The 57,671-nt window shown below is 38.7% G+C and carries 46 protein-coding genes; 24 read left to right on the top strand and 22 right to left on the bottom strand.

The features are described 5' to 3' along the window. The 9 genes from tssC to DPG01_RS10410 all read left to right on the top strand — a co-directional run. A partial coding sequence (gene tssC, locus DPG01_RS10370) for a type VI secretion system contractile sheath large subunit (RefSeq protein WP_110975022.1) occupies nt 1–919 on the top strand: 919 nt, incomplete at its 5' end. 47 nt (nt 920–966) lie between these two features. Then, nucleotides 967–1,470, top strand: a complete 504-nt coding sequence (locus DPG01_RS10375) for an Hcp family type VI secretion system effector (protein WP_086210616.1) — start codon at nt 967–969, stop codon at nt 1,468–1,470. A gap of 68 nt (nt 1,471–1,538) precedes the next feature. Continuing rightward, nucleotides 1,539–2,015: a type VI secretion system baseplate subunit TssE gene (gene tssE, locus DPG01_RS10380; protein WP_110975023.1), complete on the top strand. Its 477-nt coding sequence runs from the start codon at nt 1,539–1,541 to the stop codon at nt 2,013–2,015. Nucleotides 2,016–2,026: 11 nt separating this feature from the next. Beyond that, nucleotides 2,027–3,835, top strand: a complete 1,809-nt coding sequence (tssF, locus tag DPG01_RS10385; RefSeq protein ID WP_110975024.1) for a type VI secretion system baseplate subunit TssF — start codon at nt 2,027–2,029, stop codon at nt 3,833–3,835. Further along, on the top strand, nt 3,799–4,791 hold the full coding sequence (tssG, locus tag DPG01_RS10390) for a type VI secretion system baseplate subunit TssG (protein ID WP_110975025.1): 993 nt from the start codon (nt 3,799–3,801) through the stop codon (nt 4,789–4,791). The genes tssF and tssG overlap by 37 nt, the downstream gene beginning before the upstream one ends. 1 nt (nt 4,792) lies before the next feature. Then, on the top strand, nt 4,793–6,232 hold the full coding sequence (locus tag DPG01_RS10395) for a hypothetical protein (RefSeq protein ID WP_110975026.1): 1,440 nt from the start codon (nt 4,793–4,795) through the stop codon (nt 6,230–6,232). Between the two features lie 24 nt (nt 6,233–6,256). Continuing rightward, nucleotides 6,257–10,078, top strand: a complete 3,822-nt coding sequence (gene tssM / locus DPG01_RS10400) for a type VI secretion system membrane subunit TssM (RefSeq protein WP_110975027.1) — start codon at nt 6,257–6,259, stop codon at nt 10,076–10,078. A gap of 36 nt (nt 10,079–10,114) precedes the next feature. After that, nucleotides 10,115–11,071, top strand: coding sequence for a type VI secretion system-associated protein TagF (tagF, locus tag DPG01_RS10405; RefSeq protein WP_110975028.1), 957 nt, complete (start codon nt 10,115–10,117; stop codon nt 11,069–11,071). A gap of 6 nt (nt 11,072–11,077) precedes the next feature. Next, entirely contained in the window at nt 11,078–11,842 is a 765-nt protein-coding gene (locus DPG01_RS10410; RefSeq protein WP_110975029.1) for an OmpA family protein, read from the top strand. A gap of 577 nt (nt 11,843–12,419) precedes the next feature. On the opposite strand, the gene DPG01_RS10415 is transcribed toward DPG01_RS10410, so the two are convergent. The 8 genes from DPG01_RS10415 to DPG01_RS10450 all read right to left on the bottom strand — a co-directional run bounded on the left by DPG01_RS10415 (nt 12,420) and on the right by DPG01_RS10450 (nt 20,323). Beyond that, nucleotides 12,420–12,629, bottom strand: a complete 210-nt coding sequence (locus tag DPG01_RS10415) for a hypothetical protein (RefSeq protein ID WP_110975030.1) — start codon at nt 12,627–12,629, stop codon at nt 12,420–12,422. A gap of 72 nt (nt 12,630–12,701) precedes the next feature. Then, nucleotides 12,702–12,923 (bottom strand): hypothetical protein, encoded by a 222-nt coding sequence (locus DPG01_RS10420; protein ID WP_110975031.1) that lies wholly within the window; start codon nt 12,921–12,923, stop codon nt 12,702–12,704. 576 nt (nt 12,924–13,499) lie between these two features. Continuing rightward, nucleotides 13,500–14,558 (bottom strand): 2,3-butanediol dehydrogenase, encoded by a 1,059-nt coding sequence (locus DPG01_RS10425; RefSeq protein WP_110975032.1) that lies wholly within the window; start codon nt 14,556–14,558, stop codon nt 13,500–13,502. Between the two features lie 21 nt (nt 14,559–14,579). Continuing rightward, nucleotides 14,580–15,365 carry an acetoin reductase gene (locus DPG01_RS10430; protein WP_110975033.1) on the bottom strand — a complete coding sequence of 262 codons (786 nt, stop codon included), beginning with the start codon at nt 15,363–15,365 and terminating at the stop codon, nt 14,580–14,582. Between the two features lie 11 nt (nt 15,366–15,376). Further along, nucleotides 15,377–16,777: a dihydrolipoyl dehydrogenase gene (gene lpdA, locus DPG01_RS10435; protein WP_110975034.1), complete on the bottom strand. Its 1,401-nt coding sequence runs from the start codon at nt 16,775–16,777 to the stop codon at nt 15,377–15,379. A gap of 11 nt (nt 16,778–16,788) precedes the next feature. After that, nucleotides 16,789–18,324 carry a 2-oxo acid dehydrogenase subunit E2 gene (locus tag DPG01_RS10440; protein ID WP_110975035.1) on the bottom strand — a complete coding sequence of 512 codons (1,536 nt, stop codon included), beginning with the start codon at nt 18,322–18,324 and terminating at the stop codon, nt 16,789–16,791. A gap of 1 nt (nt 18,325) precedes the next feature. After that, the gene (locus tag DPG01_RS10445) at nt 18,326–19,345 is read right to left on the bottom strand and encodes an alpha-ketoacid dehydrogenase subunit beta (RefSeq protein ID WP_110975036.1); all 1,020 of its coding nucleotides are present in this window, start codon (nt 19,343–19,345) and stop codon (nt 18,326–18,328) included. 15 nt (nt 19,346–19,360) lie between these two features. Continuing rightward, a complete protein-coding gene (locus DPG01_RS10450; protein WP_110975037.1) occupies nt 19,361–20,323 on the bottom strand; it encodes a thiamine pyrophosphate-dependent dehydrogenase E1 component subunit alpha in 963 nt (320 codons plus the stop codon). Nucleotides 20,324–20,665: 342 nt separating this feature from the next. Between DPG01_RS10450 and lipA the strand changes: the two genes are divergently transcribed. Beyond that, on the top strand, nt 20,666–21,640 hold the full coding sequence (gene lipA, locus DPG01_RS10455) for a lipoyl synthase (protein ID WP_086210527.1): 975 nt from the start codon (nt 20,666–20,668) through the stop codon (nt 21,638–21,640). 256 nt (nt 21,641–21,896) lie between these two features. Continuing rightward, nucleotides 21,897–22,988 (top strand): transcriptional regulator, encoded by a 1,092-nt coding sequence (locus DPG01_RS10460; RefSeq protein WP_110975038.1) that lies wholly within the window; start codon nt 21,897–21,899, stop codon nt 22,986–22,988. Between the two features lie 237 nt (nt 22,989–23,225). Here DPG01_RS10460 and DPG01_RS10465 read toward each other — a convergent pair whose 3' ends face one another. The 3 genes from DPG01_RS10465 to DPG01_RS10475 all read right to left on the bottom strand — a co-directional run bounded on the left by DPG01_RS10465 (nt 23,226) and on the right by DPG01_RS10475 (nt 28,587). Continuing rightward, nucleotides 23,226–25,649 carry a TonB-dependent receptor gene (locus DPG01_RS10465; RefSeq protein WP_110975039.1) on the bottom strand — a complete coding sequence of 808 codons (2,424 nt, stop codon included), beginning with the start codon at nt 25,647–25,649 and terminating at the stop codon, nt 23,226–23,228. 213 nt (nt 25,650–25,862) lie between these two features. Next, nucleotides 25,863–27,260, bottom strand: coding sequence for an MFS transporter (locus tag DPG01_RS10470; RefSeq protein WP_110975040.1), 1,398 nt, complete (start codon nt 27,258–27,260; stop codon nt 25,863–25,865). Then, nucleotides 27,247–28,587, bottom strand: a complete 1,341-nt coding sequence (locus DPG01_RS10475) for an LLM class flavin-dependent oxidoreductase (RefSeq protein WP_110975041.1) — start codon at nt 28,585–28,587, stop codon at nt 27,247–27,249. Before DPG01_RS10475 ends, DPG01_RS10470 begins: the two co-directional genes overlap by 14 nt. A gap of 274 nt (nt 28,588–28,861) precedes the next feature. Here DPG01_RS10475 and DPG01_RS10480 point away from each other — a divergent pair, with 274 nt between their 5' ends. Next, nucleotides 28,862–29,509 (top strand): TetR/AcrR family transcriptional regulator, encoded by a 648-nt coding sequence (locus DPG01_RS10480; protein WP_110975042.1) that lies wholly within the window; start codon nt 28,862–28,864, stop codon nt 29,507–29,509. An 84-nt stretch (nt 29,510–29,593) separates the two neighbouring features. Here DPG01_RS10480 and DPG01_RS10485 read toward each other — a convergent pair whose 3' ends face one another. After that, on the bottom strand, nt 29,594–30,301 hold the full coding sequence (locus DPG01_RS10485; RefSeq protein WP_171327388.1) for an SDR family oxidoreductase: 708 nt from the start codon (nt 30,299–30,301) through the stop codon (nt 29,594–29,596). Between the two features lie 219 nt (nt 30,302–30,520). Continuing rightward, nucleotides 30,521–34,492: a molybdopterin-dependent oxidoreductase gene (locus tag DPG01_RS10490; protein WP_110975043.1), complete on the bottom strand. Its 3,972-nt coding sequence runs from the start codon at nt 34,490–34,492 to the stop codon at nt 30,521–30,523. 121 nt (nt 34,493–34,613) lie between these two features. On the opposite strand from DPG01_RS10490, the gene DPG01_RS10495 reads away from it, so the two are divergent. Beyond that, a complete protein-coding gene (locus DPG01_RS10495; RefSeq protein ID WP_162622336.1) occupies nt 34,614–35,630 on the top strand; it encodes an AraC family transcriptional regulator in 1,017 nt (338 codons plus the stop codon). Between the two features lie 95 nt (nt 35,631–35,725). On the opposite strand, the gene DPG01_RS10500 is transcribed toward DPG01_RS10495, so the two are convergent. Together DPG01_RS10500 and DPG01_RS10505 are read right to left on the bottom strand one after the other, a co-directional pair. Then, a complete protein-coding gene (locus tag DPG01_RS10500) occupies nt 35,726–36,784 on the bottom strand; it encodes an asparaginase (protein WP_110975045.1) in 1,059 nt (352 codons plus the stop codon). Between the two features lie 249 nt (nt 36,785–37,033). Continuing rightward, the gene (locus tag DPG01_RS10505; RefSeq protein ID WP_416346131.1) at nt 37,034–39,631 is read right to left on the bottom strand and encodes a TonB-dependent hemoglobin/transferrin/lactoferrin family receptor; all 2,598 of its coding nucleotides are present in this window, start codon (nt 39,629–39,631) and stop codon (nt 37,034–37,036) included. 503 nt (nt 39,632–40,134) lie between these two features. Between DPG01_RS10505 and DPG01_RS10510 the strand changes: the two genes are divergently transcribed. Both DPG01_RS10510 and DPG01_RS10515 read left to right on the top strand, forming a co-directional pair. Beyond that, nucleotides 40,135–41,010 carry a homocysteine S-methyltransferase family protein gene (locus tag DPG01_RS10510; RefSeq protein ID WP_110975047.1) on the top strand — a complete coding sequence of 292 codons (876 nt, stop codon included), beginning with the start codon at nt 40,135–40,137 and terminating at the stop codon, nt 41,008–41,010. 12 nt (nt 41,011–41,022) lie between these two features. Beyond that, nucleotides 41,023–42,351, top strand: coding sequence for a basic amino acid/polyamine antiporter (locus DPG01_RS10515; RefSeq protein WP_110975048.1), 1,329 nt, complete (start codon nt 41,023–41,025; stop codon nt 42,349–42,351). A 177-nt stretch (nt 42,352–42,528) separates the two neighbouring features. Here the strand turns inward: DPG01_RS10515 and DPG01_RS10520 are convergent, their stop codons facing one another. Further along, entirely contained in the window at nt 42,529–43,359 is an 831-nt protein-coding gene (locus DPG01_RS10520) for an N-acyl homoserine lactonase family protein (protein ID WP_110975049.1), read from the bottom strand. A gap of 285 nt (nt 43,360–43,644) precedes the next feature. Here DPG01_RS10520 and DPG01_RS10525 point away from each other — a divergent pair, with 285 nt between their 5' ends. Together DPG01_RS10525 and DPG01_RS10530 are read left to right on the top strand one after the other, a co-directional pair. Next, the gene (locus tag DPG01_RS10525) at nt 43,645–44,106 is read left to right on the top strand and encodes a DUF2147 domain-containing protein (RefSeq protein WP_162622337.1); all 462 of its coding nucleotides are present in this window, start codon (nt 43,645–43,647) and stop codon (nt 44,104–44,106) included. A gap of 144 nt (nt 44,107–44,250) precedes the next feature. Continuing rightward, nucleotides 44,251–45,096, top strand: a complete 846-nt coding sequence (locus tag DPG01_RS10530) for an SDR family NAD(P)-dependent oxidoreductase (protein ID WP_110975051.1) — start codon at nt 44,251–44,253, stop codon at nt 45,094–45,096. Nucleotides 45,097–45,170: 74 nt separating this feature from the next. On the opposite strand, the gene DPG01_RS10535 is transcribed toward DPG01_RS10530, so the two are convergent. From DPG01_RS10535 to DPG01_RS10550, 4 genes are all read right to left on the bottom strand, one after another. Further along, a complete protein-coding gene (locus tag DPG01_RS10535) occupies nt 45,171–46,277 on the bottom strand; it encodes a metallophosphoesterase (RefSeq protein WP_162622338.1) in 1,107 nt (368 codons plus the stop codon). Between the two features lie 34 nt (nt 46,278–46,311). Further along, complete coding sequence (locus tag DPG01_RS10540) at nt 46,312–47,175, bottom strand: SDR family oxidoreductase (RefSeq protein WP_110975053.1); 864 nt, start codon at nt 47,173–47,175, stop codon at nt 46,312–46,314. A 36-nt stretch (nt 47,176–47,211) separates the two neighbouring features. Then, entirely contained in the window at nt 47,212–47,895 is a 684-nt protein-coding gene (locus tag DPG01_RS10545) for an NAD-dependent epimerase/dehydratase family protein (RefSeq protein WP_110975079.1), read from the bottom strand. 65 nt (nt 47,896–47,960) lie between these two features. After that, nucleotides 47,961–48,530 carry a TetR/AcrR family transcriptional regulator gene (locus tag DPG01_RS10550; RefSeq protein ID WP_110975054.1) on the bottom strand — a complete coding sequence of 190 codons (570 nt, stop codon included), beginning with the start codon at nt 48,528–48,530 and terminating at the stop codon, nt 47,961–47,963. A gap of 294 nt (nt 48,531–48,824) precedes the next feature. Between DPG01_RS10550 and DPG01_RS10555 the strand changes: the two genes are divergently transcribed. Continuing rightward, nucleotides 48,825–49,346, top strand: a complete 522-nt coding sequence (locus tag DPG01_RS10555; RefSeq protein ID WP_110975055.1) for an ester cyclase — start codon at nt 48,825–48,827, stop codon at nt 49,344–49,346. A 42-nt stretch (nt 49,347–49,388) separates the two neighbouring features. Next, entirely contained in the window at nt 49,389–50,462 is a 1,074-nt protein-coding gene (locus DPG01_RS10560; RefSeq protein WP_110975056.1) for a hypothetical protein, read from the top strand. A gap of 84 nt (nt 50,463–50,546) precedes the next feature. On the opposite strand, the gene DPG01_RS10565 is transcribed toward DPG01_RS10560, so the two are convergent. Then, a complete protein-coding gene (locus DPG01_RS10565; protein ID WP_110975057.1) occupies nt 50,547–51,590 on the bottom strand; it encodes an AraC family transcriptional regulator in 1,044 nt (347 codons plus the stop codon). 203 nt (nt 51,591–51,793) lie between these two features. Between DPG01_RS10565 and DPG01_RS10570 the strand changes: the two genes are divergently transcribed. From DPG01_RS10570 to DPG01_RS10590, 5 genes are all read left to right on the top strand, one after another. After that, nucleotides 51,794–52,114, top strand: coding sequence for an SCP2 sterol-binding domain-containing protein (locus tag DPG01_RS10570; RefSeq protein ID WP_110975058.1), 321 nt, complete (start codon nt 51,794–51,796; stop codon nt 52,112–52,114). A 70-nt stretch (nt 52,115–52,184) separates the two neighbouring features. Further along, on the top strand, nt 52,185–52,706 hold the full coding sequence (locus tag DPG01_RS10575; RefSeq protein ID WP_110975059.1) for a VOC family protein: 522 nt from the start codon (nt 52,185–52,187) through the stop codon (nt 52,704–52,706). Between the two features lie 25 nt (nt 52,707–52,731). Continuing rightward, on the top strand, nt 52,732–53,703 hold the full coding sequence (locus DPG01_RS10580; protein ID WP_213065998.1) for a quinone oxidoreductase family protein: 972 nt from the start codon (nt 52,732–52,734) through the stop codon (nt 53,701–53,703). A 152-nt stretch (nt 53,704–53,855) separates the two neighbouring features. Beyond that, a complete protein-coding gene (locus tag DPG01_RS10585) occupies nt 53,856–54,686 on the top strand; it encodes an MBL fold metallo-hydrolase (protein WP_110975080.1) in 831 nt (276 codons plus the stop codon). A 315-nt stretch (nt 54,687–55,001) separates the two neighbouring features. Then, entirely contained in the window at nt 55,002–56,216 is a 1,215-nt protein-coding gene (locus DPG01_RS10590) for an OmpP1/FadL family transporter (RefSeq protein ID WP_110975061.1), read from the top strand. Nucleotides 56,217–56,352: 136 nt separating this feature from the next. On the opposite strand, the gene DPG01_RS10595 is transcribed toward DPG01_RS10590, so the two are convergent. Then, nucleotides 56,353–57,396: an AraC family transcriptional regulator gene (locus DPG01_RS10595; RefSeq protein ID WP_110975062.1), complete on the bottom strand. Its 1,044-nt coding sequence runs from the start codon at nt 57,394–57,396 to the stop codon at nt 56,353–56,355. Nucleotides 57,397–57,671 lie beyond the last annotated feature (275 nt).

Raw genomic sequence — 57,671 nt, forward strand, 5'->3', positions numbered from 1 at the left:
ATTTATCTCTGCAGCAGATTCAAGCATTTTAGGCCTAGAATCTTTTACAGATATAGACCGCCCTCGAGAGGTTTCAAAAATCTTCGAGACGGCTGAATATGTGCAATGGCGCTCATTCCGTGAAAGTGATGATGCGCGATATGTGGCATTGACCATGCCACGAGTACTAGGCCGTTTGCCATATCACCCTAAAGAAGGTACTGCGACCGAAGGCTTTAATTTTGTCGAAGAAGTGACTGGACAAAATCATCATGACTATTTATGGATGAATGCTGCTTATGCATTTGCAACCCGTTTAACCAATGCTTTTGATATGCATGGTTGGTGTGCAGCGATTCGTGGTGTAGAAGGTGGCGGTTTAGTAGAGGGCTTACCTGTCCACACGTTTAAGACCAATGATGGTGAGGTTGTCTTTAAATGTCCAACTGAGATTGCAATTACAGACCGTCGCGAAAAAGAACTCAGTGATCTGGGCTTCATTCCGCTTGTCCATTGCAAAAATACAGATTACGCAGCATTTTTTGGCGCACAGTCGACGCAGAAACCTAAAAAGTATGATAGCGATTCTGCGAACGCAAACTCAGCTTTATCAAGTCAAATTCAATACATTATGGCAGTGTCACGTATTGCACATTATCTAAAAGCCATGATGCGGGATAAAGTCGGTAGCTTCGCATCTGCTGGAAATGTCGAAGCATTTTTAAATGAATGGTTAGCCCAATATATCTTACTTGATGACGGCGCTTCACAAGAAGCGAAAGCGCAATACCCACTTCGTGAAGCCTCTGTCAAAGTTGTAGAGAATCCTGCACAGCCAGGGCACTACAAATCTGTGGTTTTCTTAAGACCACATTTCCAGTTGGACGAGTTGTCAGTATCACTGCGACTTGTTACTGAATTACCTCAGTCCTCAAATTAATTTTGAATGCCAACACATAATAACTTTAAAATAGGAAAATATTAAAAATGAAAGATATATACGTACAATTTCGTGGTAAGTACAAAGTCGATGGTGAATCACGCGATGCTGAACATAAAGGCTGGTTGGAGGTAAATTCTTGGTCACATAACATTCGCCAGCCGAAGTCCGCAACATCCTCAAGTGTAGGTGGCCATACAGCTGAGCGTGTAGAACACTCTGACATGATTTTTGTGAAAGATTTAGATGCAACCAGCCCAAAGCTATGGGAAGCATGTTCAGCGGGATATACCTTTGACGAAGTTCAGATTGATTTTTATCGAGCGAATGGTGATAAACGTATTAAATATCTGCAAATCAAGTTAAAGCATGTGTTGGTTTCAAGTGTTACACCAACAGTGAGTGAAGAAGGTGTACCAATTGAGAGCTTCGGTTTGAAATATGCCGCAGTGGAATGGACGTATAACCAGCAAGATATTAATGGTACGCAAAAAGGTGCAGTAACCAAGAAATGGTCACTGTCAAATAATACCGCATCGTACGCTGCATAAATATGCTTCAAAAATAAGGGCTAACTTATATTAGCCCTTATTTTTCATGTAGGAAAATTCTAGTCAATATGAACCTAGATCAAATTTATCCATATGGTTTTAGAAAAACACTATTTGACCGATTGTTGCCTACAAATGAGCAGGATCGGCAGGGGATGTCTCTTCAAGAGTTGCGCGAGTCTGTCGCGTATGATTTAGAAGAATTACTTAATAGTCGTATGGCAAATTTCGACTCAGTTATTGATGCGTTTCCCTTAGTAAAAAAATCCATTTTACAGTTTGGGATCATTGATTTTGTTGGGCTTTCGACGGCTAACCCCTTAGACCGAGATAAAATATGTCAGTCTATCGCATGTTCTATTACCGCACATGAGCCAAGACTAAAACAGGTTAAAGTCGAAATGTTATTTGATGGGCAGAATATGGGAGCTTTATGTTTGAGTATTCAAGCTTATTTAAATATTCATCCATTGTATGAGCCTGTTATTTTTGATGCTTTACTCAAACCAACAACACAACAATATGTTATTTCTGCACGATCTTAATTGGGTGATTTGTGATTGAAGAGTTATTACCTTACTATGAAAAACAATTACAAGAATTTGGACAGCAATCACGCGAATTTGCACAAAAATATCCTAAAATTGCTCAACGGTTGTCTTTAAACCAAGAACAAATTGATGATCCGCATATTGAGCGCTTAATTCAGTCTTTTTCTTTGATTGCAGCTAGAATTGATAAAAAACTTGTAGACAGTTATGACGTCTTTACACGATCACTGTTTGAGGTGATGTTTCCACAATATTTAAAGCCTTTTCCTGCATGTACTATACTTAGTTTGGAAGATTTAAATAAGTGTAAACAATTAACAGAAGCACATGTTGTTCCGAAGAATACCACGATTAAGTCACGTAGTTTTAAAGGAGTGCAGTGCGAATTTAATACCACCCAAGAGTTAAAACTATTACCACTTGAGTTGTGTCAACTCAGTTTTAAAACACATCCCAGTGCACATATACACTTAAATCAAAACGCTACCCTTACTTTAGGTTTTAATCTTTTTAATCAATCTCAGCACATTTTAGAAAAAGAATGCTTACCTATTTATCTGGATGCTATATCTAATTTTCCACTCCAGGTTTTGGATGCAGTGTTTCAATCAAATACTGGGTTTTCATTGAAATACGGTCATCATCTGATTGATATTAAAAATCCTTTTTGTACTCAAGGTTTCTCAGAAGATGAAAGCTTACTGCCATTAGATCAGCATACACATCATGCTTATCGGTTATTGATGGAGTATTTTTGCTTCCCCGAAAAGTTTAGCTTTCTAAATATGAAGTTAGATTTTTTAAAACATCTAGATAAAGGTCAGCATTATTTTGAAATTTTAATTCACCTAAAACTTAATTTAAATGATCAAGTGAATATCAAAAATTACTCAGAATTAAATATTGCAAACTTTAAATTATATGTTACTCCAGCAGTGAATTTATTTAGGAAACAAGCAGAACCACAGAAAATAAATCATAAGCAATTAGAATACCCTTTAATTACAGATGCACATCATCCTGAGTATTATCAAACATATAGTATTACTAGAATGCAGATGATCCGTGAAAAATCAAATCAAGAACAAACAGCATTTGATATTTATCCTTTTTTTGCAATGAGTCATTATCAAGATCCAGATACTCAATTTTTTTATAGTTTAAATTCAGCCCATTTGCATAATAAATATACAGAAACAGTATATAGTATTATCTCAAAGCAGCTTTCGCCAGAAAGCACTAAATCAGACTTCATTAGTACACAATTACTGTGTTCCAATCGTGACTTACCCCATGAAGCGTTAAGTCAGACTAATAGTATTCTGAGTTTGAATGACAATAGTCTTGCACGGCGAGCGGTGGTTCTAAAAAGACCCAATAAACCCTATGTTTTTGAAAAAAATAAAAAAGAACAATGGAGAATTATTTCACATCTTTCATTAAATACTTTGTCCTTAATGAAAGGAGAGACCTTAAGTCATATTAAGGAATTACTTGAACTCTATAATTTACCCAAATCAAAAGAAAATCAACTGATTATTAATTCAATTCAAATGGTTGATTTTTCTCTTACTCAAAAAATGGTAGAGGCAAAACCTTTTCCATTATTTGTCCGTGGTTTAAAAGTAAAACTAGCGATTGATTCAAAGGTTTTCCGGGGGCATAGCTTATTCATTTTTAGCCAGCTTTTAGCACATGTTTTCAATTTAAAAGTACACATGAACAGTTTTGTTGATGTTGTTATATCCGATGCTTATACACAACAGGAGTTATACCAATGCGTACAGAACGTTGGTGGCAAGACACTTCTGTAATTGGGGCCTTGATTGAACAACCGCGTGCCTTTGAGTTTATTCAAGCAACACGATTATTACGGCAGACGGCAGATTCAAACAAGGAAATCAAGGGAGATTGGGCCAAGCCATTTAGATTTCATAGTTCTTTAAATCTTAATTTTCCCGATACAGAGATTGAAAGTTTTAGTCTTGATGAGGAGAAAATTCATTTAACCAATTTAATGGTCGGGCTAACAGGTATTCATGGAAGCTTACCCTATAGTTATACCCAGAAAATTAGACACAGTCCCCGTATCCAACGCGAGGAGACTATTCATTTTTTAGGTTTGTTCAATCATAAGTTGACGACCCAATATGTCGATGCATGTTTGGCTTATCATTTACCTGTGCGCTATGAAATTGAAGCAGAGAACCATTATTTAGATATTTTGCACGCTCTTAATGGATATATTCGCTCACAGCACCATCAACCAGATTTAGATGATTATTTTGCTGAATTTGCAGGTTTAATGCAGGGGCAAAATAATACAGTACATGCTTTGAAGACCATGTTGAGTGCTGTGCTTAAACAAAATATCAAGGTTTCTGAGTTCATCGAAGAAAAATTTACTCTGTCTGTTGATCAGAGAACAGTGCTTGGAGGAAATGGAAACCTTTTGGGAATGAATACTTTTTGTGGTGAAACGATACGTCAAATTGACGAAAAGATAGAGATAGTGATCGGCCCAGTTTCTTATAGCGAATATTTAACGTTTTTACCGGAAAAAGAAAATAGCGAAAAAATTAAACGGATTTTGTCTACTTGGTTGAGCCCAACACTCGCGGTTGATTTAAGGCTCATTCTAAATAAAAACGATATTCAACCGTTACATCTGAATTCAACAACCACTATGGGCTTATCCCAAGGTGCTTTTTTAATGCCTAAACAGAAAGATCACAACGCTGAAACCTGTTATGCACTGATGGGAATGTGACATGCTTAAACTTTTTATTGCAACACTTGTGAGCTCATTGCTACTGGTGTGTGGTGTGGTTGTTTTTTATTGGCGTGATACTGGTTATGACCCAAGTGCAATTGATTTAGTTCGTCATTTGCTTTTACTTCCCTTATTGATCAGTGTGATTTTATGGTTGCCTTGGGCTATCTACAGAGTATGGAAAGCACAACAACAACGTAAAGAGCAACGAAAGCAAGATGAGTTGGCACAAAGTCAACAGATAGAAGCTGTAGAAAAACAAGCAAAACCTGTTGATATCGAATGGATCCAACTTAATATTTATTCTTCAGCTGCTTATAGTGCTTTGGGAGAAAATGAAACAATTATTGATGAACTGCAAAAGTTTAAAAGCCCTGAGTTAGATACTCAATTACAGAATAATTATGGGCTTCCAATGTTGTCCTATCGTATACAAGCGCTAGACAATGTCATTACAAATGCAGATAAAGAAGATGAATTTGAGATAGAGCATCCTCGTCACCAGCGTATTCAAGCATTGATTGAGCATCAACTTGAACAGCATGCTGAAACATTGTGGCAAATTGCGCAGCACTTAAAACAATCTGCGTTATTTTATGACAGCGAGTTAGCTTATGAATATCGAATGCATCCCGCTTGGATTGATCCGAATAGTGAATATGCATCTGATGTACAAGACAATCAGGAAAGCATTAAAAGTGTAACGAAACTGAATCGTATTCATATCCATATTTTGTTATCTGAGTCGGTTTTACATTTTTGGAATGAAGCACAAAGTTTTGAAATTGTGGAGCATTATTTAAGGTCTTTAGGGATCATCACTGCGCAAATCCAAATTGAACATCATTATTTGAGTCAAGAAACTGCCTATAAAGATTGGGTGTTGTTGTTGGCACAACTGTCTAAGCAACTAGAAGAAATTTCATTGATTCTTAATGTTGACTCTGAAATTGATCAAGAGTTGCTAGATGAAAAAACATGGCTGACGGATCGTTACTTACCCTCAGAATATGCATCGAGTTGGTGTTTGGCTGCATCTTTTTTACAACTATTAGAGACTACACCACAAAAAAAACTGAATATTGGTTTAAATGTGGACAATATCTTAGATCAACTTCCAACTGAGCACATAGTGAGCTTAGAGCAATTGAAGCCCGTTCAGCCTTTTGTGTTGATATTGGATGATATGACAAATATTCCAACCATAAAAAAGGTCAATCATGCTTTTAGTCAAAGCCATATTGAGCCACACCATTTTATTTATACAAAACAAAGTCTTGGTGATACGCAGCATTTGGCTAAAGTATTCGGTTTTATGCTGAGTATGCATTTTCCAGATGAACTTATGACAATGATCTATAGCGTAGATCAATCTTCAACGCATTGCTTTATACAAGCGTATGAAGATATGAATGAAAAATTAGCACAATCCATTTAAATTAAAAAAGAATAAGAGAGTAACGTGAATTCTTTATTTTACAACGTATTAGGTTATATTTGGCAGTATGTGACGAATCCTAAGGCCATTATCGCTTTATCTTGTTTTGTTGCGTTATTTGCAATGTATAACACGATTCCCGCCAAAGTTTTTTGGGCTTTAATGATCTGTTATGTATTAGGGCTTGTGATTTGGGGTGTGTATTTATTGATTATGCGTCGTCGGCATGCTGCACAAGGTGAGGTGCTTGCTGATGCCATTGCCCATGATACGAAAGCTGAATATGGAAAGAAGAAAAGCAACGATGAGCTTCATTTGATTCAACAACAAATGAAAGAGTCTATCCAATTGATTCGGAAATCTAAACTAGGCGATAAGAAAGGCAATGCAGCCTTATATGAATTGCCATGGTATATGGTGATTGGTAATCCCGCTGCTGGAAAAAGCTCAGCCATTTATAACTCGGGTCTAAAATTTCCTTTTGAAGAGACACATCAAAGATCAGTTTCTGCCGGTTTAAGTGGAACACGCCAGTGTGATTGGTTTTTTTCAACAGAAGGAGTCTTATTGGACACCGCAGGGCGTTACTCCATTTATGCGGATGACCATTTTGAGTGGTTAGGTTTATTAAATATTCTAAAAAAGAATCGTTCCAAGGCACCTATTAACGGTTTGATTGTGATTGTGAGTATTGCTGAGTTAGTCAGTAATAGCCCTGAAAAATCAATTAAACTTGCGAAAAATTTACGTGCACGTATTCAAGATCTAACTGAACGTTTAGAGGTTTTCTCTCCAGTTTATCTGGTTTTTTCGAAAATGGATTTGATTGCTGGTTTTACAGAGTTTTTTGAATGCTATGAAGTGAACGAGTTTGATCAGGTTTGGGGCGCAACGTTACCTTATAATACAGATGCATCAAACCATGCGGTTGAGTTATTTGAGAAACATTATTCAATTTTATACGACGGTTTGAAAGGGGTGAGTACCACACATCTTAGCCGTCGACACGCTCAGAATATCTCGCCAAGCGTAATGACTTTTCCTTTGGAGTTTAAGAGCTTAAAGCCTGCATTGAAAACGTTTATTGGTACACTTTTCGAAGATAATCCTTATCAATTTAAGCCTGTTTTTCGTGGTTTTTATTTCACGAGTGCGCTACAAGAAGGTATCATCGAAAGCCCAATGACTGAACAAATTGCACAAGACTTTTTATTACAGAAAGGTTTGGGTAATGACAGCGGTATTCCAACACGTTCAATTTCACAAAATCATGGTTATTTTTTAAAAGGTCTATTTTCAGACGTTATTTTAAAAGACAAAAACTTAGTTAAGCAACACATCAACCCAACGCGTAAACGTCAACGGTATATTGCATTCGTTACCGCTTTATTTGGTGTGGCTCTTATTTTAAGTCTATGGGTTTGGTCTTATCGTAATAATCAACAGCTGATTACCGATGTACAGGCTGACTTAGAAAAGGTTGTGTTACTTGAAAAACAGTCAGGTCAAGAGTTGTCCACACAGCTTAACGCACTGTTAATTTTACAAGAACGTATGCAACAACTCGATCAATTTGAGCAAGATCGACCACTAAAGTTTGCTTTTGGTTTATATCAAGGAGATGAGCTGCATGAGAAGCTTAAAACTGAATACTTAAAAGGTGTTCAACAAATTATATTGGTTCCAACGCAGCAAAATATTACTCAATATTTACAACGTGTTAAAGCCAATGAAGAGCAATTGCGAACCAATCATAGCAATGTAAAGCTAGCACCTGTTTCAAAAACACAGCAATATTTAGAGCCGAGTGATACGAATCCACAAGATGCATACAATGCATTAAAAGCCTATTTGATGATGGGTAATGCTCAATATATGGATGCCAGTCATTTAAGTGACCAAGTGACTCGCTTTTGGCGGTCGTGGTTAGACAATAATCGTGGACAAATGCCACGCGGTGAAATGATTCAAAAAGCGGAGCAAGTGCTGTCATATAGCATGACTTTAACAAATGATCCTAAGTTTCCAGTCCTAAGCTCAGATAGTCTGGTGGTGGATCAAGCACGTCAAGTCTTGTTGTCTGTAGTACGAGGCATGCCTGCACGAGATCGTGTTTATAATGAACTCAAAATGCGCGCAGCAGTTCGTTATCCTGCATTGACCATAAAACAGATGTTGGGTGAGACGAATCAAAATACAATTTTAGGTAGTTATGCACTACCAGGCATGTTTACACATGCCGCATGGTCTGAATATATCGAACAAGCTATTGATGAAGTTGCCAAGCGCCCAACAGACACCAAAGATTGGGTGCTAAATAGCACGCAATCTGACGATTTAAGCTTTAGCGGTAGCCCAGATCAAATCAGAAAACAGCTAACTGACTTATATAAAAAGGAATATATTGCGGAGTGGAGAAAATTTCTGACGGGCATACATTATGCGAAAGCAAGTGATTATGCTCAACAAACGAATTTTATCCAAGTTTTAGGTGAACCAGAAAACTCACCAATTCGCAGCGTGTTTGATCGAGTTGCGACAGAGACTAGTTGGGATAATCCTGTTGTAATGGCTGAACTTGCAGCACCACAGACTGGATTTGTTGCTTGGTTTAAACGTAAAGTCTTAAGACGTGATGATGCAAAACTTAATGCAACTATCTTAAATCAAGCTCAAGGGCCTATTTCCAAAGAGTTTCAAATGTTTTATCAGTTGGTCCGTAAACGTGATGATCAACAAAATAAATCTTTGCTTGATGAATATATGCAGTCTTTGGCACAAGTTCGTAGCAAATTCAATGATCTAAAAAGCTCTGGTGACGTTGGGCCAGCTACAATAAGCTTGGTTAAATCTACCATTAATGAGCAAAATTCGGTATTCAATACAACGCAAAAACTGGTAGATGAAAAAATGTCTGTTGGGTTGTCTGAGCCAGATCAAAAAATACTACAAAAGCTACTTATGTCACCCCTTACACAGTCATTTGAGAGTTTAATTACTCCAGCACAAGATGAGATGAATAAACTTTGGCAAATGCAGGTATATCAACCATTTAATAGTGGTTTGAGTAAGAAATATCCGTTTAACTCTTCTGCAACTTTACAAGCCACCAGCAGTGAGATCAGTCAAGTTCTCGGGGAGAATGGCAGTATTGCACGTTATGTAAAAGAGACACTTGATCCGTTGGTCATTCGTCGTGGATATACTTTGACATCGAAGACTTGGAAAGATCTAGGTATCAGTTTGAATCCACAATTTGTTGTAAATTTTCAAACTTATGTTGCGCCAAGTCGTGGCATGGCCACAGGAGAGTTAAATCAAACTTCATCTGCACCAGTAGCCCAAAATCAATCTAATTTTCAATTTTACCCAATTGAAAATACTAAACTTCTATCATATACCATTGATATTGATGGACAACGTATGCTCTATGAAAATGGGGTTCAGCAGTGGGTGAACTTTGTTTGGCCAAATGCAGGTGCAATTCCAGGTGCACGTATTACAGCTATTGATTTAGATGGAAAAACCCATACGATTTTTGAGGCTCCAGGTGAGTACGGGATTAATCGTTTAATTGACAGTGCACAACGTACGCAACGTGGAGGAAGCTATGAAATGATATGGAAAAATCAACAAAATCCTGAACTTGCTGTAAAAGTTAACTTCCGTTTAATCAGCGGGGATGCTAGTGGTGGAGTAGGAGGGCAACGTAGCTATAACGGTATGCAATTAGTTGATCAAGTGGTTTCAACTAAATCCGTTCGTGTGGTGGCTGCACAAACAGCACCTGTAGCAACAGCGGTGAGTTTAAAAGCTCCTACAAATTTGCAGGAGCCACGTTCATGATTTTATGGAAGACATGGGATAAGGAGGCGTGCCGATATGGATGAACTGCGTACATTGCCTTTATATTATGGAAAATACCCAGCACATGGCGATTTCTTAAAAACACGTGGACAATATGCTTTAATTCAGGTGATTGACCAATGGATTACGGAAGCTTTAGAACATGCGATGCAATCGGAAAACTTTGCTCAAGCTTATGAGAAATTACCATCATTAGACTTTTTCATTGCAAACCCACAAGAAAATCATTTTCTTGTGGCAAATTTAATTGCAAGCCATGATAGTTCAGGGCGCCAATTTCCAATGGTCTTAAGCCATTTATTGGAGGTTGATGATAGTTTCCAGCATATTATTTATGCACCATACCGCTATAAACAAACTTTGATTGATTTGTTTCAAAAAAACCGTGTAATGCGGTCACTACGCGATGAAAATATATTATTGGATAAGTTGACGAAATTACAGAATGAAATTCAGGTTTTTAATCATGTTGAAGCCTCTGCATTTTATGAACATCATACAATCCACTCATTTGCACAATTACTAAAAATTAGTAGTTACGAGTTTGCCCAAAGTATGATTGGATTAGGTTTGTTGCTACAACCAGTTATTCAGCAAGGGACGAGTCGCCTTACCAAAGTTTTGATTTTACCTATTCATAACGCTGCTTATTGCTACGAAATTGCAGCTTTTTGGGTCAAGTTAATCAGTTATTTTATTCAAAATCAAAATGCAGAGCTCTTGATAGGCATCTCTCATGACGAAAAACCGATCTTACTATTTGGTTTTCAAGGTGCTGATATTCTGACATTAAGTGAAATTTTTACACAGAAAATGGATACAGGTCGTTGGGTTTCATTGGTCAATGCAAATTGGATCGACCCTTATTTAGAACAAAATGCTGGTTTGGCAACCCTTGAACAAGCATTAAGTGAGAGGCAATTAAGCTTAATGCAAGGCGTAAAAATTTTTAAAAAAACATTTATAGATTAATGAGATATGAAAATAAATTATAGAATTAAAACAACGGAAATTCTATTCAGTTTAACACTGTTTTTCGGTGTCAACGTTTGGGCAGAGCCGGTTATTGTAGAAGGCATTGTTCCCAATCAAGCCAGTAAGCAAACCATATTAGCTAAAATGTACAGCATTTATGGTGCAGATCAAATTATTGATAAAATACAAGTTAAAGCTGTAAATGCACCATCGGGTTGGAGTGAGTCTGTAGCGAATTTGGTGATTCCAGAGCTAAAAAAAGTACATCAAGGGAAATTGTCCGTACGTGGTACGCAGATGGAACTCAATGGAAAAGTAATGAACTCAACGGATATCCAGCCCATAACAAACTTATTTCAGGGTTTAGTCATACCGCCTTATCGCTTAAATACGCAATTTTCTGTAAATCAGGCAGAACAACAAATTATTGATGATACGCTTAAAAATCGAATTATCGAATTTGAATCTGGCAGTGCCATTTTAGCTGTAAGCGGGACACAGATTTTAGATGAAATGGCGCTGGCTTTAAATAAGGTTGGAGGAAAGAAAGTCCGAATTGTTGGGCATACAGATAGTTCTGGTGATGCGACAAAGAATCTAGCTTTAAGTAAAGAGCGAGCTATTGCTGTAAAAAACTATTTGCTCAACAAGCATATCGCTGAAGAGCGTTTAAGTGTTGAAGGAATGGGAGCAAATAAACCTGTTGCTGATAATGCTACGGCTGATGGGCGCAAGAAGAATCGTCGAATTGAATTTGATGTGATATAACTTATTTATAAGAAGCTACATATAAGTGGCTTTTTATAAATAAGTTATATTTCGTATAATGTATATTATGTTAAATGACTTATAAACTGTCACAACGCAACGCTAGCGCTCGCACTATCGCTGTGACAGCCGTTGACAGCTTGAACTGGAACGCTGTCAACGGTAATTCATGTAACATAATATAGAGTTATGCGAAATCCTCACGCCTATATCTAATCAGCTTAATAATTGAGTACAGAATCGTTTCAAAGCGATTCTACGCAAATTATTAAGATGAACATTGCATTGTGTCGCATTCGCTAAATAAGCCCTCTTAGAGCCTATATCGGAATGTATTCAGAGATGGGATTAATCTTATTGTATTTTGACACTGGCTAGACAGCCAGCTTTAGCAGCATAGACATGCTGTATTTACTTGAATTCAATTCATTACTTATCAAAACAACAAAACCGCTTTGTTAGCGGTCTTGTAGTCTTTCAGACTGGAACTAAAGATTACAGCAGTAATATTTAGCTTATAAAAAACCCTTGAAACATAGATGAATCAAGGGTTTTAAGATTTAAAAACAGAAAATAATTAAATTTTTAAATCAATTTCAGACAAATCATAATATTGACCACAAACCAATATTTCATGGTTACCATTTAAAGCAATAGCAACAGTTTCTACAACACCCCGGACATGAATACCTTCTGGAAAATTGTCTTTAATTTCATCACGTATCAAAACAGAAAATGAAACCTCTTTGCCAAGCAAAGACAAAACAGTAATATGTGAAACAGCCATGATGATCTCCTCATAAGATCGTTGTGGTTAGCTCAATAGATGAGGTGCGAACTTATCTATTGAGCGATTAAATTATAAAGAACCTTGCTCAATAACCTTAAGCATATAACGCTTAAGTTCAGAACTAGATGAAGACTGATTTTCCTTGCAAATCCTACTAAATTCACTTTTCAAAGCACTATTAACTCTAAAAGTAACAACTGCGTCCAAATCAGAAATATTAGATTTAATTTTTTGAACATTTAATTTTTTGTTTGCAGCACTAGAAAGCGCAATGAAATCGTCAGGAGTCATAATAAAGCCTATACTTTGTATAAACAAAATATAAACTAAGTTTATATATAGTCAATACTAAAAAAGAAAATAAAATCATAAATTCATGTTTTTTATAAGATTAAAAATTTAATAAAAAATATAGAAATAAAGAAAAGTAAATTAAAAAACGTTAAGTTATTGAAAAATAATTAAATACGACGCAAATATGCGTCATAAGTCCACCATTAAAGAATGTGGACTTTTTTCGCTTTTACGTCCTCCGCCTCCTCACGCCTCGTACCTCGTTGTCGTCGTTGTCGTCCGTAGACGCTTGGAAGTCGCATAACTTAATTTTATGTTAAATTGAGTACCTAAGGCTGTGGCCTACGCAACCTGAGTTGGTGCCACAGATCAGCATCGTGAATCTGCACAATTATATTCACGATGCTGACTACACAAATGAACATAATATACGTTATGCCGAAATCTACGCGCGCAGCCTATCAATGTGATGATCGAGTTTTATAAAAAATTGATACAAATATTAGAATGAGTCTGCATATACAGACTCATTCTCTGTCACTATGTATTACATAAAGTTGTATCGAAGCCTAACTACGGATGAACAATAATTTTTACAGCAGACTCATTATTGTGAATTAGTGTTTCAAAGCCTTTAGAAACAAGATCATCTAATGCAATACGTTGGGTAATGAAAGGTTCCAGATTAATCTTACCTTGCTCGACTAAACGGATGGTTTCCTGATGGTCATTGACATAAGCAATCGTGCCACGAATATCGAGCTCTTTCATAACCACACTATGCACATTAATTGTGGCAGGATGGCTCCAAATAGAAACAATCACGACTACCCCTGTTGGTTTCATCGCTGCCACCAGTGTATCCATCACTTTATTAACACTACTACATTCAAAAGCGACATCAACACCACTGTCTTCCGTAATTTTCATCACTTCAGCGACCACATCAACCTTAGATGGATCTAGCACATAATCTGCAACACCCGCTTCTATCGCTTTTTCTTTACGTTTTGCACTCAATTCAGTAATGATGACCGTGAGACCTTTAGCCTTTAAAATGGCTGATAAAAGTAAGCCTATAGGGCCTGCTCCACCAACCAGTGCGATATCACCAGCTTTTGCACCACTTCGTACATAGGCATGATGACCAACGGACAAAGGTTCTATCAATGCTGCTTGGTCTAAGGGAATATCATTTGAAATAGGGTGTACCCAACGGCGCTGCACCGCAATTTTTTCAGAAAGACCACCACCGCGTCCGCCTAAACCAATAAAGTTCATATTTTTTGATAAATGATACTTATCATTGGGGCCAGTCGGTACATCATCCGCAATAATGTAGGGTTCAACGACGACATGTTGCCCAATTTGGATATCATCTACACCCTCACCAACTGCATAAACCACGCCTGAAAATTCATGTCCCATTGTTACAGGTGCAGATTCTCCCGAAATTGGGTGTGGATGACCACAAGGTGGAATAAAAATAGGGCCTTCCATGAATTCATGTAAATCTGTACCGCAAATACCGCACCATGCAACTTGAATTCCCACTGTGCCTGGAAGTACTTTCGGTTCAGGGATATCTTCAATTCGAATATCCCCTCGATCATAAAAACGAGCTGCTTTCATTCTGTATTCCTTATGTTGATATTAACGGTAAACCATTCCACCATCTGTCAAAATAGACTGACCTGTAATGTAGTTTGTATCCTCACTGGCTAAAAATGCAACTAATGCAGCCACATCATCTGGTGTTTCAGCACGTCCTAAAGCAATACCATCTACATATTTTTTATACGTTTGACCAATTGGTGCACCTGTAATTTCAGAGAACCGCTGATCTATTTCGACCCACATGTCTGTGCCTACAACACCTGGGCAATAACTATTTACAGTAATTTCAGCACTGGCATATTCTTTAGCTGCAACTTGTGTCAATGCACGAACTGCAAATTTAGTTGCCGAATAAACACCGAGTAAAGCAAAACCTTCATGACCTGCGATTGAGCAGGCATTAATAATTTTTCCAGCCTGTTGGCGTTGTTTAAATTTATTTGCTGTGGCTTGAATCCCCCAAAGTACACCACCGACATTGATGTTCATGATTTGGTTAAATTCATTCGGTGTTACTTCTGCCAAAGCTTTGACTTGTGCAATCCCTGCATTATTGATCATGATATCAAAACCATTAAGTGTCAATTCGGCATGATCAATTGCATGACTGACTTGTATTGGATCTGAAATATCCGCAATAAATGTGGTGGCTTTTACGCCAAAAGCTTCAACCTCTTGTTGAACAGCATTTAACTTTTCCTGATGAAGATCAACCAAGGCAATATGAACACCTTCTTGTGCCAAACGTAAGGCAATACCGCGTCCAATTCCTTGTGCTGCACCCGTAATTAATGCAACTTTATTGTTTAAACCTCTAGGCATGTTGCGACTCCTTAGATATGAATGGCACGTTGCATCGCCGACAATACCGACTCATGCATCGCCTCAGATAAAGTAGGATGAGGGAAAATGACCTGTGCTAAGCTTTCATCCGTTGCTTCTAGGTATTTTGCGATGGCAAAACCGTGAATGTGTTCGGTGACTTCATGTCCGACCATGTGAGCACCCAACAATTCACCCGTTTCCTGACTAAAAATGGTTTTAACAAATCCTGCGCTATCGCCCAAAGCCAATGCTTTACCATTGGCTTGTAAAGGGAACTTACCCACATTGATATTCAAGCCCGCAGCTTTCGCTTTCTGTTCTGTCAAACCAATACTGGCCACTTGCGGATGGGTAAAAATACAGCCCGGAATTTGTGTACGATCTAAAGCATGTACATGACTTAGCCCCGCTATTTTCTCCACACAAAGAATGGCTTCATGACTGGCTTTGTGTGCCAAACACGGTGCGCCTGCGACATCACCAATTGCATAAACGCCCACAACATTGGTTTTACAGCATGAGTCAACTTTGATAAAACCATTCTCAAGTTCAATGCCCAAAGCTTCTAGGCCCAGATTTTCAGCATTCGGTTTCACACCAATAGCTGAAAGCACTTTTTCAACGCTAATGATTTGCATACCTGTTGCAGTTTCAATATGACAATGCACTTGAGCCTGATCAGTTTCTATTTTTTTTACGGTCGCTTCGGTTAAAACCTGCATACCCTGCTGTTCAAATTGCTTTTGTACATACTTCGCAACTTCAATGTCTTCGCTAGGGAGAATCTGCTTTGCGATATCAACCAAGGTGACTTGGCAGCCTAAGTCTTGGTATAGGCTTGCAAACTCACTGCCTATAGCACCCGAACCAATGACCAGTAAAGATTTTGGTAATTGTTCTGGAACTAAAGCTTCTTTATAACTCCAGACCTGATGGCCATCTACAGGAATATGAGGCAAATTGGCTGCACGTGCACCTGTTGCGACAATAATATGCGGTGCAGAAATCTGCTGTTTTTGACCATTTGCATCAATAAGTTCTAATTGCTCTTTGGCAATAAACTGGGCTGTTGCGTTAAAAACAGTGATTTGATTCTTTTTCAATAATTGCCCGATACCTTGCACCAGTTGCTCAGAAACCTGTCTGCTATGACGGACCAGTTTTTGAATGTCAAAATCAACCGCGTTAAGAGTAAAGCCAAACTGCTCTGCATGTTTGAACTGCTGCGCAAGCGCAGCCCCGCTCAATAATGCCTTGGTTGGAATACATCCCCAATTAAGACATACTCCACCTAAGTGTTGTTTTTCAACGATTGCTGTTTTTAATCCCAGTTGCGCTGCGCGAATCGCAGCGACATATCCTCCAGGACCAGCACCAATAACCACAAGATCAAATTGTGTATCTGACATGGCTATTCCTCCTACACCAAAATTAATGCAGGATTTTCGACAAACTGCTTAAATGCCGATAGGAATTGAGCACCTAACGCACCATCAATGACACGATGATCACAAGACAATGTTGCTGTCACCATTTGACGAACAACAATCTCATCATTTTCGACGACCGCACGTTTCTCTGCTGCACCTAGGGCCAGAATTGCACCTTGAGGTGGGTTAATAATGGCATCAAACTGTTGAATACCAAGCATTCCCAAATTGGAAATGCTGAAACTGCCGCCTTGAAACTCATCAGGTGCTAATTTTCCAGTTTTGGCTCGTGTCGCCAGATCACGCATATCATTAGAAATTTGCGCCAAAGATTTACGGTTTGCTGCTTTAATAATTGGCGTGATCAGTCCGTTTTCGATGGCCACAGCAACCGAAATATCAGCCTGTTCAAACTGTAAAATTTGCTGATTTTCTTCATCAAACTGAACATTGACCTGTGGAACTTTGATTAGTGCGGCGGCAGCAGCTTTAATCAGCATATCGTTAATGGACAGTTTGACTTGCGGTACAGTACTGTTAATTTGCTGACGCAAAGCCTGAACCGACTCAACATTTAAGTCTATCGTTAAGCGAAAATGTGGAGCATTGCGTTTTGCTGCTTGTAGCCGTGCAGCGATAGCTTTACGCATACCATTCATAGCCACGGTGGTGAATTTTGCGGACTCTGTCGGATACGTCTGCTCAGTATGTTGAGCTTGTACAGGGTTTTCCCGTTGATAGACTGCTTCAACATCTTCCTTACAGACTCGTCCACGTGAACCCGATGCACGACAATCATGTAAATTAATGGCCCATTGTTTTGCCAAACGGCGGGCAACAGGTGTCGCTAGAACATAACTGTCATCTGCTTTAGATTTCGTGGCTTTCGTACTGGCTTGATGACGTACATCTGGCCAAGAACCACCAGCAACTTGAACTGCGGCCTGAATATCTTGAACACTGATACGGCCTTCACGTCCAGAACCCGTAATCTGAGCCAAGTTCACATTATGCTTTTCAGCCAATTTCAAGGCATGTGGCGTTGCAAAAATATCATCGCTTTGTTGGAAGCCTTGTAACGTAGCAGGAATTGAATATCCACCCTGAGCCACAACTTTTGATGCATGACCAACACTGTTCTGTTTAGGCGTAGCTTGTACTTTGGTTTCAACTTGAGCCACAGCTACTTTTTCAGGAACCGCTGCTACCGCTTTATGTTCAGTTACAGCAGGTGTTCCACCTAAGGACTGTGCAAATGCTGCAACTTCTGCATCGGAAACTTGAGCGTCTGCACAAATTGCAATGACTCCACCTACAACAAGGGTGTCACCATCTTTAGCAATAATTTTTCGTAGCAAGCCATCAAAAGGTGCCTCCAATACATTGACGATTTTTGTGGTTTCAATTTCACAAATATCCTGTCCTTTACTAAATTGCGTACCTTCCTGAATCAGCCATTGGGCAATTGTGCCCTCTTCCATGGACAAACCCCATTTTGGGATTTCTAAGGTTTTAATTTCGCTCATCCTAAGCCTCCAACGTCTTACGTACAGCCTGCTCGATGCGTTCTACACTGGGTAGCCATTCTTTTTCTAATACTGGTGAAAATGGTACGGGTGAGTGTGGTGGAGTGACTAACTCGATTGGTGCTTTAAGATAATGAAAGCCTTTCTGTGCAATGAGTGCAGCCACATCATGTCCGAAACCACAACGCGCTGCAGATTCATCTACAATCACCACACGACCTGTTGAAGCCACTGACTCTAAAATACCGTCTTCATCTAATGGCGAAATGGTTCGAGGGTCAACCACTTCAACCGAAATGCCTTCTTTTGCGAGCTTATCAGCGACTTCATTGGCACGATGCACCATCAGGCTTAAGGCAATAATAGTAATATCAGTGCCTTCACGAGTGTAATTTGCGACACCAAAAGGAATGGTGTAAGCCTCATCTGGCACGTCACCCTTAATGTCATACAATAATTTGTGTTCACAAAAGACCACTGGGTCGTCATCTCGAATGGCTTGAATCAACAACCCTTTCACATCATAGGCGCTCGAAGGCACCACCACTTTTAAGCCTGGCACTGAGGCAAACACGTTATATGGCGACTGAGAATGCTGTGCTGCGGCAGAAAATCCTGCACCGATCATGCCTCGCACGACGAGTGGAGCTTTGGCTTTGCCACCAAACATGTAGCGGAATTTAGCCGCTTGGTTATACAACATGTCATAACACACGCCGTAAAAATCCATGAACATTAAATCGGCCACAGGTCTTAAACCTGTTGCAGCAGCACCTGCTGCCATACCAATAATCGCCGACTCTGTAATTGGGGTATCAATGACTCGCTCAGAACCAAATTCAGTCCATAAGCCTTTGGTTACACCAAGTACACCGCCAAAACCTTCCAGTTTATTGTCATCGGTATTTTTACCACCATGCCCACCACGAACATCTTCACCAACCACAATGACACTTGGGTCTCGGCGCATTTCTAATTCAATTGCTTCTTTAATCGCATTTCGATAACTTTTATTTGGCATTTTTCTACTATTCCTTTAGTAAGAGACGTAAACATCAGTAAGTAGCTGAGAGACTTCTGGGTATTTAGCTGCACGTGCTTTTGCAACGGCATCGTCTACATTGGCTTTAGACTGGGCATCAATTGCATCCAGTTTGGCTTCCTCAATTTTGCCTTTGATTTTTTCACGGAATATTTTCAATGGATCTTTATGCTCTTTGACATAATCCAGTTCTTCTTTGGAACGAATAAGTCCCGGATCACCTTCAAAATGTCCATAAAAACGGTTGGTTACAGTTTCAATCACACTTGGACCTTCACCACGGCGGGCACGTTCAATGGCTTTTTGTGCAACTTCATACACAGCAAAAAAGTCTGTTCCGTCTACCTTTTCAGCAGGTAAGCCAAAACCTGCTGCTCGACCTGCAATGTCTTTACTGCCTACGGCATAGTCATGTGCAGTACCTTCACCAAAACCGTTATTTTCAAAAACAAAAATGACAGGGAGCTTTAACACCACAGCCATATTAATAGCTTCAAAAGTTAAGCCCTGATTTGACCCGCCATCACCCGTAAATGACAGACCAATCCCACCATTCTTGAGTGTTTTGGCGCTTAAAGCAGCCCCAATCGCTAAAGGTGGGCCACCACCCACAATACCGTTTGCACCGAGCATGCCTTTATCTAAGTCGGCAATGTGCATGGAACCGCCTTTTCCACGACACAAACCATCATCTTTGCCAAAAATTTCTAACATCATGGCGTGAATATCGCAGCCCTTAGCAATACAATGTCCGTGACCACGATGCGTTGATGTAATGAAGTCCTTATCTGTTAAATTTTCACAAATCCCGACTGCAACAGCCTCCTCACCGCTATATAAATGGATGAAACCGGGGATATCACCTGTATTATTTTCATCGTGAAGTCGATCCTCAAATTCACGAATGTCGCGCATTCTTTTGTATGCTGCTAGCAATTGCTCTTCCGTTAATTGCATATCTTTGTTCCTTATTAACTACGCTTAAAAGAAAATCCAAAAATGAGTGATTGGATTTTTAAACCGTATATTTATATAAAGATATTTTTATTTAATTTAATATTAGACTAAAAAAATATTATTCCTAAAAATATAAGATAAATATGAAAAACAAAAAGTTATGAAATTAAAAATCTTTGTAAAATTTTACAATAGTTCAATCACCTATGAAAACAAACCTTTAACCAACCTTTATTTTATATGATAAGTTTTTTGCACTGTTTTAATATTATTAATGCAACTCAAAGAGCTTATTTAATATCAGGATCTATATTAATTATTTTAAACGACGGAGTGTTTGAAATGGATTTAAATAACACAGTATTAACAGGAAAGAAGTTACGTGGCGCTGAAAAAATGGCACGTATTCCGATTAAAGTTATTCAGACAGAAACAACACCGAAAAAACCAGAATGGATTCGTACTAAAATCAGTCAACCAGAAGAAGTACAAATCATCAAGGATTTACTACGACAACAAAAACTACATACCGTTTGTGAAGAAGCGGCTTGCCCTAATTTGCCTCAATGCTTTAGCGGTGGAACTGCAACGTTTATGATCATGGGAGATATTTGTACCCGACGTTGTCCTTTTTGTGATGTTGCTCACGGTCGACCAAATGTATTGGATCTTAATGAGCCCAAGCATTTGGCTGAAACAGTGAAAAATCTAAAATTAAAATATGTTGTGATTACTTCTGTTGATCGGGATGATTTGAAAGATGGAGGAGCACAGCATTTTGCTGATTGTATTCGAGAAATTCGTGAAACCAGTCCAGAGACTTTGATTGAGATTTTGGTTCCTGATTTTCGTGGTCGTGCAGATCTTGCACTCAAGATTCTGAGCCAAAACCCACCCGATGTTTTTAATCATAATATTGAAACCGTTCCACGTCTATATAAAGCCATGCGACCGGGATCTAACTATCAGCACTCGTTGGATTTACTCCAGAAATTTAAACACTACTGTCCAGATATCCCAACCAAATGTGGTTTGATGGTCGGTTTAGGAGAGGTTGAGGCTGAGGTTATCGTGTTGTTAAATGATTTGAAAGATTATCAAGTTGACTATGTCACAATTGGTCAATACTTACAGCCATCCAAGTCTCACGCGCCAATTCATCGCTTTGTTACATTACAAGAGTTTAAGCATTATCAAACTCATGGAGTGCGCTTGGCGTTTAAAAACATTTGGAGTGCGCCATTAGTGAGATCAAGTTATTTTGCTGACCGTCAGTATTATGGCGAGTCTGTACCTGCCCCATATATACGTGAATGACTTTTCATTATTTACATGCTTCATTGATAAATATAACAGTTACGTTTATTAACATTTCAGATGGAAATAGTCATTTTCAGCCCATAAGAACACTTTTAAAGTAACCTAAAGGTACAGAAAGCTAAATTGAGATGGTTTAATAAACCAAAGAAAAACAATTTTAAGCCTGAGCAAGAAAATGGCATGAATGACTATAATCTGAAAACTGATCTATAACGTTTAAAAATATTACAGTCTCATCATAAAGGAATATGATATGAACCTGTTCAATACCGCATCTGCAAAGAAGCTGCAAACAACCCATTTAATTAATCAGCACATCGTTCATGCCGCCCCTGTCTTGGCTTTGCCAGAAGAGGATCAAACCTCTTTATTTCGTCGCTCTATCCAACACAATTATGCTGATTTATTAAGAATAGCCAATGATTCTGACATGGCTATTGGTTTGACAGACCATCAGGGTACGCTTTTATGGACATGGAGTAGTTCCGCAATGCTCTCTTCTGCTGAACAGGTTCATTTTATTGAGGGTGGACACTGGTCTACACAGGCGGTTGGAACCAATGCCATTGGCATGACCTTGAACAGTCAAATGTCAAGTTGTGTCTATTCTCATGAAAACCAAATGGATAGTGTTCGGGACTGGGTCTGTTATGCCGCACCGATCTGGGATCCAACATCAGGTCAATTTCATGGCATTATTAATCTTTCCACAAAATATAAAAAACATACCCCTTTAGGGCTACTTGCCGTTGAACGCTGTTCAGACTTAATACAGAGGACTATCAAATTTGAACAGCAAAATTTTTTATATATTAAAGCACTAGGTTCACCTTGGGTCCAATTTAATGGACATACATTGAACTTGAGTCACCGTCAAATTGAAATACTTTGTATTTTAGCCTTGCATCCTTATGGTATTGGTTTAGACGAATTACACTATGCCCTTTATGGTGAACGTAATGTTAGTATAAAAACCCTCAAAGCTGAGCTTTCACAACTTCGTAGCCTGCTTCCGCATTGCATTGAGGCACGTATTTATAAACTCACCTGCGAGGTTCAATGTGACTTTTTACGTGCTGAACACTCGTTGAATGCAAATCTTATTGCCAGTACATTCTCGCTATATAAAGGTAGCTTTTTATCTAAATCAGAAAGTCCTTTACTCAGCACATGGAGGCATTGTTTTGATGCTCGTTTAAGCCGGTTGATTTATCAAATGGAAGATATAGATCAACTGCTACGAATTATTGGGCAGACACATGACCGGATTGATGCTGTACAACGTCTACTAGAATTGCTACCGCAGGACAGTATTCATCGTAACTATTTTCTAGATCTTATTTAGATCCAGTGGCTGACTTTAAATTTAATAAATACTAAGTTAAAGACTATATTCCCAAATCTGATCTTACTTTTTATTAAAGTTCGGCATCGTCAATATGTAAATTATATTCACAAGTTTAGAATGAGGGCGGATTCTTCCTAAAACCCTCTCCCTAGCCCTCTCCTTTAAAAAGGAGAAGGAACTTTCATTGTGATTTTAATACAGCTCAAAAAATGACTGATGCAAGAAATCCATTAACTAAAAGCTGTATTTAATACTTGCCCCTACTGTTCGAGGTTGTGCAGCAGAGCCTGCATAAACACCATTTCCAGAATTAACCAAACCTAAGTAATAGTGTTTATCCAAGGCATTTTTTGCCCAAATAGATATATCGACGTCGTTTTTACCATGAGGAATACGAATACCTGTGGTTAAATTCAATACCCCATAACTTGGAATTTTAGAATAAATTGAATTATTTACATCTGAAAAAGTCTCTGAGCGCCAACCATAGTTAACTAAACTATAGTGCTGTGCATTGGCAAACACGTCATGCTGATGCTGAACAGTCAAATTTGCCGTCCAACGTGGCGCACCATTGACGCGATTGCCCGAAATATCACGGTAACCCTTGCCATAGCCGCTATCACTTGTCCCCCCGGCACCATTAAACTCTTCAAAAGGTGTCGGTGCTGTTCCCGAATCAAAAGTTGCATCCGTATATGCGGCATTGAAGTTTAGGGAAAATTGACGGTTCAGTTTCGCCTTTAAATCAATTTCGACACCTTGACTGGTCAAATCTCCAACGTTGGTCAACAGACCTAAAAACTGGTTGCCTAAAGCAATATTGGTGACAGCCTGATAGTCTTTAATTTTGGTATAAAAGGCGTTGATATTTGCATATAAGCGCTGATCTAACCATGTAGTTTTTAGTCCAATTTCAATGTTTTCGGCTTTTTCTGGGTCGATATTTAAAGCATCATTACCTAGAATAGCAGCAGGCGTGGCAACACTATTGATATTAAAGCCGCCTGATTTTTCCCCTGTAGAGAAAGTTGCGAAACCTAAAATATTGGGTTTAAACGCGTAACTTGCTGTCACCAACCCCGAAACACTGTTGTCTTTCCTTGATAAAGGCCCCGAATTAAATGCTTTAAATAAAGGGCTTAGTGATGCATAGATAATAGGCTCCACGTTATTTTGTTGAACTTCGCCACTTTTACGTTCAGAAGTTAAACGGAGTCCTGTGGTTAAATCAAACTTGTCTGTCGCATGCCATGTCGACTGTCCAAATAAAGCATAACTGTCAGTGGTTGAACGACCTGTCCCTGAGAGATAGGCATTGTTCGGATAGGCCGTTGTGAGTGCTGCTGCATCCGCCCCCGTACGATATGCATTGTTACTGCTAATATCTTGATAGAAATAATAGCCCCCGACGACATAGTCGAAAGTATCACTGCTTGGTGAGGCTAGGCGGACTTCCTGAGAAAACTGATCTTGCTCAACTTCAAAGCCACCTGTAATACCATCTAAAGGGGTAAAGTCTAAATCATTCTTGGGTTTAAAATTCCAATCTCGCCATGCTGTAATTGAGGTTAGCTTAAAACCATTGTCAAACAACCAGTTGGCTTCTGCAGAAGCAGCACTTTGGTCTACTTTAGATTGCTGTTCGGCATCGAAGTCGACTTTATAATCATAGGGATTACGGTCAATATTTTTTGCACCGAGCAATTTAGCACGCTCTGCATAGGTTGTTGCATTTGAACCTGCTACGCCTAACGGTAAATAGCTGGCTGGATTTCCATTTGGATTCCAAGGCGCAAAGCTATAAGGCACCAAAGAACCTGTGCTTGAATCTTCGCGATTATGCTCAGCAATAATTCTTAGACTAAACGCATCGTCAGGTTTATATAAAAGTTGTCCTCTCGCACCAAAGCGATTAATTTCATTGAGATCTTCACCTGTATGAGTATTTTCAACCCAACCATCATCATGGGTTCCATAAGCCGATAATCGAACAGCTACAGTATCAGACAAAGGTTGATTGATCGTCGCCTTCGCTTGTTTATAGCCACGCTCACCTACCGAAATTTCAGCACTCCCTTCTCGATCAAAAATGGGTTGCTTCGATGTAATATTTAAAACTCCTGCTGTGGTGTTTTTACCAAATAGAGTTCCTTGTGGCCCACGCAGTAAATCAATTTGTTCAATATCTAATAGGTCAAATACCGCTTGTCCCTGTCGCCCTAAATAAACATTATCCAAGTAAATCCCTACACTGCCTTCCAAGCCTTCATTGGCAGTATTATTACCAATCCCTCGCACAGCCACACTAGATTGTCGCGCATGAATAAATTGTGAGGTGAAGTTAGGCAGTTGTTGTTGTAAATCTTGTACCTGATAAATCTTGGCTTCTTCAAGCTGTTTACCTTTCAGCACTGTAATCGGTGCTGGAACTTTTTGTTCACTTTCCACCCGTCTACGGGCAGTAACTGTAACTGTTTCAAGCTGAATCGCATCTACATTTTGCTCACTGGCTTTTAGATGTTCAATGTCAGTCTGTGATTCTTCTGCATAAAGGCATTGTGATGCTGCCGCGATTGCAACAGACAGTGTGGTGAATATAAATGGTCTTGATGCGACCACGCGAAATCCTGCTACTTTCAATGTGTTTAAACTCATGATTTACCCCGAAAAAATTGTGTTTTAAGTGCATGTACTGCGAAAATTGGCCATTTTAGAAGTCAAAAACTGCTCTTACTTTTCGATTGAAAAATAATATTTAAATGATCCAATAACGTTTTTTGAGTATCTAAGCGAATCAACATCGCTCAAGTTGTATGTGCTTTTGTAACCGTTCAATTGAATAGTTGAAGAAAAATAATATTTCGACACTCATTGTTTTAAGACCTCGAAATGACTGTGCTTAACTTTGGCAATGTCTTTTGGATAAAAATACAAAGCAGCGACCAATAACCCTAGTGCAACTATTCCACTGATGATTGGAAGCACTGTAAGTGCAGCAGAGATGCCATAGGCATCAGAAATCAAACCAGCAATAAATGGCCCCGGGATTGAACCTAATAAGTGGATCGTCATCACAGAAGTTGTTCCTGACAAAGTCCGGGCAGAGACAGGAACTAACTCTTGGGTCAAGCTCAATGGGCCAGAACTGCAAAAACTTAAAACTGCCCCTGCCAAAACGATCAGACCAAATTGCAGTTTTAAATCTGTCAAAAATCCAAAAGCAATTGCATAAAATACTGTAGCTAAAGCATAGCCAACCAGTGAAACATAGAATTTTGCTTTAAAAAAACGTTGTGTCAGGTGATCTAAAACCCAACCACCGAGCGGTAAAGTAAGAATACCCACCAGTAAAAATGCACTGGTCATGAGCGAAGCTTGCGCCAATTCTAAATGATGCACACGGTGTAAATAACTTGGCAAAAAGAACACCACAGGAATCCACTGTAAGGTAACGACCGCCATAGTGACATAAGTGAGTAACAACGAAGGCGTGTGCCGAATCGCGTTCCAATTCTGTTTGATCAAGGTCCAGCGAGATGGCACAGAAGAAGCTAAAGATATTTCTGAATGAGACGTTCCAGATTGAGCCTGCTTGGTTTGTACAACATGTTCATGAACTAAAACACTTTGATAATCACGGCCACGATACAACAGAAATGCAACAACTATTCCTGGAATTGCGAGCAACCCTAACGCATGTCTCCAACCATAATGCTGTGCCACATAGCCACCGAAGGCAATACCGACCGCCATACCAATCGGTTGACTGGCAGAAAAGATACCGAGTGCTAGTTGTAATCGACGGCGTGGAAATGCGGTACTTATCCACGAGTATGAAGCTGGGGCATACGCCGCTTCACCGATACCCACAAATAAACGTGTGGTAGCTAACTGAGAAAAGCTAGAGCTGAATGCACCTAAAGCAGACGCAATACCCCAGAATATCCCCATCAAACTGGCAACTTTAATACGGCCATAGCGTTCAATTAGCATGGATACTGGAAAAGCAAACAAAACCATGCCCAAAGTCAAAATAGAACTCAGTAAACCTGCCTGTGCATCACTAATACCCCAGTCTTTTTGTATATATGGCAAAATACTGGCAATAATCATCCGATCAGCAAAGTCAAAAACCATCAATAAACATAGTAGAAAAAAGACTTTCGCTGTGACTTTGCGTCCAAACAAATAGTCGAGAGTGGGTTGCTCAACTTTAGCAAATTCGGCGGGTTCTACGTCCACATGTTTAAGGTTAAGCTGCGTCATGATATTGGCTCCGTGGACGGGTTAAACCTAAGTGTTCACGTAAGGTAGTACCTTCATATTCTTGTCTAAACAGGCCACGGCGCTGTAACTCAGGAATCACCTGTTCGACAAAGTCGGTTAAACCAATCGGAAATGTCGGAGCTAGAATATTAAAACCATCGGCTGCACCATTGTTAAACCAATGTTCAAGCTCATCTGCAACTTGAACTGGTGTGCCTATCAAAATTTTATGACCTCTCGCCCCTGCGACTTTTTTATAGAGCTGGCGAATGGTTAAATTTTCTGCATGGGCTAAATCAAGCAATAATTGCTGACGGCTCTGCCAACCTTCTGTCACGGGAAAATCAGGCACAGGATCATCCAAAGAATATTTTTCCCAGTCAATATTGCCTAAAAATGCAGACAGCAAACCAACACCGACAACTGGATCAATTAAAGATTGTAATTGTTCAAATTTTTCCAGTGCTTGCTCATACGTTTCTGCAACAATTGGCATGATACCCGGCATGACTTTAATACTGTCTGGATCCCGACCAAAAGCAGCCGCGCGTGCTTTGATATCTTGATAAAAAGCCTGAGCACCTTCTAAAGTTTGCTGTGCTGTAAACACAACTTCAGCAGTCTCTGCTGCTAGGTGGCGGCCATCTTCCGAGGAACCTGCTTGCACAATGACAGGATAACCTTGTACTGGTCGTGCAGATTGTAATGGTCCTGCAACTGAATAAAACTCGCCTTGATGATTGAGATAATGCAATTTGCTTGCATCAAAAAAATTACCTGATGTTTGGTCAAATAAATAGGCATCATCATCAAAACTATCCCATAAACCTTTGACCACATCGACATATTCACGTGCACGTAAATAGCGTTCTGTATGTTTGTTTTGCTCAGTTAAATTAAAATTTTTAGCTTCAAAGTCAGTGCCTGAAGTCACTAAATTCCAACCTGTGCGCCCATGGCTAATGTGATCCAAAGACGCAAATAAACGGGCTAAATGGAACGGTGCTAAGTATGAAGTTGAGATCGTGCTAATTAAGCCAATTTTCTCAGTGACTTGAGACAGTACCGATAAAACAGTTAGAGGTTCCCAATAGTATGCAGGCGCTCCTTTAGCCAATAAATGCGGTGCAGCTTGTGGCCAACCTAGACCATCTGCAAAAAAAATAGCATCAAATTTGCCCTGCTCTGCAATTTTTGCCAAATTCTTTAAATGTTCTAGGCTTGTCACGTCTTCAGGATTCACCTCTGGATGTCGCCAAGCAGCTAGATGATGCCCCACACTCTGTAAAAATGCCCCTAATTTTATTTGTCGCTTTGATTCACTCATATTTTTCTCACATAATTGAGCTTACTTAAATTACAAATTTTCAAATTTCTTGATCGTTTTTTGATATTTGATAATAAGAATTTAAGTAAACGATATCGTTCACTTATGTTTTTAAAATAAGAGAAATAGTTTTAAATCAAAAATAATTAATCGGGATAATGTTATTCATTGTTCATATATAGTTTTGTTGAATGATTATACGAACAGAGATTGATTATTCTTTTAATTGTCTTTTTAATAGAACCTTTAGACGACATATCAAAAAGCCAGCTAGATGACAAATGATTGTACAAAATTAAAAAAGGTATTGACGGGACGCCCGACACGACAAGATTCTGAGGCATTGCATGAACACTTATTAAATATCGCCTCTGTTTATTTTCTAGAACATGGTTTCCAAGCCAGTAGTATTGAAGGAATCGCCAAAAAAGCACAGGTTTCCAAACTGACAATTTATAGACAATATCAAAACAAAACCAACTTATTTATTGCCGTGATTCAAGCAGGGGTTGAACAATATATAGCTGATATTCGTGATTGGTCTAGAAATAAAACAGTGGATGCCGAAAGTTTATATAAACTGGGCATGTTTATTGCGACACGCTGGTTTTCTTTGGAGAATATACGGTTGCTACGGATGACAATTCCTGAAGTACAACGGATTCAAGAATTATCAGATATGATCAACGCCCTGATGATGCAAAGCCGTCAACCTGTCGAAGAATTCTTAGCTAAACTCAATCAACAGAAAGGCTATCATATTAAAAATCTCGGGATGGCAACCATTCAATTTATTCAGTTGTGTGTTTTTGGACATTATTATTTGCTTCGAGATGAGTCTTATTTACCAAATACAGAGCTATTGCACGAAAACGTGCAAAATACAGTGCACCTATTTTTGAATGGTTATCGCACTGTTTAAAATATTGTGATCTTATTTGAAATAAAAACAATATGCAGTCCCTCAATAGAAGCGAAACTGCATTTCATTATTTAGGCTGTGCTATTACCACTCAATTTCATTGCCCTGAAAGTCGACAAATCGCTGTTCGTTTTTACCCATAAAATTTTCAATCACAGCAACCATGCCCGTGGTACTTTGTTTCACACTGATAGGAGCATGACTTCCGCCCATTTCAGTTTGAACCCAACCAGGGTGTAAATTGAGTACACCCATCTGAGCAGGAATGGCTTCATTTACTGCAAAGCCACGTGTAAGACTGTTCAAAGCCGCCTTGCTCGCACGATACAGTTCCATATTTCCATCATCGTTTAAAGTTACACTCCCCATACGAGAGCTCATAAATGCAATCACACTCTTTTCAGCCATTAAAGGAAGAAGCTTTCTTGCAACTGTCACAGGCGCAATGCTATTTACCCAAAATAGATGAGAAATTTCATTTGGTGTACAACTCTCAACATGTTGATGTTCCGGCCCTAAAACACCCGCCGAAACCAACAGTAAATTGATTGATTTTTCATGATATTGGCGGGTTAAAGACTCAACTGTTTGCACATGGTTTAAATCCACTTCGACCAGTTCAAGCTTGTCTGCAAACTCAGTGAGCAATTGATTCAATTCTGTAGAGACTTGGTTTATATCTCGAATGGTCGCTATAACTTCCCAATGCTGATTTAGTAATTCACGAACTAAACCTAAACCAATCCCTCTTGAAGCACCAACTACAATTGCACGTTTATTCGCATTCAACATAATATGTTCCTATTCACTTTATGAACCGTCTAGAAAATATCTAAAAAGCAGATGTATAGCATCTTTTTTAGTCATAAACGACAACAATATACAAGTCTAAAGGACATCCAGTTTTCTCTCTATGGATCTCCATCTAAGGCTATATTTTTTACATGAATTATCAACATCATTGCAATCCTTATTCAAATAAATTCAAATGCCCTTTTATCGTTTTTGTATTTAAAATATCTTCTGCAATTCAACTGGAATGCCATTCAGTGCAGCATTGCCCGATAAAACATCAATGAATTGGTGATCTGTGATGTCGTTGACGCTAATACCCGGATTAGATGAAGCAACTGAGAGCTGCATGCCTTTGCGATGATGTCCCCAACCGTGCGGTAGACTCACTACATTTGGCATAATATCTTCAGTAATTGCAACGGTGACTCTTAAAGCACCCACTTCACTGCAAATATATACTTGCTCGCCCTGAGTAATGCGATAGTCATTTGCTGTTTGTGGGTGAATAAATAAATCGCAACGGTTTTTACCTTTTACCAAGCGCTGACTGTTATGCATCCATGAATTATTGGTACGTAAGTCGCGTCGACCAATGAGTGTCAATTTTTGAAGATGTTCATGTCTTTTGACGTAGTCGTGTAGTCGGCCGAGATCATCCAAAAATTGCTTTGGGAAAAGTTGGATTTTTTTATCTTTCGTAAACAATTTATTGGGAATACGTGGCTCTAAAGGCCCTAAGTCCATACCATGTTTATATTTTTTTAGCTTTTCCAAAGTAAGACCTTCGCCTGTGATAAAACTTTTAAATCCACCACCATAACGGCCATGTCGCAAGCCCAAATCAATCACACGTTCGATTGTCATCAGCGATTTAATCTGATGCATTGGTTTCATTTTCAACTTGGTGATCGTAGTTTGCTTTCTTGCCTTTAATTCTTCCATGCGATGTGTGAGAGCAATATAAATTTGTGCATCTGAGCGCATAAAACTTTTTTTCTTAAACAGTGGTTCAGAATATCGAGTGACATTACGAACAGCCAAATTGGTAAACACTAAATCATATAGCGCATGTTCAAATGGTCCACATGGCGGCAGAATAATATCGGCATACTTTGTTGTCTCATTCATATAGAAATCAATGGCGACCATAAACTCAAGATTCGCCAAAGCCTGCTCCAAACGGGCACCATTCGGCGTAGAAATCACGGGGTTCCCAGCAGTCACCACAAATGCTTTGACCTGACCTTCTCCCGGTGTCAGCATTTCATCCGCCAAAGTTGCGGAAGGAAGTTCACGATTAAATTCGGGGAGTTTGCGTACACGACTATGAAAACTAGCAAAACTACCTCGACCTGCAATATCTGTCATATCAATTGCTGGCGTTGTAAACATCATTCCACCTGCCCGATCTAAATTCCCTGTGATGATATTAAGAAGCTGAATGAGCCAATGATTGAGTGCACCAAACTCTTGAGCTGCAATCCCCATTCGACCATAACACACAGATTTGTCCGCACTTGCAAACTCTACAGCGATACGTTCGATTTCGGTGACAGGAATATGTGTTAGCTCAGCAATTGTAGTCAGTGGAATACTACTGACTAAATTTTGAATATCTTCAATTTTTCCATTGAGTGGCAGTCTTGACTGGACTTGAACCAAGCCTTTAGCAAAAATAACCTGAATTAAGCCAAGTAAAAAAAGTGCATCACTACCAGGTTTAATAAAATGATGTTCACTGGCGTATCGGGCAGATTCTGTACGCCGTGGATCAATCAATACCAATTTTCCACCGCGTGTCTTAATACGATCCAGCCGTCCTAAAATATCACCTGCAGTCATCAAGCTCCCATTGGATGCAGCAGGGTTTGCACCAAGCATGAGCATATAGTCTGTGCGATCAATATCTGGGATCGTAAAATTCATGCTATGGCCATACATCAAATATGACGTCAACATATGTGGCATCTGATCTAGGCTTGAGGCTGAATACATATTTTTTGATGCCAGTACTTTTTTAAAGGGGCCAATGTTCATCATGACTTCAATATTATGTGAGGTTGGATTGCCCCAGTAGCCCGCGACAGCATCATTACCATGTTTTTTTTGAACATCCACAAGGCGCTGTGCGACTTCTTCAAGCGCATCCTCCCAATCTATATCTACCCATTGGTCACCAATGCGTTTTTTCGGGGTTTTCAAACGATCGGGATCATTATGTAGATCTTGTAGGGCATATCCTTTCGGACAGATATGCCCATCACTATGTGTATCTTGTAGGTCACCCGCAATCGAAATAATCTTTTCGCCTTGATATTTGACCACAATGCCGCACATCGCCTCACATAATGTACATGTACGATGATGTGTCTGAATCGGCTTTGAAGCATCGTAAACTTTGATTGTTGCAACGACGTCATTATTCGTGTTGGCTTTAGCAATCTGTTCTCGATTCGTCGATTGCACGTGAATCATCTCTTGCAAATCAATCAACTTACGGCGTGGACGACCCACTGAACGACCCAGTTTTAGTTCTTGTATGTCTACAGCAATCCAGTCTGCAAATGTAAAAAAGTTGATCTTCTTCTGACTCAAATACTTTTTAAGTGACATGACCTCCATTGACTGTGTTTCACTGCTGGGATGCTCCAAACTTCCAAGCACTGAGTCCCTAGTTTCTAAGTCCTCGGATTTGAAGCCCTTGCTATGTAAATCAGCCACAAGCGTTTTTACCGTATGCACAGCACATTGCTTATTGGTTCCAATCACACCACTAGCACCACGCTTAATCCAACCAGCAACATATTCTTTTTCTGATAAATCACCATTGGACAGTAGCGCTCTGCCTTCGTAATGTGCAATGGTGCCACGCACCTCATCAAATTTTAAGCCCTGTATTACTTTGCCCTGATACCCTGTCGCAGTCACAATCAGACCAGTTTCCAGTGTCTGACTTTCTCCCGTGGCTTCAACGATAAGATTTTGTTCAGCATCTAAAGTGACTTTATTCATCCTAATACTTAAACCTTGTACGCCTTGATCAGTATGTATCACAGCTTCTGGGTTGGCATTGAAAATGAAACGGATGGTTTTCTCTGCTTGAACCTCTCGTTTGAGAATGCTACGCAGCAAAATCATATTTTCTTTGGCTTCACTGTGTTCTGGCAGATCCAACATCACTTCAATTGCTGGATCTAAATCAAGATCTTGCGGATTGACCTCAAGACGAATGCCTTGATGATCAATCAATTGGCGTAACTCTTTGGGCGTAAATGCCGCCTGCGCAGGACCTTTACGTGCAATGATATTGACATTTTTAATGCCACTTTCAGCAATCATTTGCAAAGCATGATCAGCAATATCTGTTTGATGTAACTCTTCAACAGGTAGGCATACAATACGCGCAATATCCAGTGCGACATTTCCCATGCCAATGATAGAGATGTGCGGATGCTTTAACTGCGGTGCTAGATTTATTTGCTCAGGATGGCCATTATACCAACCAACAAACGCCGCAGAACCATAAACACCTGTGACTGAACCACCTTGAATTGCTAAAGGCTTACTGGATGATCCACCTGTGGTATAAATCACGGCATCATAATTTTTTAGCAAGGTATCTCGATCAATATCTTTACCAACTTCAACATTGCCGTAGAATTTTAAATTTGAATACTGTTGGAAAAGCTGCGTAAAGTTTTCCGTAACAGATTTGATTTCAGGATGATCAGGAGCAACACCAAAGCGCACCAATCCAAAAGGTGTAGGTAATTTTTCAATCAGATCAACCGTTGCCTCAGGATACTGCTTGAGTAAAGCTTCACTGGCAAAAAAACCTGAAGGTCCTGCACCAATAATGGCAAAACGCTTGTTTGGTAATGTGAACTTTTGAGTCGCAATTGCTTCTGCTATTCGATGTTCAGCATCCACTTTACGTTCAGTAATGATCGGATGACGCTTAGATTCAATGGCATTGATTTGAATATATTGAATTTGCTCTTTAGGAACCGATGCTTCGGGATAAATTGCATGTGTAGGACATTCGGTCAAACAGGCATTACAACTGATACACACATCTGGGTCGATAAATAGCATTTCATCGCCTTCACGAAACGCATTTACAGGACATACATCTACACATCCCGTGTGTTTTGCACCAATACATGCATCCGTAATTATATATGCCATCTTGCAATACCTATTGTCATCCATTTAAACCCTTAAAATATTAATGTCGCCTGCAAAAGGTGTATTGACAAAAAGGCACCGATTTGACATTTTGTGCCAAAGAGCGTGTAAAAATACAAATATGTCAAAAAACTTCGTTTCTTCTAGTTTTCTGAATACCTTACTGGTTTATCTGAGTTGCAATTCTTATCAGGATGCAACTCTTATTGCTCAAATTGAACAGCTCAAAGAACGCTACGCATGGCGCATGCCCAAAGACGACTTTCTCAATGTATTAGACATTATTCAAACACGCTACCCAAAACCAGCGCTGGGTTTCCGTATTGGACGAAGTCTAAAGCCAGAACATTTTGGAGTGATCGGTTATATGGGGGTAACCTGCTCAAGCTTAGGACAAGCATTAGGTCGTTATCACCATCATCAAACTTTAGTCGATTCAGAGCTCAAGATTTCTTTAGCATTAACAGATCATGAAATCACTATGCGTTGGTGGCATAACGACCCAAGTACCCATGGCATTTGGGGAGAGTTTGGTGTCATGGTATTTATTAGTTTCTATCAGGCATTAATCGGACGTGATATTGCACCGATATGTGTTGAACTGCCTTATATGCCTGATAGTGATCCTAAAATTTATGAAATTTTGGCTGGTTGCCCTGTGAAATTTGGAACCCATGCAGTTGGGATTACCCTACCTCGTGCTTTATATGCAATGAAAATTAGTACCAGTGATCCTTATCTTCGAAGCCTGTATGACCGACAGGCTGCTGCGTTGCTACTTGACTTCTCTGGACAATATGATGCTTCTGTACGCAATGACTTTCTCACTCAAGTCAAACTTGCGATTAAAACGGGTATAGAGGAAAACCGATGTAGTGCTGAAGATATTGCACATCAATTAGATTTATCCCTGCGAACGTTCTATAGACGGCTAGATGAACAAGGTTTTCGCTATCGGGCATTGCTCGCAGACACACGTTTTGTATTAGCTAAAACCTATCTTCAAGACCAAACGCTATCATTAGCAGAAATTGCACTCATGTTAGGCTATGCAGAACAAAGTGCTTTTACGCGCGCATTTATCAGTTGGAATGGTCAGTCTCCTTCCATGTATCGCCACCATTATGGCTTAATGTAATTTTAAAAAATCACATATATTTGCAAATAAAAGAAGCACCAAATAAGGTGCCTCTTTAAAATGTTTAATTGAATATTAGAACATATTTCTCGGTCTTAATATTCCCAAAAAATACGTTGGATTTCTTTTGCATCTTTCGTTTTTGTTAAAGCAAGGGCTGCAAGTAATTTGGCTTTTTGTGGGTTAAGGTCATGTGCAACAACCCAGCCATATTTGTCATCTGGCTGCTCTGCATTTCTAAGCACAAAACCTTGTGGTACACGAGATGAACGTATAATTTGAACACCTTGTTTCTGCAACTTGGTTAGAGTTGGAACAATATAGTTCGCTACCGACCCATTCCCTGTCCCAGCATGAATGATGGCTTTCGCTCCAGCTTTAGCATAAGCGGTGTATGCATCAGGTAACATATTGCCAGAGCCATAAACAATTTGTACGAGTGGCAAACTATCGCCTTTAATATTCTCAATATTAAATTCGGAGCTTGTATTATGACGCTTCGTAGTGCTTCTAAACCAGTAAGGTTTACCTTCAACTAAGGTGCCGAGTGCACCCCATTGGCTCGCAAATGCATTGGTATGGATATTAATTGTTTTTGAAACATCACGTGCTGCGAAAATATCGTCATTCATCAGCACAAAAGTGCCTTTTCCTTTTGCACTATCATCGGCAGCAAGTGCAACTGCACTATAAAGGTTAAGTGGACCATCAGCAGACAGCGCTGTACTTGGACGCATTGACCCAACCAATACAATTGGCTTGTCTGAATGAATCACTAAATTTAAAAAGAAAGCCGTTTCTTCTAGCGTGTCCGTTCCGTGCGTAATCACCACACCATTTACATCGGGTTTTTTAAGTAAATCATTAACTTGCCGTGCAAGAGATAATAACTCTTTATCGGTAATACTTTCTGATGCAACTTGCATCGCCTGTACACCAGTCACATTGGCTAAGTTTTGAATTTGAGGAACTGCATTTAATAATGCATCTACAGGAACTTTTGCTGCGCTATACGTTGCACTGTTGGTTGAACTTGCACCTGCACCTGCAATTGTTCCACCAGTGGCCACAACAACTACACTATTTTTGGCAAATGCTACGCATGGGAGTAATAGGCTTAAACTAAGTGTTAAAGCTGAAACTGTTTTTTTCATAGGTCATCCTTTTTGAGTCATTTTATTCTTAGCATTTTTCATACCATAGTAAAATTACTGGAAAAGGATCGGATTGTATAGATACCATCACTATGTTTTGTCATTCGCTTTATTTACATAAATAGCTACCCCAAAAGATACATGCCAGAATATGCAATACGCATGCATCTATCTTAAAAATAGCCTTCTTTTGAAGGCTATTGAAGAAATATAAAAGATTTCAGTTGGTTTCTATACTGTTGATATCAATCAGAACTTCTGAGAAATACTTAACTTATAATCCCGTCCTGTACCTGTCATGTATTCACCAAGATACATTTTGTAATCACGATTAAATAAATTATCTATCGAGAAATTTAATACAGGCCCTTTCTCACCAAGGGGCTGCCAATCTGCATATACACTATGCAGTGAGTACCCTTTTGTTTTGGGCAAAGAGAAAGACGATGCTGCAATCGACTTATCATTATCAGATAAGCTTCTGTCCTGTGCATCAACGAAAATGCCCCTCCACCCCATGGTTAAATGATGTTCTGGAACATTTACCCCCAAAGTTGCGGTTGCTTTTTTAGGCGGAATGTCTGTCATCCATGTTTTTTCATCAAACCATGGATTTACTGGAGAGTTATCACGTTCTCCTCGAATATATGAATAAGTAAACCCTGCAAACCAAGTCGGTTGATTATAGAACAATTCGGCTTCATAGGCTTGAATCGTGTAATCTGTGACATTTCGGTAGAAGCCGTGATGGTAATTGCCATTACAATCACTTATGCTTCCAGAACCAGTATTGGCTTGGTTTTCAGCTTGGGCTTGACAAAAAGTTGAGCGGTTTCGAAATATTTCATCTGAGCCACGGTTGTGGTGATAGGTTAAACGAACTTGTAGATGGTCATCGTTACTCAACAGATCATCAAAATTCATTTCATTTCCAATACGTACTGCAAGCATTTTTTCTGGGCGTAAATAAAGGCTGGTGGAGGGAACGCTTGTAGCTGCCGACTGCACATAATATTGCTCATCCACCCGAGGCGCACGCCATGTTTTGCTGACATTTGCAAACCAAGTAAGTTGATCTGTTTGAGCCCAAGACATTGCCAAACGAGGAGACCAGCCTGTATAGGTTTTACTTGAGTAATCATGTCCCGCAAGAGGATTGTTATATCTTGATGCGCGGTTTGGTTTCCCATTATTTACGATATGATCATAGCGCAAGGATGGTGTAATAATAATATTATTAAATTGATATTGGTCCTCAACAAAAGCACTCAGCATCTGTTGATCACCAGCAGGCATATAATTGGGTTCATAATAGCCAAAATTGTAATCAGGTTTAGATGCATTACTCTTATCAAAAATCAAAGAATTTTGTTCCATTTTCTGGTATTGCGCACCGATTTTTAATTTATGGTCACCATATTTTGATTTTATATCACTGATATTACTTACTTTTAATGCTGTATTTGTATAGTTGACCCAACTTTCATTACCTAATAGTGCAGCGGAGCCATTCACGCTTGGTAGTCGTTGATCATGCTGAAAAGTTTTTGAGTATGAAGCAACTGCTTTAAAGTTAATAAAGGGATTAAATTCTGGATTGAATTCGTACGCAGCTGAGTAACTGGTATCCTTTTGGTCTCGATAAACTAAACGACGCTTCCATGCTTCATCATAACCATATTTATCAATATCTGCTTGGCTCGGCACTGCATCTTGGTCACGCATTGCAGCAAATGGTTCCCACCCCTCATGACCGCTACGCATGGCATTTAATGAAATTTTATGTCCATCGGCTGGATAAAAGTTGAGTTTAGCTAAGTAGGTGTCCTGTTCTTGTGCAGAATATAAAAATTTGCTGCCATCTGGACGTTTTACATCACCACTGTCTCGGTTTGTATAGTAAAACAAACCATCAACCAAACCATTCTTCATTTTACCGTAAACTGCGCCAGTATACGTGTTCTGGCTATTATTGGAAAAACGTGAATATTTTACAAAAGCACCTGCATTTTTATTTGCACCGAGCAAATCACTGGGATCTTTTGTTTCCAATGTCACCTTGCCACCAAAACCACCATTTCCAACCTCAACATTGTGAGGTCCTTTGTCTACTGTTATTTTCTTTAAAATTTCAGGCTCAATAAAAACTGAGCCCTGTCGGTATTTGTCAAAACTCTTAACAGAGTCATCGAGAGTAATGGGCACATCTGCAACCCCACCTCGCCCTAGAATATTGATCGTCTGCCCACCTGGTCGTGGTGATCCAGCCGAACCAACACTTGGCATATTATCTAATAATTGTGCGACATTATTGGCTTGGTATCGGTCAATTGCTTTTTGATTCAGTACACTTTGTCCAAATTTAACTGTATCTTCTTTTTCCGCTTCTAATACGATAGCAGGCATTTGATAAATCTGATTATCCAGAGCCATATTTGATAAAACAGATTGATTTAAATCTGTTTTTTTAGATTCTACTCCAGCCAAATTTTTCGTATCAGGCATCTCAATCAATATGTAGCCCGATACTGATTTTTGTAATTTGAATGGTGTATTTTGAATTAAACGTGCAAAAAGTTGATCTAAGGTATATTTTCCTTGAATGGTTTTTACTTGATACAGATTGGTTCTAGCAGGATCAAATAACACCGAGATATTGGCTTGTTGTGCAACATTATTGAGTGCTTGAGTCAGTGAACCTGTTTGAACTTGATAATAACTGGCTGTATTTTCACTCACCGCATAAATTTGTGTGTTCATCAAACTTGTAACAGCTAGCACTGTAGCAGTCAAAGCAAATGGTTTTATGGAATTCCAATATAAAAACTGTGGCATTGGTCGGGTCATCCAGCGCTTAATAAAAATTAAACTTCGCTAATTTAAAATATGTTCTAAGCTTTATAAGACGATCCAGCTAAAAAAAAGACGCAATTTTATTAAATAATCGTACTTTTTTTATACAACCCACCAATATCTAGTACAAATAACCATCCATATGTCATTTTTGAACGATTGCTCTTGTTTAATCTTAATTGTTGCCTTTTTGACATCTATCTAAGATATAAAATGACAATGTATTGATTTAATGTAAAATATAATTACATCAATCATGTTCATCAGTGGACTATAGCTCCGAAAAGAATTATTTTTAGAATGAGGCTCCTTATAAGTTGGTGATTGGTTTTTAAGCAATTAAAAATATGCAGAATATAATTTATAAACATTTTAAATATATAAAAAAATTTAATTTACTATAATCAAAAAAAATATAATTTATTTACTTTTAAATCCATAATCCCCTTTCTTAGTTAACTATAATGGCTGTCTCTTTTAAATGATAAACTAAAGATATGAAAATTTTAGATGGCGGCTTTGGACGTGAACTTGCTCGCAGAGGTGCTCCCTTTAGACAACCTGAATGGTCAGCACTTGCTTTAACTGAAGCACCTGAAATTGTTAAAGAGGTTCATTTAGATTTTATCCGCGCTGGTGCGGAAGTCATTACAACAAACAATTATGCTGTCGTTCCATTTCATATTGGTCAAGAACGCTTTGATGCTGAAGTAAAAGATTTGGTCAATATTGCTGTTATGCAGGCCAAAACAGCTGTTGAAGAAAGCAGAAAAAAGGTTTTAATTGCAGGATGTCTCCCTCCTTTATTTGGTTCATATCGTGCTGATTTATTTCAGGAAAATGAAGCAGAAAAACTTGCAAAACCCATCATAGAAACGCTAGCGCCGCATGTGGATTTCTGGTTAGCTGAAACACAATCTTGCTTAAAGGAAGTTGAAACTGTTCACGCTTTATTACCTAAAGATCAACGTGATTTCTGGGTTTCATTTACCTTACAAGATGAAGTTCAACTTGAACAGCCACGATTAAGATCAGGTGAAAGTATTCAACAAGCTGCTGACACGATTACACGCCTAGGAGCCAAAGCTGTACTTTTTAACTGTTGCCAGCCTGAAGTCATTCTCCAAGCAATCGTTGCGATTAAACCCTTGTTACCAAATGGTGTCGAAATTGGTGCTTATGCGAATGCTTTTCCTCCACAAAATAGTGAAGCAACTGCAAATGATGGTTTAGATGAAGTTCGTGCCGATTTAAATCCAGCATTGTATTTAAAATTTGCTCAGGAGTGGCAAGAAGCTGGAGCAACGCTATTGGGTGGCTGTTGTGGTATCGGTCCAGAACATATTGCAGAACTTTCAAAATTTTTTAAATAGTAAATAATTTTCATGTCGACATCTAAAATTGGCTTACTGTCCTTAACAGCCCTTGTTTTTAGCTCAATGGTTGGTTCTGGCGTGTTTAGTTTGCCTCAAAATATGGCATTAGTTGCCAATGGACAAGCTTTAATTATTGCTTGGCTCATTACGGGCATTGGAATCCTGTTTCTTGCATTTGCACTGCTCTATCTAACTCGGCAACGACCAGATTTAGATGGCGGAATTTATAATTATGCACGTGAGGGTTTCGGTGAGCTTATCGGTTTTTGCTCCGCATGGGGCTATTGGTTGTGTACGACTATTGGCATTGTTGGCTATGTTGTTATTGCATTCTCTGGCGTAGGTATGTTTACCGACAGCCCCCAACATGTCTATTTTGGTGAAGGTAACACGATCTATGCACTTATTGGTTCTTCAATATTTGTATGGTTAGTTCATTGGTTAGTTAGCAGAGGAATTAAAGAAGCTTCCGTAGTCAATTTAATTGCAACCATCGCTAAAACAGTTCCTATTTTAATATTCATCGTCTTCACATATATTGCATTTAAGCTAGATTTATTCACATCCAATTATTTTGATTTTTCTTTACAGATGCCCGTATGGGAACAAGTCAGAAATCTGATGCTAATTACATTGTGGGTTTTTACAGGTATTGAAGGTGCTGTTGTTTTATCTTCTCGCGCCAAAAACAGAAATGACATTGGTCGTGCTACTGTATTTGGAGTATTACTCGCATTAAGTTTCTATGTATTGGTTACGGTATTGTCCTATGGTGTGGCAAATCGTGCGGACATAGCCAATATGCATAACCCATCAATGGCTACTATTTTAGAGCAATTGATTGGGCTGCCTGGGACTATTATTATTACCTTAGGATTGATAATTTCAGTCAGTTCGTCATATCTAAGTTGGACACTTTTTGCCACAGAAATTCCCTTTCTTGCAGCAAAAAATAAAGCATTCCCACAGGTCTTTTTAAAAACGAATCAAAATAATGTACCAATTGCATCATTATGGTTAACATCAATAGTTGTACAAATTGCACTAATTTCTGTTTATTTTTTCAATAAAAACTATACGCAGTTATTACTAATTTCTTCTGTGATGATTTTACTTCCCTACTTTTTAGTCTCAGCTTTTTATTTGAAAGAGTCATGGAGAAATAGGCGAACTAAACATATCTTGATCGCAATAGTCGCTGTAATTTATGCAGCATGGCTACTTTATGCTGCTGGGATTTCTTTGCTCTTACTTTCAATGTGTTTATATATCATTGGTCTCTCAATATTTTTCTACAGTAGATATTCCAATCAACGCAAAAATAATATCGTATTGTAACTAAATCCTAAAGTAGAGCACTTAAAGGTGCTCTCGCTTTAATGATCCTATTATCATTAGAACACCTTTATATTTTATTTATTCGTATATTTTCTTATGACTATTTACTGAAATTTAATTTAAAGTACATACTAAAAATCCATATTTTTTTAAGACTTTAAATCAAATATATTCTCTCTAAATCTCAAGTATCATCGCGTCTAAATCCATTTCATGAGTTGCTAGACAGTCTATACAATCCTTTTGTTGAGATAATTGTTGAATCCATTTGAGAGATTTGATGGTATTTTCACGATCAGCCATCACCCCAGGCAAGATCATTTGCTCCCAAGATTTTCTGGCATAACCGCAATCTGAGGTTAACAATAAGCACTTGCCATTGTTTTGAATGAGTATACCTGTCAATCCAGGGGTATGACCGGGCAGGTAAACCAACTGAATCGTTCCATCTCCAAATAAATCATAAGATTCATTGGCAGGACCGATATCTGAGCGATCAAATTTAAATGTTTCTAAGGGAACTCCTTCCCATAGACTCGCCACAAATTCGAGTTTATTTTTCTGTGCATAAGCCAACTCTCGATCATTCACCAAAATCTTTTTTGCATGCTTGAATTGTTTAACACCCCCTGCATGGTCAGTATGTAAATGTGTGAGTATAACGTAGTCAAGGTTTTCAGGCTGAATCCCAAGTTCTGCCAACATTTCATCAACTGCTTGCCCACGACTTTGTAATGGTTTATTCACTAAATAATGAATCAGAGTTAAATTCTTGACTGGATGCAGTCGAACATCTTTATGAAACCCAGTATCAATCAGAATTTTTCCTTTCGGATGTTCGATTAAATAGGCTGTTACAGGAATTTCAAGTTTATCGCGATCCGTTCGCATGATGCCCAACATTGCCAATTTGGGAAACTTCGGCATTTTTTCAGGGGCAAAAATAGTAGAACCATCCACAATCGTTGAACCGCTATGTAAAATCCTTAATTTAATTTTTGAACTCATTTTTATCTCCTAAAATGATTAGGAAATGATATTCAAGTATTAAAAATAGACAATATCAGAATACTGAAACAATGCTTTTTTGGCACAGATGCAATATAAAATGGCACTCATTCACCATTAACAAATCACAACAAAAACTAAATTAACCCATTAAAGGTAGGCCAAATAAAGATTTTGCAACCTTGATAGAAGCATATATTAGCGTTAAAAATAATTTTAACGACTGTTATCAATTTAAAATACAACCAATCAATTCTATTTTTTTATATTATTCAAGGAATGAATATGAATTCCAACTTGTCCATTAAAATGCTCATTTCCTGTATTTTTTTATTTTCTACATCACTATTTGCCGAGCAACCTATTATTGGAAAATGGTTGGTTCTTGAGTCAGGAACAGGAAAATTAAAGGCAATCGTAGAATTTAAAGAAGAATCAGATCGCACCATTTCAGGTACAAACATTAAGATATTAGATGAAAATTTAGGTCAAAATTCAGTTTGTTCTAAATGCCCTGAACCTTTTAAAAATAAACCATTGCTAGGCAGTAAAGTAATTTGGGATTTAAAGCCCTCAACAAAATATGGTGAATATATTCAGGGTTATGCCTTAGATGTGACAAATGGAAAAATATATAAAGGTAAAGCCAAAGTCACTCAAAATGGCAGACGCTTAAGTATGCGGGGCTATATTGGATCTAGTCTTTTAGGTAGAACAGAGACTTGGATTAGAGCCACTGACGAATAGATAAAACAGTCTTCTCAATCATCCAAAATCTTAAATTTCACACCAAAGATAATTGGGCGCAACTGAAATACTCAATAGCACTGACTACCATCTCTTATCTGTAATAGATAATAAATTATAATATGACGATAAAAGGAGTTTCTCATGAAAAATTTAAATAAAGCCGTTTTTATTACAGGTGCAGGGTCTGGCATTGGCTTTCAATGTGCAAAAACCTTATCTGCATTAGGCTATACCGTGTATGGTACGGTACTTAATGAACAGGAGTATAAAAACTCAATAGAAAATATTCCCAAAAATTTCCACCCATTCATCATGAATATTTTAAATCAAGATGATATACAAAATGTAAAACAGGCATTGTCTGAATTACTAGACCAAAAACCCTTATATGCCTTAATCAATATTGCAGGCGTGATTTATAATGGGCCACTCATGGAATTAAGTAAAAAGCAGTTTGAACATATTTTGGGTGTTAATGTGGTCGGTGTACATGCCATGACTCAAGCACTGCTCCCTTTCTTATCTCACAATTCAGAACCATCTAAAATTATTAATATGAGCTCACAAAGTGGGCTACGCACTTTACCATTTACAGGGTTTTATTCTGCCAGTAAATTTGCACTAGAATCATTATCGACGGCGATGAAATTAGAATTTCAGCCATTAGGCATCAAGGTTTCCGTCGTCGAGCCTGCACAAATTCAAACCCCTATGGCAGAAAAAATATTGCAAGACGTGAAAAAACATTTATCACACCCAATCTATGGAAAAGCAATGCAACGCTTTTACGACAGTTCAAAAAAATCTTTTGAAACTGGATTGCCTGCAATCGCTGTGGTAGATACTATCGTAGATATATTAGATGCAGAAAAACCCGAATATCAATATGAAATCCATACCAATAAACTGCGCGATTATTATTTACTTCGTAAGTTACCAATGAGCTTAAAAGACTATCTCATTAGCAAAAAGACTGGGTTAATCTAATCAGTTTCATTTATAAATCTCTAACCATTAATATCGTTAGAGATTTATTAATTTATGATGTTGATTTATGACATTTACTCAGCTTTTAACTGAATAAAGTTAATCTCATTTTTAGCCCCTAATCGAATAGGTAGCATAAACGTTCCTGCACCTTGTGATACGAAAATTTGAGTATCCTTGATTCGATATAATCCTTGATTAAATGGAAAAAGATATTTTGTAATCCAAGTTGCTGGAAAAACTTGTCCTGCATGTGTATGTCCTGCAAGCATGAAATCAATTTTTTTATCTGCAATATATTCAATCCCAACAGGACTATGATGCATCAAAATAGTCGGCTGATGCTGTGAAATATCAAGCTGATTCATGACAGACTGAATGCTTTGCTTTTGATTTGATGGATGTAAATCAATGGTTTTGTCATCTGCTTTCATATAGTTTAAACCAATCAATTGAACACCATGCGTCTCTACACTTTGGTTGTGTAATATGTTCACCCCATTTTGATGAATGAGTTGCAAAGTCTTGGTGGTATCAATTTCATTTTCATGATTTCCTCCAACATAATAAACTGGGGCTTGCAATTTTTTTAATGGTCTAAATTCATCTTCAGTCAAAGCAACATCAGCATCAACAAAATCACCTGTAATTAAAATAAAATCTGGCTTGAGCTGATTGGTTTCCTGCACGATTTTACTTAAATAATCAGCACCACGATGATGACCCAAATGGATATCTGAAAGCTGTACAACATTTAAATCGCTGGATAAATTTTTCAGCTTAATTTCAGTGCTTGTAATTGAAAAACTACGTGCATTGATCGCACCAATTACCGTGATGATGATTGCAAAAACGATCGACAATATTCCTGTTATTTGATTACTTGGAAATTTAACTAATTTTAAAAGGTGAAAAAATACAAGCATCAGTAATAAAAAAATATAAAAGGTAAATAAATAACCGCCGACAACATAAAAATAACCCATATTTTTACTTGCAGATGTCGCAGTTAAAATAATCATGATTAACAGCATAGTCACGACGGCGATAGCAAGCATCGCCGTTTTCTTATTTGCGTTTAGGCCGAATGATGTTCTTAATCTAGCATCCACATAAATTGCAGATACAGCAATGCCAATAACGAAGAGTAATGGAACTCCGATAACAAGAATGTATTGCATGATGACCATGACTCCCTTTGATTCTTAATTCAAATTACTTGGCTTTTTCGCAGAGTTCTTCACTCAAAATCCATAGATCAGTAGCAAGCTTGTCATCTAATGCTTGCTTAGCAGGCTTAGCGATTTTGCGTTTCGAAATATATTGTCCTTTTAACGATGCTGCCTCAGCAGATGTTGCAAGCCAAATCAAAGAGTCAGCCCCTTGTTCAGGAGTGACTGCAAACGGCTGTGCTAATTTATAAACTAAATTGATGAACCAACCTTGATCTGTACCAAATGCACCAAAACTTGTATTGACCATGCCAGGCTCAAAACAGTTGGCAACGGCCGAAGTTCCCTCAAGCTTTCGTTGTAATTCTTTAGTAAATAAAATATTTGCCAGTTTGGAAGTTCCATATGCTCTTGGCCCAGAAACTTCTGTGTTGTAAGGGGTTTGGGCAAGGTCTAACTTTCCTCGTGCCTGCATAGAACTTGAAGTGCTGACCACACGTGCATTGGGTGTGTTTCTAATTAAATCGAGTAATGCCATAGTCATTTGAAAATAGGCTAAATGATTTAATGCAAATGTAATTTCATAACCATCTGAACCCAATACTGGTTTCTTAAATGTCGCTCCTGCATTATTTACCAATACATCGAGGCGATCATGTCTAGATTTAAACTCTTCTGCTGCACGACGAATGTCAGCTAACTTTGTTAAATCGCAAAGAATATAATCCAAATGAGAATGACCAGTCGAAGCTTTAAGCTCGTTTACAATCTGTTCTGTTTTCTTTTGATCTCGCCCAATTAAAGTGACGGATGCACCACGTTTTGCAAATTCAGTGGTGGCTGCCTTGCCAATACCATTGGTCGCCCCTGTTACTAATATGATTTTGCCTGTTAAATCTTGCTTCATTTTTGAAACTCCAAATAAAAATATATAAATTAAGCTTTAAGCCGCACTGTTTAGTAAACGTTGTCCCAGTTGGTTGATGTCTTTTGATTCAAGAATGAAACGGTCTGCTTGACCTTGTACAATGCCAATCATGGCTTGTCCCAATATCTCCGACGTCGTAAATAACCACGGGCAATATCGAACCAAATACGGAAAAATAGGATTCAAAGGTTTCATCAACTCCACACCGATTTGATATGCTCGTGTTCTACTCGAAATTCCTGTTCCTGCTCGAATAAAACCTGGACGTACAGCGCCGGCATATTGAAAAGGCATCTTCTGTAATTTTTGTTCTACACGCTGACGTACTCGTGCCCACATACCACGACCACCTGCACCACCCGCAGAGCAATAGCAAAATGAAAATTGAGGATTGATTCGGACTAAGTTTTCAGCCCAAAATAAAGTAAGCTCTTCGGTAACTTTGGCATATTCAGCTTCATTTTTACCCACAGAACTTGTCCCGATCGCCCAAATACACGCGTCGTATCCTATAAGTTCATTTTGTATTTCAGTCACTTGGAATAAATCTTTTAGCAACAACTCTTTTAGTTTTGCATGCTCGATGCCACAGCTTTGCCGCCCAACCACCAGAACGGCTTCGATATCATCTTTCTGTAAGGCTTCACGCAATACACTCTTCCCGACCATGCCTGTTGCACCCAAAATAATAAGTTTCATAAATTTATTGCCTTTTAAATTCATATTAAATGAGTGATTAATTACTCATTTAATATCTAAAAAAATTACTGATATGCAATCACTCGCCAAAATGCTGCAAAACCATCGCGTAATAACGCTTCAGCATTGTTTACATCAAGTTTCATAAATTCCATCGTGGTATTCGCCATCGTCACCATGATTGCGCCGACATAATCAGGAGACTGATGACTTAACGCTCCCTCTGCCATCGCATTTTTAAGAACAATGCTGATATCACAGAAAGCATCATTACCTATCGCTCTGGTTGTATCTGTCACAATAGAAGATAAGCTTAATGTGGCTAAAACCTGCTGTCCATGAGGATTAGATAATCCCCAAGAAATATAAGCTCGCCAAGCAACTTGAACCTGCTCACGTAACTCAACAGACTGTTCAGGCAAAATGAGCGCTGAGCGTAACTGTTGTTTGAGACTCAGATACAACTGATTAATGAGCTCATCTTTATTTTGAAAATACGTAAAAATCGTACCTTCAGAGACATTGGCTAGCTTCGCAATTTTTGCTGTGGATACGCTGAGACCTTGCTCTGCAATCAAATTAGTCGCTGCATCTAAAATCGCTTGACGTTTTTCTTCACTTAAAGGACGTGCCATATCAACAGAATAAAATAATTAAGTACTCACTCAATTATTAATATAATTTAAAATGAAGTCAAATATTTTTTAACTTTTCTATAGTTGGTCATTTATATGCTGTATAAGCATATTTTATTTATGTTTTAAAACAATGACTTTTGCCTATATCGCGTAGCTCGATCCTTGCAACACTTCAACACCTCATGAAATTTGGCACTTATTCACCATAAATATGACACGCCACTACCATCTCAATAGAGCAGATCTCATTACATTGAAAACTAACCTTAGCCCATATGAATGGATGTCAATATGTTAGATCAAAAATTAATGGATTTTCGCGAAAAGCTGGTACTGGATCACTTTGCCGATGAAGTCAAACAGGATTTTGATGCTGTGTTACACACCTTCCCTCATCCTCACTATGAACTGATTGCAACCGATGCGGTACATGATGGTCGTGATGATGTACTAAATTATCATCGTACCTCACGTAAAGCATTTCCCGACCAACATCACGAGTTAATCGCACTACGTCATACCGAAGATGCTGTGATTTGTGAATTTTGGCTATTAGGTACACACAAAGGTTATTTAGGTTCTGTACCTCCTACAGGAAATTCGTTCCGTGTGCGTATGTGTGCTTTCTTTATTTTTGAAGGTGAAGAATTGGTGTGTGAACGTATTTATTTCGATACTTTAAGCATTATCAAACAGCTTTTTAAAGGCTTTAACCTCAAATCACCCAAAGGTATTTTACAGTTCTACAAAGCAGCATCGGGTCTTCTACACGACATGAAAGACTTAAGCAAAGTCACGAAAGCGAAGCGTTAATAATACATAGATCACTGTAATATTGAATAAAGGATAAAATTGATGGCAGATCTATTCAAACCCTTAGGCATGCAAGAAATTTCGGATTTTGATGGTACTCGTAATGCGCCTTCGCCTAAACAACGCTTGGAAAATGTCAGAACAGCATCGTTAAAGTTTCGACAAAAACTCATGCAACAAGCAGATGTGCAATATTATCAAAGTATTGATTTGGTTCGAGCACCTTATCCGACTTGGTATGGTTACACTGGTGTGTTTGCACAAAAGTCTTTGACCTTCCCTTTTTTACATTTGCTCAACCGTTTGTTCGTGATTCAATACAAAGACTTTCATGGGCAACTGAGAGTTTTATTGTTCTCACCTACCGATGTAGTGAATAATCGTAAAACGCCATTTTTTGAACGACTTGCAGGTTCATTACCCGAAAGTGCCTCAAAAGTCTTTGCCCCACAATACACCTCTGTTGAGCAAACGCTAGAAAGACTCAAAATTAAGCCTGAACAAGTGGATTATATTAGTTATGACCATTTGCACACCCAAGAACTTCGAAAATGGCTCGGCACAAAGGATCAGCCTGCCTATTTCCCAAATGCAAAATTACTGGTGCATGAAAAAGAATGGCACTGTGTTCAAGGCTTACTTCCTGTGCAATCGGACTGGTATTGTCCAAATGCCGTTGAAGGAATTGATGCAAATAAAGTCATTACATTTAAGAAAAGTATAGCTTTGGGCGAAGGTTTAGCCTTGGTTCATACGCCAGGCCATACTGAAGGTAATCATTCTTTGGTTGCAAAAGTCGATCAGCAGATTTTTGTTTCTTCTGAAAATGGCATCAGTTTAGATGCTTATGAGCCGAAAAGTTCAAAAATCAAAGCGATTCGAGACTATGCCAAAAGCACAGGTGTAGAAGTGATTCTGAATGGAAACACCCAAGAAGGCAGTAATGATCAATATATTTCCATGGTCATGGAAAAAACCATCGCAGGCCCATTAAAAAGTAATCCTGCATTTCCAAGTTGTGCATGTAGCAGTGAATCTACGCCCTATTGGCTTTTCCCTGGGCTCAAACAAACGGAAACTTTAGGTGCACTTCAATTTGGGACATTAGTGATTTAATCATTTATTTTTTATCTCGCTTATGCTTTTTATATCGTTTGAAGACCCTTGAGCTTCAAGCGATTTTTTTTATTCTCAGATGTATTATGTATTAAAACTTCGGTATTCTTTTGGGGTTTTTCCTGTCCAACGTTTAAAGGCGCGCTGGAAAGCACTTTGTTCTGAAAAACCTATTAAGAAGGCAATCTCCACTAAACTGAGTTGTGGGTTTCTCACATAGCTCATCGCAAGGCTTTGACGGATTTCATCGACAAAATGCCTAAAGTTCAGATTATGCCGAAGCATCTCTATTTTGAGTTCATCCACGGTAAAATCTGTCTGCTGTGCCAGCTCTTCAAAGGTCAAGCCACCTAGCTGAAACGATTCAATAATCGCTTTACGTGCAACTGCTAACAAAGAGGGTTCGAGGTGATTGCCCAATTGCTTTAAAAGTTGTTGTCTCAAATCACTCATGACCAGATGCACCGACTCATTCGAGCTTGGTAATGGATAATCTAAAAAGTCCTCATGAAAACCAATTGCTGTATCTTTGGCATTAAAAATTAGTGGGCAACGAAACAGCGCAGTATATTCACTGATATCTTCAGGCTGTTCATGCTGAAAAGAGACCCAAAGTGGGCTCAAATCCTGCCGATTAAATAACTGACGAGATAAAGTCACATAAGAAGCTTGATGTAATTCATCTTGCAGTTTTCCCAAAGGCTGATCACCTGACAAATTACTTTTCCAGTAGCGGATATATTCTTTTCCATGCCGTTCAAAAATATTGCTGCCCGCATCAATAGTGAGCGCAGAATAGTGGATATTTTGTTGCATGACTTCACGTGCATTTGCACAAGTCATGAGTGCAAAACCGTGTGGGCCTAAGTGTCCTGTCGTCACCAACTGCCCGAGCGTAATTCCAAGGTTAGGCTGTTTAAATTTGTCTTGTAATAAATGACAGGCCTGATTGAAGGTCTGAAAATCGACACGATCATTGGGTCGATCAAACAGATCAGGTGCGAGATTAATTTCCGCTAAAAACTTCGATACAGGATAATTTTTTCGCTGTAAATAGTCGAAAAGCAATCGCATATAGTGCACGGCAACACTATGCTTTTTCTGTACAGGATCAATATCTTGCATCATTTTCCTACATATCCATATCTCGACTGAGACATCATTTCAAAATCTCAGGTCAATGAATTCCATTTCACGTCAATACCCTTTTTGCATTGTGCCCTATAGTCAGCTCAGCACTCAACTTTAAATCCAAACGATGAACATACATTTGAAGATGAGTCTAAATACAAACCTAAACTCTTTTACATCATTCATTAAAGGATTAGACCATGAATATCAATGATTTCATCTTAAATCAACTGCCAACTGCATTAAACCCAGAAAATACGGATGGTGTTGAATGCATTCTGCAGCTACAGCTTTCTGCCCCTTACGTGATTCAAATTAATGATGGCACTTGTGACATTCAGCAAGGTGAAAATGCTAATGCCGATGTTGTACTGACCACCAGTGATGAGGTGTTCATTGAATTGATCACTGGCAAAATTGCAGGTGCAATGGCCTTTATGAGTGGCAAACTCAAAATTGATGGCGACATCATGTTGGCGAAAGAAATTAGCGATTATTTTGATGCATCAAAACTGGCTTAAAACTCGAATTTAGTCTGTTAAGGGCAAATACATTTGCCCGATTCAATTCAATTTAGAAAAGGAAATTCCCATGAGTAAAGATTTAGGCCCAGTTTGCCAAAACGGTTACATCGTCAAAGACATCGAAAAAGCCATGGATGAATGGATCAAGTTGGGCGTTGGCCCTTGGTTCTATGTGGAAAATGCCATGTTGGACAATTTCAAATACAAAGGTCAACCGCATGATATTGAAATGAAAGTTGCACTGGCCAATTCAGGCGATGTACAGATCGAGTTGATCCAGCAAACCAATGATGTACCGTCGATGTATCAGGATTTCTTAAATTCAGGTCGTGAAGGCTTTCAACATATTGCATATTGGACCGAAGACTATGATGCCATGTATCAACACCTTCAGGATCAAGGCTTTAGCGTTGTGCACGAAGGTCAAATTGGTGGTCCACAAGGTCGAATGGCGTATTTTGATACTGAACATGTCATCGGTACTGCATTAGAAATTTCTGAGTTGGCAGGCAGTAAAAAACAGATATTTGACTATATCAAAAAGGCATCCATCGGCTGGAACGGCAGTAAACCGATTCGTAAACTTTAAATCCCAGCTCTATAGTTCGAGGTCTATGATGAAATCCATATTATCAGGTGAACACGGCGCAGTTTTAGGTGAGTTAGAAAAACCTCAAGTCATGCCAAATCATGTTTTAGTTCAAATCAAAGCCTGCGCGCTGAATCGGGCAGATTTGAATATGTTAACGGGTGCAACACATGGCTTTGTCGGCGGACTCGGCTTTCCTGTTGGTGTAGAATGGGCTGGCGAGATCGTTGAAGTGGGTGAAGCGGTTCAACCATGGCAAGTCGGTGACCGTGTCATGGGTGCAGGCCCTGGTGCATTTTCTGAATATACTTTAGCCAATGCAGCATGGATTTATCCCATTCCCGATAATCTGAGTTTTGAGCAAGCAGCCACTTTACCTGTTGCCTTACAAACCACGCATGATGCCATTGTGACCAATGGACAGTTGCAAGCAGATGATCATGTACTCGTTGTCGGTGCAAGCTCGGCTGTGGGTTTGATGGCAATGCAAGTGGCTAAGTATTTAGGTGCAAAACAAGTGATTGGTACATCAACCACACCTGATAAGCTTGAAAAACTGGCTGAATTTGGTGCTGATGCAACAGTAAATACCAAAGATGAGGACTGGGCCAAACAGGTACTCAAACTCACCAAACGCAAAGGTGCAGATCTGGTGATCGACTTTTTGGCAGGCCCTTTATTTAACGCCACCATGTCCGTTACAAAGATCGCTGGAACCATTGTCAATGTCGGACGTATGGCGGGTGAAACAGGTGAAGTGGATTTTGATCAGCATTCAATGCGTCGGATCAATTACAAAGGTGTGAGTTTCCGTACACGTAATCCAGATGAAATTGCAGAAGTCATCCAGAAAGCGAAAGATGCTCTCATTCCCGCTTTGGCAGAAGGTCAAATCAAGATGCCGATTGATGCGGTGTATCCATTTGAGCAGTTTAATGATGCCTTCGACAAAATGAAGAAAAATCAGCATTTTGGGAAAATTGTGCTGACGCTGTAATTATTCCATCACGCGTCATTTCCTCTGAATATGACGTGTTTTGAAAAAACCTATTGATCCCTTTAGGTTTAAATTCACGACATGAAAAGTCCATCTGTGAGAAAATCATCTATAAAAAGCCTGCTCATGAAAAAACCAGCTACGAGAACAGCATGAAAATACATCATTTAAATTGTGGGACAATGTGTCCACTATGCGCCAAACTGATCAATGGACAAGGCTCATATACCGAACCGGGTAAATTGGTTTGTCATTGCCTATTGATCGAACATGACAACCGTTTGATGATGGTTGATACAGGGATCGGCTTACAAGACATCCAACATCGTGACCAACGTCTTGGAAAAACCTTTCAGAAAAGTTTTAAACCGAAACTCGATCCACAAGAAACTGCATTTGAACAAATCAAACAGCTTGACTATGACCCTGCCGATGTAACTGACTTATTTCCAACCCATTTAGATTTGGATCATGCAGGTGGATTTTCCGATTTTCCTCAAGCCAAAGTCCATGTCTATCAGCCTGAACTTGAGCAAATTACCCAACCCACATGGAAAGACAAATTACGCTTTAGGTTCAATCAATTTAAGCCTACACCCAACTGGCAAGTCTATAAGCAAACCAATAGTCAATGGTTTGGACTGGATGCGATTTCATTAGAGGAGACGCTCAAGCTCAATATCTTTATCATCCCGCTTATTGGGCATACCAAAGGTCATGTTGGCATAGCCGTGCCACAAGACTCAGGCAAATGGTTATTGCATTGTGGTGATGCCTATTATCATCACAGTCAATTGGATAAAACTGACCATATGCCGACAGGGCTCAAGTTTTTTGAGCGGATGGTACAAGCCATACCCCAAGCACGACACAATAGCTTAGAGAAACTCAAAACACTTAAAGCACAACATGGTGATGAGATTGAATTTTTCTGTGCACATGATCCTGTAGAACTCGAACGTTATCAAATAAATGGCAACTAATGTACTACTGCTCACCACCTCAATCGTGCAATAACCATAAAGCCTATGTCTTCAACACATAGGCTTTGTTGTATCCGTCCATGCTATTTCATTTTTCTAATATCTCGTTTTTCTAATGTTTCTCTTTTCTCATATTTTACTTCTCTCATATTTGGCTTTTCTAAATAGAAGCAATGATTTGCTCTAGCCGATGAGATGACACCAATTCACCAAAAGATTGGCACATTTATACCATTTTCAATCCTTAAATTTAATAAAAATAGACGTACAGAGCACAGATGCTCAGTTCAAACAACAGTACAAAAGGATTTTAAAATGAAAATACGCATCATTGCATTTTCAATCATTTACTTATCTACAGGGCAGCTATATGCCGCAGCAATAGATCGTTCGGGTCAGTCTATTTTACCCTTCTTACAAAAAGGTAATTATTTTGAAGCAGGTTATTCCGTACTTGATCCAAATGTTTCTGGAAAAATTAAACCTGATTTTAGTAAAGGGGGGTTAACGACAGCAGCCAATATGGAAACTGGTGATATTGCAAATAGTTACGCATTCCCTAGTGCAGCGTTAAAATTCCAATTAACAGACCATTTTTCTATAGGCTTTTTATATGACCATCCATTTGGTGCAGACGCAGGCTACCCTATTAAAGACTATCCAGCATACACTCAAGGCACTGAAAAATCTGAATCTGAAGTAGTCACACAAAGTTTAAGTACGATTCTCGGCTATCAACCCAATGAACACTTCAACGTCTATGCAGGACCTGTACTGCAAACCACCAAAGGCAATAGTCGTTTAAGAGGTGCCGGTTATAACTGGATTAAATATGACATGAATGCACCAGAAACAGATGGTGTAGGCTGGCTCGCAGGTTTTGCTTACAGTATTCCTGAAATTGCCTTACAGGCTGCGGTGACCTATCGTTCTGAAATTGATCATGACATTGACATGACTGAATCTGTACAGATTTTAAATCCGACCAATCCAGCTCTGGGTTATGTCAATTTGGGTACAACAACATTGGAGTCAACCGTCACCACACCGCAGTCTGTGAATATTGATCTGCAATCTGGCATTATGCAAGATACAGTCGCTTTCGCCAATTTTCGCTGGGTGGAATGGTCGAAGTTTCGAATTTCCCCTGAACGTCTTGCACAGCTCACCACGCAACTCACAGGAAAAGCTGTTGATCTTGCGGGATATAGTGATGACCAATACGCAGCCAATATTGGTATAGGGCGTAAATTTAATACCCATTGGTCAGGTTCTGTCTCACTCGGCTGGGACAGTGGCGCGGGTAACCCTGTGACAACACTAGGTCCAACTGAGGGATATTGGAGTATTGGACTAGGTGCAAAATATGCACCTGCACCCAATTATGATATTTCTTTGGGTTTAAAATATTTTATGCTTGGAGATGCCAAAGCACAGTCAGGTTTTGATTTTGGTACAGACAATTATGATGCAATTTATAAAGACAATGATGCATGGGGTTATGGCTTAAAAATAGGTTACCGTTTTTAAGCACATAAATACTGTCAGTCTATTGAAATGGACTACTTTTATATCAAAAACTGGATGAATTAACTTCAACCTTTGTTATAAAACATAGCCATAACATGATTATAAAAAAGCGATCACTTGATCGCTTTTTTTTAAACTAAGTCGCTTTTAAACGCTGTAACTGAGCCTGTTGCCATTGCTTCGGTGGCATACCAAACCAACGCTTAAACGCCTTGGTAAAGTTCGATACATCGTTATAGCCTAAATGATTGGACAGCTCGATGAGTGTGATTTTTTTATGGAGTAAATAATCCTTTGCCACTTCAGCACGCGAAGCTGACACCAATGCATCATAAGTCGTATCATGCTCAGCTAACTTTCTAAAGAAAGTCCGTCTAGATAAATGCAGCCGTTCTGCCATTTCTTCAGCTGTCAAAGGCTGCTGTAAATTTTGTAAAACCAACAGTTTTAATTTAATCAGCCAGTTTTCCCCGTGTTGTTTAAATAGATTTTGCTCTGCTTCACACATCTTTATAGCCTTTTGAAAGGCAGGAAAGTCAGCACATGGAAGCTTCTCATCAAGCACATTGACATTAAAATAAATGGCACAGTGCTGCTTATTCCAACTAATTGGAGCATTTAAGAAACTAAACTTTTCAGCATATTTAGGTTTTTCATAATCGAGTTCAATCTTGAGCTGTGGCAATTCATGTTCTAATAAATCCCCTAAAATCCGAATGATTGAAAGACAAAGTGCTTCTTGCGTATAGTAATAGGTTAAGCCAAGTGGAATCTGCTTCCCAAAACGAATGCAGACCATTCGGTCTTTAATTTCATACGAGAAATGTATTGTTGGATCTATCAATGTACTAAAACGATTACATACTAAAAAGGCATCTTTTAAGGTCGGTGCTGACATCAGTGCGATACCAAAAGAACCAAAATGTGATAACCGAATATGCTGACTAAATGAGACAGAAATCGCTGGATCATTGGTTAAATTGAGTGCGTTTTGAACAATGACTGCAATTTGTTTTAAGGTGAAATACGTATCTATAGACTCCAGATCATCAATATGTATACCTGAATGTTCTAAGATAGCTGTGGCTGAAAAGCCGCGTGACATAGTCATACGCACAAATGCAGCAGGCAAATGTACAGGAATAATTGGAGCAGACATGCTCTTGTCGTCAAAATCCATTTTTAACTCCGACCTATAGAATAATTATTTCAATTTTTTCATTTATATATTGATCACTATAGGCAATATTCATCATAGCAAAATTGTCACGTTTGTACATTTTTTTGGCACTTTTCTACCAAAGTATTTTCCTCGACTGCTTGATATTAAGTGTGATCGAACGTGTTTAAGAAAAGCGTCGTAACACAGCAAAAAAATATTCATTTTAAAAAAATTGCTCAGCAACGCTGTAAACGATTCCATCCCTTAGACACTCAAAATTGAATAACACGCGC

Source organism: Acinetobacter sp. WCHAc060042 (genome assembly GCF_003231195.1).
Taxonomy (GTDB): domain Bacteria; phylum Pseudomonadota; class Gammaproteobacteria; order Pseudomonadales; family Moraxellaceae; genus Acinetobacter.

Coding starts and splice junctions, on each gene's coding strand:
- DPG01_RS10550 (WP_110975054.1), bottom strand. CDS start 48,530: ATGGCACGTCCTTTAAGTGAAGAAAAACGTCAAGCGATTTTAGATGCA.
- DPG01_RS10565 (WP_110975057.1), bottom strand. CDS start 51,590: ATGATGCAAGATATTGATCCTGTACAGAAAAAGCATAGTGTTGCCGTG.
- DPG01_RS10500 (WP_110975045.1), bottom strand. CDS start 36,784: ATGAAAAAAACAGTTTCAGCTTTAACACTTAGTTTAAGCCTATTACTC.
- DPG01_RS10575 (WP_110975059.1), top strand. CDS start 52,185: ATGAGTAAAGATTTAGGCCCAGTTTGCCAAAACGGTTACATCGTCAAA.
- DPG01_RS10545 (WP_110975079.1), bottom strand. CDS start 47,895: ATGAAACTTATTATTTTGGGTGCAACAGGCATGGTCGGGAAGAGTGTA.
- DPG01_RS10520 (WP_110975049.1), bottom strand. CDS start 43,359: ATGAGTTCAAAAATTAAATTAAGGATTTTACATAGCGGTTCAACGATT.
- DPG01_RS10525 (WP_162622337.1), top strand. CDS start 43,645: ATGAATTCCAACTTGTCCATTAAAATGCTCATTTCCTGTATTTTTTTA.
- DPG01_RS10495 (WP_162622336.1), top strand. CDS start 34,614: ATGTCAAAAAACTTCGTTTCTTCTAGTTTTCTGAATACCTTACTGGTT.
- DPG01_RS10585 (WP_110975080.1), top strand. CDS start 53,856: ATGAAAATACATCATTTAAATTGTGGGACAATGTGTCCACTATGCGCC.
- DPG01_RS10595 (WP_110975062.1), bottom strand. CDS start 57,396: ATGGATTTTGACGACAAGAGCATGTCTGCTCCAATTATTCCTGTACAT.
- DPG01_RS10485 (WP_171327388.1), bottom strand. CDS start 30,301: ATGTTGAATGCGAATAAACGTGCAATTGTAGTTGGTGCTTCAAGAGGG.
- DPG01_RS10530 (WP_110975051.1), top strand. CDS start 44,251: ATGAAAAATTTAAATAAAGCCGTTTTTATTACAGGTGCAGGGTCTGGC.
- tagF (WP_110975028.1), top strand. CDS start 10,115: ATGGATGAACTGCGTACATTGCCTTTATATTATGGAAAATACCCAGCA.
- DPG01_RS10430 (WP_110975033.1), bottom strand. CDS start 15,365: ATGCCTAGAGGTTTAAACAATAAAGTTGCATTAATTACGGGTGCAGCA.
- DPG01_RS10475 (WP_110975041.1), bottom strand. CDS start 28,587: ATGAGTGAATCAAAGCGACAAATAAAATTAGGGGCATTTTTACAGAGT.
- DPG01_RS10570 (WP_110975058.1), top strand. CDS start 51,794: ATGAATATCAATGATTTCATCTTAAATCAACTGCCAACTGCATTAAAC.
- DPG01_RS10460 (WP_110975038.1), top strand. CDS start 21,897: ATGAACCTGTTCAATACCGCATCTGCAAAGAAGCTGCAAACAACCCAT.
- DPG01_RS10425 (WP_110975032.1), bottom strand. CDS start 14,558: ATGAAAGCAGCTCGTTTTTATGATCGAGGGGATATTCGAATTGAAGAT.
- DPG01_RS10480 (WP_110975042.1), top strand. CDS start 28,862: ATGACAAATGATTGTACAAAATTAAAAAAGGTATTGACGGGACGCCCG.
- DPG01_RS10410 (WP_110975029.1), top strand. CDS start 11,078: ATGAAAATAAATTATAGAATTAAAACAACGGAAATTCTATTCAGTTTA.
- lipA (WP_086210527.1), top strand. CDS start 20,666: ATGGATTTAAATAACACAGTATTAACAGGAAAGAAGTTACGTGGCGCT.
- DPG01_RS10580 (WP_213065998.1), top strand. CDS start 52,732: ATGATGAAATCCATATTATCAGGTGAACACGGCGCAGTTTTAGGTGAG.
- DPG01_RS10470 (WP_110975040.1), bottom strand. CDS start 27,260: ATGACGCAGCTTAACCTTAAACATGTGGACGTAGAACCCGCCGAATTT.
- DPG01_RS10375 (WP_086210616.1), top strand. CDS start 967: ATGAAAGATATATACGTACAATTTCGTGGTAAGTACAAAGTCGATGGT.
- DPG01_RS10420 (WP_110975031.1), bottom strand. CDS start 12,923: ATGACTCCTGACGATTTCATTGCGCTTTCTAGTGCTGCAAACAAAAAA.
- DPG01_RS10535 (WP_162622338.1), bottom strand. CDS start 46,277: ATGCAATACATTCTTGTTATCGGAGTTCCATTACTCTTCGTTATTGGC.
- DPG01_RS10490 (WP_110975043.1), bottom strand. CDS start 34,492: ATGGCATATATAATTACGGATGCATGTATTGGTGCAAAACACACGGGA.
- DPG01_RS10450 (WP_110975037.1), bottom strand. CDS start 20,323: ATGCAATTAACGGAAGAGCAATTGCTAGCAGCATACAAAAGAATGCGC.
- tssE (WP_110975023.1), top strand. CDS start 1,539: ATGAACCTAGATCAAATTTATCCATATGGTTTTAGAAAAACACTATTT.
- tssG (WP_110975025.1), top strand. CDS start 3,799: ATGCGTACAGAACGTTGGTGGCAAGACACTTCTGTAATTGGGGCCTTG.
- DPG01_RS10590 (WP_110975061.1), top strand. CDS start 55,002: ATGAAAATACGCATCATTGCATTTTCAATCATTTACTTATCTACAGGG.
- DPG01_RS10395 (WP_110975026.1), top strand. CDS start 4,793: ATGCTTAAACTTTTTATTGCAACACTTGTGAGCTCATTGCTACTGGTG.
- DPG01_RS10515 (WP_110975048.1), top strand. CDS start 41,023: ATGTCGACATCTAAAATTGGCTTACTGTCCTTAACAGCCCTTGTTTTT.
- DPG01_RS10465 (WP_110975039.1), bottom strand. CDS start 25,649: ATGAGTTTAAACACATTGAAAGTAGCAGGATTTCGCGTGGTCGCATCA.
- DPG01_RS10555 (WP_110975055.1), top strand. CDS start 48,825: ATGTTAGATCAAAAATTAATGGATTTTCGCGAAAAGCTGGTACTGGAT.
- DPG01_RS10505 (WP_416346131.1), bottom strand. CDS start 39,631: ATGACCCGACCAATGCCACAGTTTTTATATTGGAATTCCATAAAACCA.
- DPG01_RS10440 (WP_110975035.1), bottom strand. CDS start 18,324: ATGAGCGAAATTAAAACCTTAGAAATCCCAAAATGGGGTTTGTCCATG.
- DPG01_RS10445 (WP_110975036.1), bottom strand. CDS start 19,345: ATGCCAAATAAAAGTTATCGAAATGCGATTAAAGAAGCAATTGAATTA.
- DPG01_RS10560 (WP_110975056.1), top strand. CDS start 49,389: ATGGCAGATCTATTCAAACCCTTAGGCATGCAAGAAATTTCGGATTTT.
- DPG01_RS10510 (WP_110975047.1), top strand. CDS start 40,135: ATGAAAATTTTAGATGGCGGCTTTGGACGTGAACTTGCTCGCAGAGGT.
- DPG01_RS10540 (WP_110975053.1), bottom strand. CDS start 47,175: ATGAAGCAAGATTTAACAGGCAAAATCATATTAGTAACAGGGGCGACC.
- DPG01_RS10415 (WP_110975030.1), bottom strand. CDS start 12,629: ATGGCTGTTTCACATATTACTGTTTTGTCTTTGCTTGGCAAAGAGGTT.
- lpdA (WP_110975034.1), bottom strand. CDS start 16,777: ATGTCAGATACACAATTTGATCTTGTGGTTATTGGTGCTGGTCCTGGA.